Annotated in this window: 57 protein-coding genes (2 of these 57 running past the window's edge); 13 read left to right on the forward strand and 44 right to left on the reverse strand. The window is 54.8% G+C overall.

Translation table 11 applies throughout. The features are described 5' to 3' along the window. Both NYE48_RS18130 and NYE48_RS18135 read left to right on the forward strand, forming a co-directional pair. Nucleotides 1–367, forward strand: the 3' portion of a protein-coding gene (locus tag NYE48_RS18130) for a Crp/Fnr family transcriptional regulator (RefSeq protein WP_036707741.1). 350 nt of this gene lie to the left of the window's left edge; only the last 367 of its 717 coding nucleotides appear in the window; its start codon lies beyond the left edge, outside the window; the stop codon is at nt 365–367. A 459-nt stretch (nt 368–826) separates the two neighbouring features. Beyond that, nucleotides 827–1,744, forward strand: coding sequence for a hypothetical protein (locus tag NYE48_RS18135; protein WP_340999629.1), 918 nt, complete (start codon nt 827–829; stop codon nt 1,742–1,744). 138 nt (nt 1,745–1,882) lie between these two features. Here the strand turns inward: NYE48_RS18135 and infC are convergent, their stop codons facing one another. The 9 genes from infC to NYE48_RS18180 all read right to left on the reverse strand — a co-directional run bounded on the left by infC (nt 1,883) and on the right by NYE48_RS18180 (nt 9,573). After that, nucleotides 1,883–2,356 (reverse strand): translation initiation factor IF-3, encoded by a 474-nt coding sequence (gene infC, locus NYE48_RS18140; protein ID WP_036707739.1) that lies wholly within the window; start codon nt 2,354–2,356, stop codon nt 1,883–1,885. 71 nt (nt 2,357–2,427) lie between these two features. Continuing rightward, entirely contained in the window at nt 2,428–3,129 is a 702-nt protein-coding gene (locus tag NYE48_RS18145) for a hypothetical protein (protein WP_340999630.1), read from the reverse strand. A 147-nt stretch (nt 3,130–3,276) separates the two neighbouring features. Continuing rightward, on the reverse strand, nt 3,277–3,993 hold the full coding sequence (locus NYE48_RS18150; protein WP_340999631.1) for a hypothetical protein: 717 nt from the start codon (nt 3,991–3,993) through the stop codon (nt 3,277–3,279). A 206-nt stretch (nt 3,994–4,199) separates the two neighbouring features. Continuing rightward, nucleotides 4,200–4,523 carry a winged helix-turn-helix transcriptional regulator gene (locus tag NYE48_RS18155; protein ID WP_339324219.1) on the reverse strand — a complete coding sequence of 108 codons (324 nt, stop codon included), beginning with the start codon at nt 4,521–4,523 and terminating at the stop codon, nt 4,200–4,202. A 233-nt stretch (nt 4,524–4,756) separates the two neighbouring features. Next, a complete protein-coding gene (locus NYE48_RS18160; protein ID WP_212946982.1) occupies nt 4,757–5,491 on the reverse strand; it encodes a ThuA domain-containing protein in 735 nt (244 codons plus the stop codon). A 13-nt stretch (nt 5,492–5,504) separates the two neighbouring features. Continuing rightward, the gene (locus tag NYE48_RS18165) at nt 5,505–6,473 is read right to left on the reverse strand and encodes a sugar phosphate isomerase/epimerase family protein (RefSeq protein WP_036707730.1); all 969 of its coding nucleotides are present in this window, start codon (nt 6,471–6,473) and stop codon (nt 5,505–5,507) included. Nucleotides 6,474–6,632: 159 nt separating this feature from the next. Beyond that, the gene (locus NYE48_RS18170; RefSeq protein ID WP_036707727.1) at nt 6,633–7,724 is read right to left on the reverse strand and encodes a Gfo/Idh/MocA family protein; all 1,092 of its coding nucleotides are present in this window, start codon (nt 7,722–7,724) and stop codon (nt 6,633–6,635) included. Continuing rightward, complete coding sequence (locus tag NYE48_RS18175; RefSeq protein ID WP_212946987.1) at nt 7,717–8,484, reverse strand: sugar phosphate isomerase/epimerase family protein; 768 nt, start codon at nt 8,482–8,484, stop codon at nt 7,717–7,719. The genes NYE48_RS18170 and NYE48_RS18175 overlap by 8 nt, the downstream gene beginning before the upstream one ends. A 27-nt stretch (nt 8,485–8,511) precedes the next feature. Continuing rightward, nucleotides 8,512–9,573, reverse strand: coding sequence for a Gfo/Idh/MocA family protein (locus tag NYE48_RS18180; RefSeq protein WP_340999632.1), 1,062 nt, complete (start codon nt 9,571–9,573; stop codon nt 8,512–8,514). Between the two features lie 199 nt (nt 9,574–9,772). On the opposite strand from NYE48_RS18180, the gene NYE48_RS18185 reads away from it, so the two are divergent. Then, a complete protein-coding gene (locus NYE48_RS18185; protein ID WP_036707724.1) occupies nt 9,773–10,591 on the forward strand; it encodes an AraC family transcriptional regulator in 819 nt (272 codons plus the stop codon). A gap of 123 nt (nt 10,592–10,714) precedes the next feature. Here NYE48_RS18185 and NYE48_RS18190 read toward each other — a convergent pair whose 3' ends face one another. The 5 genes from NYE48_RS18190 to NYE48_RS18210 all read right to left on the reverse strand — a co-directional run bounded on the left by NYE48_RS18190 (nt 10,715) and on the right by NYE48_RS18210 (nt 14,177). Next, the gene (locus NYE48_RS18190; protein ID WP_340999633.1) at nt 10,715–11,377 is read right to left on the reverse strand and encodes a nitroreductase family protein; all 663 of its coding nucleotides are present in this window, start codon (nt 11,375–11,377) and stop codon (nt 10,715–10,717) included. A gap of 134 nt (nt 11,378–11,511) precedes the next feature. Next, nucleotides 11,512–11,916 carry an RrF2 family transcriptional regulator gene (locus NYE48_RS18195; protein WP_340999634.1) on the reverse strand — a complete coding sequence of 135 codons (405 nt, stop codon included), beginning with the start codon at nt 11,914–11,916 and terminating at the stop codon, nt 11,512–11,514. A 331-nt stretch (nt 11,917–12,247) separates the two neighbouring features. Next, nucleotides 12,248–12,847, reverse strand: a complete 600-nt coding sequence (locus NYE48_RS18200) for a short chain dehydrogenase (RefSeq protein ID WP_036707722.1) — start codon at nt 12,845–12,847, stop codon at nt 12,248–12,250. A gap of 88 nt (nt 12,848–12,935) precedes the next feature. After that, complete coding sequence (locus NYE48_RS18205) at nt 12,936–13,247, reverse strand: hypothetical protein (protein ID WP_212946996.1); 312 nt, start codon at nt 13,245–13,247, stop codon at nt 12,936–12,938. Nucleotides 13,248–13,484: 237 nt separating this feature from the next. Beyond that, nucleotides 13,485–14,177 (reverse strand): TerC family protein, encoded by a 693-nt coding sequence (locus NYE48_RS18210; RefSeq protein ID WP_212946998.1) that lies wholly within the window; start codon nt 14,175–14,177, stop codon nt 13,485–13,487. A gap of 370 nt (nt 14,178–14,547) precedes the next feature. Here NYE48_RS18210 and NYE48_RS18215 point away from each other — a divergent pair, with 370 nt between their 5' ends. Both NYE48_RS18215 and msrA read left to right on the forward strand, forming a co-directional pair. Further along, a complete protein-coding gene (locus NYE48_RS18215; protein ID WP_340999635.1) occupies nt 14,548–15,162 on the forward strand; it encodes a TVP38/TMEM64 family protein in 615 nt (204 codons plus the stop codon). A 107-nt stretch (nt 15,163–15,269) separates the two neighbouring features. Further along, nucleotides 15,270–16,238: a peptide-methionine (S)-S-oxide reductase MsrA gene (gene msrA, locus NYE48_RS18220; RefSeq protein ID WP_212947004.1), complete on the forward strand. Its 969-nt coding sequence runs from the start codon at nt 15,270–15,272 to the stop codon at nt 16,236–16,238. A 119-nt stretch (nt 16,239–16,357) separates the two neighbouring features. On the opposite strand, the gene NYE48_RS18225 is transcribed toward msrA, so the two are convergent. Beyond that, nucleotides 16,358–16,813, reverse strand: coding sequence for a MarR family winged helix-turn-helix transcriptional regulator (locus tag NYE48_RS18225; RefSeq protein ID WP_036707719.1), 456 nt, complete (start codon nt 16,811–16,813; stop codon nt 16,358–16,360). 112 nt (nt 16,814–16,925) lie between these two features. On the opposite strand from NYE48_RS18225, the gene NYE48_RS18230 reads away from it, so the two are divergent. Then, nucleotides 16,926–18,191 (forward strand): FAD-dependent oxidoreductase, encoded by a 1,266-nt coding sequence (locus NYE48_RS18230; RefSeq protein ID WP_340999636.1) that lies wholly within the window; start codon nt 16,926–16,928, stop codon nt 18,189–18,191. Nucleotides 18,192–18,361: 170 nt separating this feature from the next. Here NYE48_RS18230 and NYE48_RS18235 read toward each other — a convergent pair whose 3' ends face one another. Beyond that, nucleotides 18,362–19,057, reverse strand: a complete 696-nt coding sequence (locus NYE48_RS18235) for a YitT family protein (protein WP_052146834.1) — start codon at nt 19,055–19,057, stop codon at nt 18,362–18,364. A gap of 479 nt (nt 19,058–19,536) precedes the next feature. On the opposite strand from NYE48_RS18235, the gene hmpA reads away from it, so the two are divergent. Beyond that, the gene (hmpA, locus tag NYE48_RS18240; RefSeq protein ID WP_212947008.1) at nt 19,537–20,736 is read left to right on the forward strand and encodes an NO-inducible flavohemoprotein; all 1,200 of its coding nucleotides are present in this window, start codon (nt 19,537–19,539) and stop codon (nt 20,734–20,736) included. 50 nt (nt 20,737–20,786) lie between these two features. Here the strand turns inward: hmpA and NYE48_RS18245 are convergent, their stop codons facing one another. From NYE48_RS18245 to NYE48_RS18255, 3 genes are all read right to left on the reverse strand, one after another. Then, a complete protein-coding gene (locus NYE48_RS18245) occupies nt 20,787–21,155 on the reverse strand; it encodes a hypothetical protein (protein WP_052146833.1) in 369 nt (122 codons plus the stop codon). 94 nt (nt 21,156–21,249) lie between these two features. Then, on the reverse strand, nt 21,250–21,630 hold the full coding sequence (locus tag NYE48_RS18250) for a VOC family protein (protein WP_340999637.1): 381 nt from the start codon (nt 21,628–21,630) through the stop codon (nt 21,250–21,252). Between the two features lie 3 nt (nt 21,631–21,633). Next, nucleotides 21,634–22,131, reverse strand: coding sequence for a Crp/Fnr family transcriptional regulator (locus tag NYE48_RS18255; protein ID WP_340999639.1), 498 nt, complete (start codon nt 22,129–22,131; stop codon nt 21,634–21,636). 185 nt (nt 22,132–22,316) lie between these two features. On the opposite strand from NYE48_RS18255, the gene NYE48_RS18260 reads away from it, so the two are divergent. Next, complete coding sequence (locus NYE48_RS18260) at nt 22,317–22,700, forward strand: hypothetical protein (RefSeq protein ID WP_212947015.1); 384 nt, start codon at nt 22,317–22,319, stop codon at nt 22,698–22,700. 243 nt (nt 22,701–22,943) lie between these two features. On the opposite strand, the gene NYE48_RS18265 is transcribed toward NYE48_RS18260, so the two are convergent. Continuing rightward, nucleotides 22,944–24,413: an MFS transporter gene (locus NYE48_RS18265; RefSeq protein WP_340999640.1), complete on the reverse strand. Its 1,470-nt coding sequence runs from the start codon at nt 24,411–24,413 to the stop codon at nt 22,944–22,946. Nucleotides 24,414–24,560: 147 nt separating this feature from the next. Between NYE48_RS18265 and NYE48_RS18270 the strand changes: the two genes are divergently transcribed. Then, nucleotides 24,561–24,983, forward strand: coding sequence for a MarR family winged helix-turn-helix transcriptional regulator (locus NYE48_RS18270; RefSeq protein WP_036707713.1), 423 nt, complete (start codon nt 24,561–24,563; stop codon nt 24,981–24,983). A 68-nt stretch (nt 24,984–25,051) separates the two neighbouring features. Here the strand turns inward: NYE48_RS18270 and NYE48_RS18275 are convergent, their stop codons facing one another. The 6 genes from NYE48_RS18275 to NYE48_RS18300 form a co-directional block, all read right to left on the reverse strand. Beyond that, entirely contained in the window at nt 25,052–25,969 is a 918-nt protein-coding gene (locus NYE48_RS18275) for a hypothetical protein (protein WP_340999641.1), read from the reverse strand. A 17-nt stretch (nt 25,970–25,986) separates the two neighbouring features. Then, a complete protein-coding gene (locus tag NYE48_RS18280; RefSeq protein WP_036707709.1) occupies nt 25,987–27,348 on the reverse strand; it encodes a nucleotide sugar dehydrogenase in 1,362 nt (453 codons plus the stop codon). A 93-nt stretch (nt 27,349–27,441) separates the two neighbouring features. Next, complete coding sequence (locus tag NYE48_RS18285; RefSeq protein WP_340999642.1) at nt 27,442–28,245, reverse strand: response regulator; 804 nt, start codon at nt 28,243–28,245, stop codon at nt 27,442–27,444. A 61-nt stretch (nt 28,246–28,306) separates the two neighbouring features. Further along, nucleotides 28,307–29,683 carry a glycosyltransferase family 2 protein gene (locus tag NYE48_RS18290; RefSeq protein ID WP_341000689.1) on the reverse strand — a complete coding sequence of 459 codons (1,377 nt, stop codon included), beginning with the start codon at nt 29,681–29,683 and terminating at the stop codon, nt 28,307–28,309. A gap of 43 nt (nt 29,684–29,726) precedes the next feature. Then, nucleotides 29,727–30,923: a HEAT repeat domain-containing protein gene (locus tag NYE48_RS18295; RefSeq protein ID WP_340999643.1), complete on the reverse strand. Its 1,197-nt coding sequence runs from the start codon at nt 30,921–30,923 to the stop codon at nt 29,727–29,729. Nucleotides 30,924–31,039: 116 nt separating this feature from the next. After that, on the reverse strand, nt 31,040–33,262 hold the full coding sequence (locus NYE48_RS18300) for a hypothetical protein (protein WP_212947020.1): 2,223 nt from the start codon (nt 33,260–33,262) through the stop codon (nt 31,040–31,042). A gap of 679 nt (nt 33,263–33,941) precedes the next feature. Between NYE48_RS18300 and NYE48_RS18305 the strand changes: the two genes are divergently transcribed. The 3 genes from NYE48_RS18305 to NYE48_RS18315 all read left to right on the forward strand — a co-directional run bounded on the left by NYE48_RS18305 (nt 33,942) and on the right by NYE48_RS18315 (nt 36,298). Further along, on the forward strand, nt 33,942–35,186 hold the full coding sequence (locus NYE48_RS18305; RefSeq protein ID WP_036707707.1) for a DNA polymerase IV: 1,245 nt from the start codon (nt 33,942–33,944) through the stop codon (nt 35,184–35,186). Next, nucleotides 35,183–35,533, forward strand: coding sequence for a YolD-like family protein (locus NYE48_RS18310; protein WP_212947023.1), 351 nt, complete (start codon nt 35,183–35,185; stop codon nt 35,531–35,533). The genes NYE48_RS18305 and NYE48_RS18310 overlap by 4 nt, the downstream gene beginning before the upstream one ends. A gap of 90 nt (nt 35,534–35,623) precedes the next feature. Beyond that, nucleotides 35,624–36,298: an SOS response-associated peptidase gene (locus tag NYE48_RS18315; RefSeq protein ID WP_340999644.1), complete on the forward strand. Its 675-nt coding sequence runs from the start codon at nt 35,624–35,626 to the stop codon at nt 36,296–36,298. 116 nt (nt 36,299–36,414) lie between these two features. Here NYE48_RS18315 and NYE48_RS18320 read toward each other — a convergent pair whose 3' ends face one another. From NYE48_RS18320 to NYE48_RS18340, 5 genes are all read right to left on the reverse strand, one after another. Continuing rightward, nucleotides 36,415–36,816, reverse strand: a complete 402-nt coding sequence (locus NYE48_RS18320; RefSeq protein WP_212947027.1) for a cupredoxin domain-containing protein — start codon at nt 36,814–36,816, stop codon at nt 36,415–36,417. Between the two features lie 229 nt (nt 36,817–37,045). Then, the gene (locus NYE48_RS18325) at nt 37,046–37,333 is read right to left on the reverse strand and encodes a stage VI sporulation protein F (RefSeq protein ID WP_036707702.1); all 288 of its coding nucleotides are present in this window, start codon (nt 37,331–37,333) and stop codon (nt 37,046–37,048) included. Between the two features lie 66 nt (nt 37,334–37,399). Then, nucleotides 37,400–39,451: an ATP-dependent DNA helicase RecG gene (gene recG / locus NYE48_RS18330; protein WP_340999645.1), complete on the reverse strand. Its 2,052-nt coding sequence runs from the start codon at nt 39,449–39,451 to the stop codon at nt 37,400–37,402. A gap of 15 nt (nt 39,452–39,466) precedes the next feature. Next, nucleotides 39,467–40,324, reverse strand: a complete 858-nt coding sequence (locus NYE48_RS18335) for a DegV family protein (RefSeq protein WP_036707699.1) — start codon at nt 40,322–40,324, stop codon at nt 39,467–39,469. A gap of 53 nt (nt 40,325–40,377) precedes the next feature. Further along, nucleotides 40,378–42,177, reverse strand: a complete 1,800-nt coding sequence (locus NYE48_RS18340) for a DAK2 domain-containing protein (protein WP_340999646.1) — start codon at nt 42,175–42,177, stop codon at nt 40,378–40,380. Nucleotides 42,178–42,460: 283 nt separating this feature from the next. Between NYE48_RS18340 and rpmB the strand changes: the two genes are divergently transcribed. Then, nucleotides 42,461–42,649, forward strand: coding sequence for a 50S ribosomal protein L28 (gene rpmB, locus NYE48_RS18345; RefSeq protein ID WP_081992147.1), 189 nt, complete (start codon nt 42,461–42,463; stop codon nt 42,647–42,649). A gap of 339 nt (nt 42,650–42,988) precedes the next feature. Here rpmB and spoVM read toward each other — a convergent pair whose 3' ends face one another. The 13 genes from spoVM to gmk all read right to left on the reverse strand — a co-directional run. Continuing rightward, complete coding sequence (gene spoVM, locus NYE48_RS18350; protein ID WP_036707696.1) at nt 42,989–43,069, reverse strand: stage V sporulation protein SpoVM; 81 nt, start codon at nt 43,067–43,069, stop codon at nt 42,989–42,991. A gap of 171 nt (nt 43,070–43,240) precedes the next feature. Beyond that, complete coding sequence (gene rpe, locus NYE48_RS18355) at nt 43,241–43,903, reverse strand: ribulose-phosphate 3-epimerase (RefSeq protein ID WP_340999647.1); 663 nt, start codon at nt 43,901–43,903, stop codon at nt 43,241–43,243. 5 nt (nt 43,904–43,908) lie between these two features. Beyond that, the gene (gene rsgA, locus NYE48_RS18360) at nt 43,909–44,823 is read right to left on the reverse strand and encodes a ribosome small subunit-dependent GTPase A (protein ID WP_340999648.1); all 915 of its coding nucleotides are present in this window, start codon (nt 44,821–44,823) and stop codon (nt 43,909–43,911) included. A 48-nt stretch (nt 44,824–44,871) separates the two neighbouring features. Then, nucleotides 44,872–47,043 (reverse strand): Stk1 family PASTA domain-containing Ser/Thr kinase, encoded by a 2,172-nt coding sequence (pknB, locus tag NYE48_RS18365; RefSeq protein ID WP_340999649.1) that lies wholly within the window; start codon nt 47,041–47,043, stop codon nt 44,872–44,874. Further along, on the reverse strand, nt 47,040–47,819 hold the full coding sequence (locus NYE48_RS18370) for a Stp1/IreP family PP2C-type Ser/Thr phosphatase (protein WP_340999650.1): 780 nt from the start codon (nt 47,817–47,819) through the stop codon (nt 47,040–47,042). The genes pknB and NYE48_RS18370 overlap by 4 nt, the downstream gene beginning before the upstream one ends. Nucleotides 47,820–47,826: 7 nt before the next feature. Beyond that, entirely contained in the window at nt 47,827–48,867 is a 1,041-nt protein-coding gene (gene rlmN / locus NYE48_RS18375) for a 23S rRNA (adenine(2503)-C(2))-methyltransferase RlmN (RefSeq protein WP_036707690.1), read from the reverse strand. Nucleotides 48,868–49,023: 156 nt separating this feature from the next. Further along, nucleotides 49,024–50,397, reverse strand: a complete 1,374-nt coding sequence (gene rsmB, locus NYE48_RS18380) for a 16S rRNA (cytosine(967)-C(5))-methyltransferase RsmB (RefSeq protein WP_340999651.1) — start codon at nt 50,395–50,397, stop codon at nt 49,024–49,026. Beyond that, the gene (gene fmt / locus NYE48_RS18385) at nt 50,394–51,326 is read right to left on the reverse strand and encodes a methionyl-tRNA formyltransferase (protein ID WP_340999652.1); all 933 of its coding nucleotides are present in this window, start codon (nt 51,324–51,326) and stop codon (nt 50,394–50,396) included. Before fmt ends, rsmB begins: the two co-directional genes overlap by 4 nt. 6 nt (nt 51,327–51,332) lie before the next feature. After that, the gene (gene def, locus NYE48_RS18390) at nt 51,333–51,815 is read right to left on the reverse strand and encodes a peptide deformylase (protein ID WP_339324180.1); all 483 of its coding nucleotides are present in this window, start codon (nt 51,813–51,815) and stop codon (nt 51,333–51,335) included. An 85-nt stretch (nt 51,816–51,900) separates the two neighbouring features. After that, nucleotides 51,901–54,444, reverse strand: a complete 2,544-nt coding sequence (priA, locus tag NYE48_RS18395) for a primosomal protein N' (RefSeq protein WP_340999653.1) — start codon at nt 54,442–54,444, stop codon at nt 51,901–51,903. Further along, on the reverse strand, nt 54,441–55,664 hold the full coding sequence (gene coaBC / locus NYE48_RS18400; RefSeq protein WP_340999654.1) for a bifunctional phosphopantothenoylcysteine decarboxylase/phosphopantothenate--cysteine ligase CoaBC: 1,224 nt from the start codon (nt 55,662–55,664) through the stop codon (nt 54,441–54,443). Before coaBC ends, priA begins: the two co-directional genes overlap by 4 nt. Before the next feature lie 274 nt (nt 55,665–55,938). Next, complete coding sequence (gene rpoZ, locus NYE48_RS18405) at nt 55,939–56,166, reverse strand: DNA-directed RNA polymerase subunit omega (protein WP_036707689.1); 228 nt, start codon at nt 56,164–56,166, stop codon at nt 55,939–55,941. A 53-nt stretch (nt 56,167–56,219) separates the two neighbouring features. After that, nucleotides 56,220–56,689, reverse strand: partial view of a guanylate kinase gene (gene gmk / locus NYE48_RS18410; protein ID WP_036707686.1) — the 3' portion only. The gene runs 103 nt beyond the window's last position; only the last 470 of its 573 coding nucleotides appear in the window; its start codon lies off the right edge, out of view; the stop codon is at nt 56,220–56,222.

The following is a 56,689-nucleotide window of genomic DNA, read 5'->3' on the forward strand; positions in this document are numbered from 1 at the left end:
CCAGCACTGCGACTTTGCGCTCGATTTCATGAAATGGATGGGCATCCATCACCGGCTGACCCAGACGAAATTCCGCGATCTGATGATGTACGGCAAGCCGGGCGCGCTCTGCTCGACGCTGATCCGGCTCAGCAACACGTACGGCGAAGAGCGTGGCGACGGCATTTTGATCAACAAAAAAATCACCCATACGGATCTTTCCAACATGATCGGTTCGACGCGCGAAAGCGTCAACCGCCTGCTCGGCGATCTCCGCAAAAAAAACGCAATCGAGTATGAAAACGGCCTGATCGTCATCAAAGATCTTGAAATGCTGCAGGATATTTGCCATTGCGAGCTGTGCCCGAAAGAAATTTGCCGCATTTGACCGGCAGGCGGCCGCCGATATCCGCGATACGTCATCTCCAAGCTTCCGGGACCGCGTCGGGTCTCCGGAGGCTTTTCCATATGCAAAACGACCCATATGTCTCCTAACTGAATCATGTCTGAGCCTGTTTAGCTTCCTTTCCTCAAAACGGCTAAATATGTCATCACAAGGGCTCCTCATCCCCGTTTTTAATCCTAAAGACCTATAAATCTTTCAGATAAAAGAACCGATGAACATCATGTTGCGCATTTCTTAAGTCTTATTTTACTTGCGCATATCTTCCTACAACATCAACCGATCATCGTTCGGCGCCTGAAGGACCGGAGAACCGAATCTGCCCCGGAAGGACTATCCCGCAGGTTCCGGCGCTGAACTTACAGGCCCGAATCCTCTTATCCCTTCAAAAACGAAAGGAAACATCGAGGATTGGGCCTACAGGTCGGATAAGGAGTGAATAACATGATGGCAGAAACATGGATTCGGCGGATTTTGATGGTCATTACCTTCATAGGTTCGATGGCATCGGGTACGGCGCAAAGCACGGCTTTGTCGTCTCCTCCCGGAATCGCTCCGGAGGCTGCGGCGCAGCCGATGCACCAAAAAGCCACCTGGCTGTGGACTACCGACTGGATCCGGCGGGACCCGCGGGAGGTGTTGTCGTTTTTCGGCGAACATGGCGTGAACCTCGTTTATTTGCAAGTGAACCCCGACATCCCCGCCTCTGATTATCAGAGATTCATCAAGCAAGCGGCCGGCCTCGGCATCGAAGTGGATGCGCTGGGCGGCGCCCCGGAATGGGGACTTGCGTGGAAGCGGCAAGAGATCGCGGATTTTGTGGCCTGGGTGCAAACTTACCAACAAGCGGCGGAAGCTGGCGAACGATTTCGCGGCATTCACGTCGACATCGAACCTCATCTGCTTCCGGAGTGGAAAACAAACCGCCCCGACGTCATCAAGCAGTGGGAAAGCAACGTGCAATACCTTCGAACCGAAGCGGACCGCATGAAGCTGCCGCTTTCAGCCGATATCCCGTTCTGGCTCGGCAACGGCACGGCTTCGGACGGCAAGACGCCGCTCGACCGCTTTATGATCGGGCAGTTCGACTCGGTCACGGTCATGTCTTACCGCGACACGGCCCAAGCCATCGCCGGCATCGCCGAAGACACGTTCAAGGAGGCAGCCGCCCTCGGCAAAACGGCCTTGGCCGCCGTCGAAACCAACCCCAGCCGCGAAGGCGATTTCCTGACGTTCCATGAGGAAGGAGCCGACGCGATGAACGAGCAGATCGCCAAACTTCACGACATGATTAAAAACCATCCTTCCTACGCCGGCATCGCCGTTCACGATTTCGACGGCTGGCGGGAGATGAAACAATAATAAAAGGGATGTGCGCCGGTTTTCGTTCCCGCTTGCGTACATCCCTTTTTATGAAGGCATTTCTTTTGACGACCCTTTGTCCGGTCCGACGTTTCGGCCATGAACAACTGGGCGCGAACCCTTTGCGGGTAACCCGTTTTAGCGCGGATTGAGCTGCACGGAAGCCTGTTTTCCGCTCAGCTGGATTCCCGACGTTTTGGTTCCCGCCTCCTTCAGATCCGTGATCAGCTGCTCCAGAAGCTCCTTCGCGGCCGCCCCTTCCTTGCCTTTGATCCGGATGACGAACAGAACGGCATTGCCGGACTTCAACGTTTTTTCCGCCTGCCGCAGCTTCGTTTCGTAGTCATGCTCTTCGATCTGGGGCGTCAGCCGGATCTCTTTGACCTTCATCCCGCGTTCCGCCGCTTTCGCCTGCTGTTTTTCCCTTTTGGCGTCTCCCGCCCCGATCAGCTTGCACGGGGGAGGACTGCTCATCAAAGAGGTGCAGACCAAGTCGACTTTAAGCTTTTTGGCCATGGCCAGCGCTTCGGAGGTAGGCATAATGCCGAGGGGTTCTCCGTTTAGCCCCGTCAGCTCCACCTCCGTCGCCTTGATTTTTTCGTTCATCAGCATGTTCGCAACACCCCCGTCCCACGTTTATGTATTTGTTGCAGCACCGACCGGACGCGCCGATGAAGCCGCCGCTAGGCCCGGTCCAGCTTGATTTCCACTTCGTCCCGCGGCGACAGCTTCATGTCGAAACCGTCCTCGGCAAGTTCCTTGCCGTTGACTTTGATCACCCATTTTTCCACCGATTTGGATACGTAGCCCTTCACGGAATGAACCATCCGTTTGTTGACCGTCAGTTCGACGAAATCGGTCCCCATCAGCATGTCGCGCACATTTTCGTTTTCGGCGTACGGCAGGATGTACGTATGTGAAATCGACGGCTGTATGGTTCCGCCGTTGATTTTCAGCACGGAATATTTGACTTCCTTCGCTTTGGGATCCGTCGGTTCGATGGAAATGCCAAGCTCGTCGTTTTCCTTGAGCACCGTATCCAGCTTGTCCTTTCCAAGCTTTTTGTCGTTGAGCTCGATCCCCCACGCGAAGGCCGAAGACAGCGAAACCTGGCTGATCGAAAGGATGCTTCCGTCCTCCGCGAAGGTCACGATCCCGCTTTTTTTCAAGCATTCCCGGATCGAGATTCCCTGCTCCAAATATTTTTCGATGTCGCGGATCGTGTCCGGAGAGAAAAAATCGTCTTTTTCGGAAATCAATATCGGCGAAAAGCCTTCTCCGGATGCCACGCCCGCCAAATCTTTGGATTTGCTGCCATCGCATCCCGCCAGGATCACCGACAGGACGGCGATGAAAACGATTGCCTTTTTGAAGCTGTTCCCCATTCCGGGCACCACCTTTGTTTATTCATTGCATGGTGCAATTAACGTTGGCTTCTATGAACCAAAATAGAGTCCTCATCCTGAGAACTCTATTTTAACATAGTCAAGCGATCGTTTTCGACAGGGGCTAGACAGGTTTAGACCAAAAATTCAATGGATCAGCGCCTGCATGAACGTTCTCGTCCCATCCGTATTTTTCAAATAAGGCCCTAAACCGAGGAAATGGCCGCGGTCGACATAAACGCCCGTCATCCACGTCCCCTCCAGAACTTCGCCGTCCAGATGAAGCAGCAATGGAGGCGCGGAAATCAGCTCCTGATAGACGGGAAACCGCGTATTGTGTTTTTTGAAAGGTTTGCCGGATTGTTCGAAAGGAATCGGGGTGACGTACGTGGGCACGAAATAAGCAGAGATGACCTCCATCTCTTCGTCGTCGTAAAAGGGGGCATCGCCTAAAACGGGATGGAACAACGATATTTCTTCGAATTGCGACCAAATGAGGAGCTGCAGCATCATGCTCTGAAGTCTGCCGTTATGAAAAACGTATTCGCGTTTGCCCTGCCGCTCCTTCCCTCCCGGAGCATCCAGGCTTTCTACATAATGGCGCTCGCAGCCGATGCACTTCCAGCCGGACGGGCTCTGAATCCACTTTTGAAACACCGTGCCGCCATGTTCTCCGCCTTCGGAGTACGGTTCCTGAGCAGGCCTCGGGCAGGCCCAATACTTCCGCACGGAATCCGGTACATGCTGCGCCAGCATCGAGATCGTTTTATCGTAAATCTTACGCACTTTAATAGAAGCGCTTTCAAGTTCGTTGACATCCTCTTTGCCATACCTTATCGCTTGGGAAAGTACTATTTTTCTCATCATTCTCCGCCTCCTTAAGCGCCGAAAAGGCAGTTTATTTACCAATTATACTACAGAAGCCGAGGGAAGGTGCAAGTCTTAACCTAAAAATAACATAAAAATCCAGGTTTCGCGAAATATCGACACGACGCCAAACGCCTGTCCAACGCCAAAAACCTCCTCTAAAATTTAGAGAAGGTTTATCGTCACGGTTGAGATTAGGCAGCTCAATCCAGTTCGACCCATTGTTCGGCCCAATGTTGAACCTGGTCCATTACCGGCTGCAGCGCTTTTCCTTTTTCGGTCAGTTCGTATTCGATCCGAACCGGCGTTTCGGGATAAACATGGCGTTCCAAGATGCCCTCATTTTCCAAGTCTTTCATACGTTCGGACAGCATTTTGTCGCTCATGGATGGAATGATATGCGATATATCCTTGAACCGTTTCGGTCCGTTCATCAGCGAATAGATAATGAGCCCGTTCCAACGCTTTCCCAATACGGAAAAAGCCGTTTCAAACCGCGGACACATACTGAAATCCTGATCCTTCATGTTCTCACCTCTTTACAGGATCCATGCAAACAGTTAATGTCTCATGAAAGCTTACATTAAGTTAGTATGTATCAATTTTACCACATTCGCCTGCAAAAGAAAACTCGCAGATCCGAATCCAGGCTTGAAAATCCTTCCCAAATCGCAGGATCGGCCGCCGCCCGCCAACGAAAAAACGGCAGCATCAGCTGCCGCCGTTTTCTTTAGCCTTATCAGAAGTCGCCTTCCGTATGCTACACCACGGACCCTTTCGCGAACTCTCTTACCGGCTGCGGGGAATGGCCGAACCGCAACGCTTCGCCGGGAGCCGGAGCCGCCCATTTGACGCCGTTGGCGATCACTTTCAAAACCCCGGGATGGAAATAGGTCGGATGCGTTTCGTGTCCGGGACGGAAATAGAAAATTTTGCCGCGCCCGCGACGGAAGGTGCATCCGCTCCGGAATACTTCGCCGCCTTCGAAATTGCTGATGAACACGATTTCGTCCGGCGTAGGGATGTCGAAATATTCGCCGTACATTTCTTCATGGTCGAGGATGATCTTTTCGCCGATGCCTTCGGCGATCGGATGGGACGGATTCACGTTCCAGATGATTTCCTGCTCCTCCGCTTCGCGCCATTTCAAATCGCAGGAGGTGCCCATCAAAGCCTTGAAGATTTTGGAGAAATGCCCGGAATGCAGCACGACCAATCCCATGCCGTCCAAAACGCGCTGTTTGACGCGCGCCACGATGTCGTCGCTGACCTTGTCATGAGCCATATGTCCCCACCAAATCAGCACGTCCGTCCGGTTCAGCACTTCTTCGGTCAATCCGTGCTCCGGTTCCTCCAGCGTGGCGGTCTCAATGGCAAAACCGTCCTGCTGGATGCCTTGGGCAAGCGCCGTGTGGATGCCGTTTGGGTAAACGGCTTTGACGGCATCGTGAATTTTTTCGTGGACGAACTCGTTCCAAATGGTTACGTTGATCATGTTGTTTTCCTCCTTATACCCACCACATGTCGCCAAGCGACTCTTCGATCAATACCTGCTGCAAATTGGCCACCGCTTTGGAGAAACCTTCTTCGATGGACATCAGGCCGTCTTCATGCTCGATGCTGACCGCGTAATCGTATCCGACGAGACGCAGCGCGCTGATGATGTCCGCCCAGGTTTTGACGTCGTGGCCGTAACCTACGCTGCGGAATTGCCAAGCGCGGTCCAGCATGTTCGTGTACGGCTGCATATCCGTTAAACCGAAACGGTTGACGTTGACCGGATCGATGACGGTGTCTTTGGCGTGGAAATGGTGGATCGCGCCGGCGCGGCCCAAAATGTGGATCGCCTGAACCGGATCGATGCCCTGCCACCACATGTGGCTCGGATCAAGGTTGGCGCCGATCGCCTCGCCTGCGGCTTCGCGCAGACGAAGCAGCGTTGCCGGCGTATGCACCGAAAATCCGCCGTGCAGTTCCAAACCGATTTTTACGTTATGGTCGGCGGCAAATTTCGCTTGTTCCGTCCAATACGGAATGACCTTGTTTTCCCACTGCCAAGCCAAAATTTCCTGAAAATCGTTTGGCCAAGGAGCGACCGGCCAGTTCGGGTATTTCGCGTTTTCATGGTCCCCCGGGCAGCCGGAGAACGTATTGACGACCTGCACGCCCAATTTCTCCGCCAGTTTCACCGAATTGACGAAATCCTCATGATCCGCTTGGGCAAGATGCTTTTGCGGATGAAGCGGGTTGCCGTGGCAGCTGAGCGCGCTGATCGTCAGGCCGCGGGATTCGACCGCATGTTTGAACTCTTTCAGCTTCGCTTCGTTTTCGAGCAGCTCGGCCGGATTGCAATGCGCTTTGCCGGGATTTCCGCCCGTTCCGATCTCTACCATCTTCAGACCTTTGGACGCCACGTAATCGAGCGCATCCTCCAGCTTGCGACCGCCGAACAATACCATAAATACGCCTAGTTTCAAAGTAAACTCCTCCTTATGCGTTGGGTTTCAAATTAAGGTTGCCTCAATAACTTCCGGTTTTGAAAAGCTTTTCAACTTGCGTAAAACGAAGCCCGAACCCCAGGCAGGTCGTCTGCATGGGGAACGGTGAGTCGAGATGTATGAATGAACCTCTGAAGATTACTCGAAATATACGGCTTTACCCGTTTTGGCGGACTCGTAGATCGCTTCCAGAATTTGCGTTACGACAAAAGCCTGCTCAGGTTTAACGATCGGCTCCTTGTCTTCCAGGATCGCCTCGATCCACAGTCTTTGCTCCAGATCCGACTCGCTTTCGGCCGTGCCGGAGTAGAACGCCACGCCTCCTGCCTGCAAATCGATGTTGGTGTCGTACAAACGTCCCAGCTTTTCTCCGTTGATGCGGAGACCGTCCTTCATGTCCGCGCCGCCTTCGGTGCCTGCAAGGATCGTTTTGGCTTCGCCCGTTTCCACGACGTTAAGCGCCCAGCTGGATTCCAAAATGATCGTTGCGCCGTTTTCCATCGTGATGAAGCCGAAAGCGGAGTCTTCCACCTTGAATTGCTCCGGATCCCATGGTCCCCAGGCGTTGGCCGCGTCCTTGCGCTGTCCGAGCTTATGGAACGAGGAACCGAGCACGCTTTTCGGTTTGTAGTTGTCCATCATCCACAGCGTCAGGTCAAGCGCATGCGTACCGATATCGATAAGCGGGCCTCCGCCTTGCTTTTCCTCGTCCAAAAAGACGCCCCAAGTCGGAACCGCGCGGCGGCGGATCGCCAACGCTTTGCCCAGGTAGATGTCGCCGAGTTCGCCGGCTTCGCAAAGCTGCTTCAAATACAGGCTGTCGGCACGGTAGCGGTTTTGGTAGCCGATCGTCAGCTTTTTGCCCGTGCGGCGCGCCGCGTCCAGCATTTCCTGGGCTTGCGCCACGGTTTTGGCCATCGGCTTTTCGCACATAACATGTTTGCCGGATTCCAGGGCCGCTACGGTGATGACCGAGTGGGAATCGTTTGGCGTACATACATGAACGACGTCGATGCTTTCGTCTTTGAGCAGCTCACGGAAGTCGGTATACACTTTCGCGTCTTCGGTGCCGAATTCCTTGGCCGCTTTTTCCGCGCGTTCCTTCACGATGTCGCAGAAGGCCACCATTTGCGCTTGCGGCTGCTTCGCGAGGCTCGGCATATGCTTTCCGTTTGCGATCCCTCCGCAGCCGATGATTGCGATTTTTAAGGTTTGGGTTGTGTTAGACATGAACAGGTCCTCCATTTTTTGCGTAGTTTTTAATCCATTCCATGCTTTTCGCAATGGCTTCGAGCGGCGGATTTTGGCAGAAATCCTGCTCTACCACGATCCATTCCGCGCCCGCTTTGTCCGCGGCTTCGGCCACGGCCTTCAAGTCCACTTCGCCTTGGCCCAGCTCCACCGTCAGCGGGGAACCGTCCTCTTGTCTGCGGACATCCTTCCAATGCACCACCGGAAGGCGTCCCGCATAAGATTCGATGTAGCGGACGGGGTCGTAGCCGGCAAAGTGCACCCAGCAGCTGTCCAGCTCGATCTGGAGCAATGATTCGGGAACGTTTTCGTACATCGCGTCGAATACCGTTTGGTCCCCGATCTTCTCGGTGAATTCAAAGTCGTGGTTATGGTACAGCAGCGTAACCTGCTGCTCGGCGCACCGCTGTCCGATGCGTTCCAGGTTCGCAAAAACTTCATCCCAATGGCGGTCTTCCGCTCCGAGATACGGGACGATCAGGCGGGTATTGCCGATTTCTTTGTTGTAGGCGATTTCCTCGTCGAGGGCATTCAGCATGCGGTCGTAACCCGTATGCGTGCCGAGCGCGACCAGGCCGTACTGGTCGAGAAGCGCTTTCACCTCGGACGCGGGGCGCCCGAAAAAGGTATGGAATTCCACGCCTTGATATCCGAGCTCTGCTACTTTCTTCAGCGTCCCCTCAAAATCCTGCTCCATTTGCTCACGAACCGTATAAAGTTGCAAGCCCAGCTTCAACATGTTTGCCTCACTCCTGTTTTTTATTTTTCAAGGCAGGGTGCTTTCCAGCTTTACATGCTCGCCCTTCAAGGAAGAGGTATGGAATGCATGCATGGCTTCAAGCACATGGTAAGCGAGCGCTCCGCTCGCCCGATGGCCGCGGCCTCCCCGGATCGACGCAACCATGTCGTTCACGCCAAGCCCCCGCTCGTTTCTTCCGCATTCGAATGCCGGAGCCAGCGTTTCGGTCTCGGTCGATCCGCTGCGGCGGAGCTTGACGTCCCCGTCGAAGAAATTCGGATCGGGAAGGATCAGCGTCCCTTCCGTGCCGTATATTTCGAGCCAAGGCAGGCTTGCGCCGCCTTTGACGTCAAAGCTTGTAATCACGGTGGCGATGGCGCCCTGCCTGAAATCGATCGTTCCGGCCAGATGCGTCGGCGTAAGCACCGGGATTTGCTGGCCGGCCTTCGGTCCCGAACCGATCGTTCGCGTCGCGCTCGGAGCGCCGGCCGAAGAACTGATCCGGTCCATCGGACCCAGCAGCTCCGCCAGCGCCGTCAAATAATACGGCCCCATGTCGAACATCGGCCCGCCGCCGGGGGCGTAAAAAAATTCGGGATCCGGATGCCAGCCCTCCGGCCCGCCGCTCATCATAAAGGCTGCGGCCGCCACCGGCTTGCCGATCATGCCGCCTTCGATGGCCGCCTTGGCCGTTTGAATCCCCGAACCGAGGAACGTGTCCGGCGCGCTGCCGACGCGGAGACCTTTGCTTTCGGCAGTCTGAAGTATGCGCTTACCATCCTCCAGCGAGACGGCCAGCGGTTTTTCGGCATACACGTGTTTGCCCGCTTCCAGCGCGGCGATATCGATTTCGGCATGGCTCCCCGGAACGGTCAGGTTAATGACCAGCTCGATCTCCGGGTCGGCCAGCAGTTCGGCTGCCGTGTATGCGTTTGCAATCCCGTATTCCTCCGCCCGGGCCGCGGCGCGTTCAAGCACCACGTCAGCGCAGGCCACCACTTCGACAACGGGGCTCTTTTTCAGGTTCTCCAGGTAAATGGCGCTGATGTTGCCGCAGCCGACGATGCCTGCTTTCATTTTGGTGTCCATGCTTCACACTCCTTCATGAGGTAGAAGGTTGAATCAACAATCTAGTACCCATGGTATTCCGATTTCGTTTATATTAAAATGAATAATATGATTGAAACATGAACAATCTGGTCATTATTTTTTTTGCCCGGGATTTTTCCCGAACCAAAATCGGCGGTTCCCTGCGGACATGCCACTTTAAGCTATAGGAGTTATTTTTATGTCTACGGATCAATCGGTTCATATCTATACGGCAGGATTTTCATTCCACCACAAACCCTTTTACATGAGCGAAATGAACGGGGTCAAAAATTATTTGATGCGCCTGCAGACGGACGGAAGATGCCGGGCCCGCGTCGGCGGGGAGATGGTGCCCGTCGAGGCCGGGGATCTGCTCCTTTTTTCGCCGGACGAGCCGTATGAGCTGAAAATCGACGAGGAGCTGAACGCCCAAAACGAGCTTGCGGTCGAAAGCGGGGATTACCATATCTTTTTCGGCGGCAGCTGGATCGAGGAATGGTGGAACCGGCAAAAACGCCCGACGAAAATCCGGGTCCCCCTGAACGAAACGATCATCGGCCTTTTCAGGCAAATCGTGCTGGAGCAGCGCAAAATCTCCAATCCTTTTCCCGAAATCTCGGGGTATTACATGCGCATTTTATGTCTGGAGACGGACCGCCTTCTGCGGGAGCATCCGTCCACGACCCCGAAAACGTACCTGGCTCACCGGATCAAGCACTACATCGAGGAAAACGCCTCTTCATCGTTTAAGCTGGAGGATGTCGCGGCCCACGTCGGGATCAGCGTATCGCGCGCGGTGCACCTGTTCAAGGAGGCGTTCGGCAAAAGCATTATGCAATATACGCTTGACGTCAGGCTTGACATGGCCCGCGAGAAAATCATTTTCAGCCCGATGTCCCTCGAAAATATCGCCGAAACTTCGGGCTTTGCGAATTATACGTATTTCCACCGCGTATTCCGTTCCCGGTTCGGGAAATCGCCGAAGGAATACCGGATGGAAAGCCGCGAGCAGATTTGAAGGCGGATTCGACCGTTCAGAAGAAAAAGGAAATTTTGCTCAAGCAGGAAAGCTCCCCGGCAGTAGGCAGGGGAGCTTTATTTACAAAGGCATTGGATTCCAATGGCTGATAGTTGTATTTTGTTATTCCTTAGGCATTTCGTTGAAGAAAGCGACGTCCTCAATCGGCAATCTTACCGTCGGGTGTCCCGGCTTCGCCGCCTTGCCGATGGCGATCAGCATAATGGGAGCGTATCTCTCCGGAATATCGAACGCTTCTACGAATTTAGCCTGGTCATAGCCGCCCATCGGGACCGTATCATACCCTTTAGCGCGAGCGACCAGCATAAGCTGCATGGATACCAATCCGGCGTCAATGGATATTTTTTGGCGAACCGTCTCCCGGGGCATGCTCTTAAACAGCCCTTGATAGCGCTCCACGAACGATGTAGCCGTCTCTGCAGGCATGTAACCCGCATCGACCGCCATGCCGTAAATTTTATCGGCCAACTTATAGCCCTCCAAATCCCCAAGCACCACAATGACGGCCGAAGCCTCGATCACTTGCTGCTGATCGTTGGCGATCGGAAGCAGTTTTTGCTTCAACTCCTGCGAGTCGATGACGAGAAACCGCCACGGCTGCAGGTTGGCGGCCGAAGGAGCCAGCGTGGCTTGCTGCAGGATTTCGTTCATTTCCTCCCGCGAAATTTTGGCTTGGGGATCATAGCTGCGGACGGACCGCCGATCCTGAATAACGTTGAAAAACTGCTGCTGCTCTACCGTTTGGGTCGATGGTGAAACGGACATGCTTCTCTCCTCCTCATTGTTACTGTGCTCAGTACAGGCACAGTATATCTTAAAATAAAATGCAGTCGAACTTTCCAACTGCAACTTTAATGACAACAGTATATAACGTTTCGGCTCACATTGCAATCCTTTAATTATTCTTGCATCAAATCGGCTAACGTATGCTGTTTAAGCAGTTCGACGGTCTGCTTCTGCACTTCTTCCATAATGGCTTCGAGCTTTTGCCGGCCCGGTGCGCATTCCTCTCGGACCTCTTGCTCGGTGCAATCCGATTGGACAGCCAAAAAAATATCCGCCAGCGTAATTTGATCCGGACGGCGCTTCAGATAGTATCCCCCGTTCCGTCCTTCCCTCGCTTCGACGATACCGGCATGCGTGAGCTGCGCCAATACCCTGCGGAGGAACGTCGCATGCGACTGGACATCGCAGGCAATGGCCGCGCTGGAAAGCATTCCTTCGCATTTGGCCAGCAAGATCAGGGCATGCACGGCAGTGCCGAAACGCGGCGGACCGATCGGGGCGCTCCGGTTACATATCATATGAATCCCTCCTGTTTACAGTGTAGCACAAGTTCATTTCTTTATCCCGGCGATGCTTCGATCTCCGAAGGTTTCCACGCTTCGTTTGCATGGGATCCGCCGCCGCTTTTTGCATGAACCCGGAGGGTTCTTTCTCGCGGCTGCAGTACGTCCGAAGCGCAGGGACATGAAGGCTGTTTCGGCATAAAATAGTAAAAAAAGCAATCTCCTCGGCCCTCGCCAAGCAGGGAGATTGCTTCTTCTTTGAAATGACTCTTTGGGTGCTCTATCCGCCCAGTCGATGAGTTTTATTATACCCGCTCAGTGGATTCGTTTCAAAACATGACCCTGATTAATACACCCTATAGGTTTGTCCGGTTTGCGCGCCTTCGACGCTTTTGCGGTATGCTTTGGCGGCCCGTGCCGCCGGAACCGGTTCAAAACCCGGGAAAAACGGCCCGTAGCTGTCCATCGATTCTTCAAGCACGTTCGGGCTTACGTTGTTGATCCGGATCCCCCGCGGCAGCTCGATGGCGGCGGCCTGAACGAATGCCCGGACCGCTCCTCCCGCCATTGCCGAAGAAACCCCGCCGACGATCGGGTCATCCATAATGATGCCGGTGGTCAGCGTAAAGCTGCCGCGGTCGTTCACGTAATCCTGCCCGAGCAGCACCAAGTTGATCTGCCCTTTCAGCTTGCTCAGAATGGCGATTTCGTTGCGTTCCGGCGTCAGTTCCTCCAAACGTCCGAAATATGCGTCGCCCGCGGCGCAGATGACGGCATCGACGCGTCCGGTTTGTTCGTACATCGCCCGGATGCTTTGGGGCGAAGTGATGTCGACCGTCACGTCGCCCGCGCTCCGGCCGGCGGAAATGATCTCATGCTTCGGAGAAAGCTCATCGCAGATGGCCTTCCCCAGCGTGCCGTTTGCTCCCACAACAATGATTTTCATTTTTGCATCCCCCGCTTTTATCGATTATTCACAGTCCGCTTTTACCAATTTTAACATAGGCCCGTCTAGGCGGCGACGCCGCTTCGATTCATTTTCGCGGCGGTCGGTTCGAGATCGCCTCGGATACGACGAAAGCCAAATCCTCGTTGCCGAACAGCGATAACACGCCAAGGACGGTTTCGTCCGGGATGGGGCCGGCCTCCTCCTTCGGCACCGTCAGCTCCAGGACCCGCTTCAGCCGTTCATTGCTCTGCTGCTGCGGATAAGCTTTTCCGTACAGCTCTTCCGGATCGAGGCCTTCATTGACGCACCACTGCGCGAACACAAGGATCATCATATCCTCGTCCTGACGGTAGCTTTCCACGATGCCTTCTTCAACCTGTTTGCGGTATTCGTTCATTTTTTGCATTTCCCCTTCGTTTTTATCCAAGCCGCCAGGCCGTAAGCCTTTCGTTATCCTCCATGACGGCAAAAGCGGCGGGATTACCGGTCCTGCGCCTTTTGGACGCCCCTTGCGGTAACCCGCCGCTAAGCGGTAGTTTTACGCATGCGCAACGTCCTTCTTGCGATTTTAGCAAAACAAGGATCGTTACACATTATACCTTTTCGTTGAAAGAAACTGAACAGGAAAGACGATTCAGCTCATGCCGACCGCCCGGCCTTTGGCAGCCTCCGCTTTTTTCTTTTTCGACCAGAGTCCCAGCAGCACGACCGCGGCAACCACCACCAGCTCGAAACCGTACTTCAGCACCGCATTCGCGAAAAGATCGTGGACCAGCGGTTCTTCCACCAGCATTTTCGAAGCGGTCCAGGCGAGAATGGCCGACCCGATCGTGATGATCACCGGGAAACGTTCCGTCAGCTTCACGATCAGCGTGCTTCCCCACACCATGATCGGCACCGAAATGGCCAGACCGATAATGACGAGCAGGAAATCCCCGTGCGCGGCGCCGGCAACGGCCAGCACGTTGTCCAGCCCCATCATGGCGTCCGCGATGATGATCGTGCGAATCGCCGCCCACATCTGGTTGCCCGCCGAAATATCATGCTTTTTCTCGTCGATCAGGAGCTTATAAGCGATCCAGACGAGCGCCAGCCCGCCGACGAGCCGCAGGCCCGGGATCAAAAGCAATTGAACGACCAGCAGCGTGGCGATGACCCGGATGATGATCGCTCCGACCGTCCCCCACACGATCACTTTCTTTTGATCTTCTTTTCTAACGTTGCGCGCGGCAAGACCGATGACGATGGCATTGTCTCCGGCCAGCACCAGGTCAATGATGACGATGGACAGCAGCGCCGTCCAAAAAGCCATGGTTAACAATTCCATTTTCCTTCCACCTTTCTTTTTGTAGGGAAATGCCTTTCCCCGAATAAAATGATTGCTATGACTAGTCCGCCGCATGAAAAAAGCGCCCTTACCTTCATTAGGCAAACGGCGCTTTTTTTTCCACCAAAAAAGACCTTTACCTAATGAAAATCAGGCAAAGGTCTCGCAAAACAACGTTATGTTGCCAATAAAGCCGGGGATCCTTATCCCGTAATGACGACTTTATTGCATGAGCTACTCCCCTTTGGGAACTATTCATTTGTTGAGATCATTATAGCAGACGGTTTGGAACATGGCTATAGTTTGTTTTATATTTTCTTTCCACATTTGATATGATGGATGAAACGAATCCCTAAAAGCGAGGAAAACAATGAAAAAATGGCTGCTTGCCGCCCTGTACGCGGCGGTTCTTGTGATCGCCTTGATCTACCGGAGCGACATCGTAAATTACATGCAGAAGCACGGCTCCTTTCCTGTGCTCGTCTGCCTTTCGGCCTTGGTCGCCCTGTTTCCGGTCATCCCTTACAAACTGGTCATCGCCGCCCTCGGGTTTTCCTTCGGCACGTTCTGGGCGGCCGCCGTGAGCTGGCTCGGGACGATGATCGCAGGGAGCGTCATTTACGCCCTTTCGAGGACGGTGCTGCGCGAGCAGGCCAGGACATACCTGAACAAATTCGGCATGCTGCAGTCGTTTACCGCCTGGGTTGAAGCCCATCCTTTCATGAGCGTGGCCGCCGGACGGCTGATTCCGGTCCTTCCGCAAATGGCCGTAAACGTGTTCGCAGGCGTCGCCTCGATCCCTTTTTGGACGTATACGGCCGCTTCCGGCCTCGGCAAACTTCCCGGCATTTTGGTTTATGCGTTTCTGGGCGGCAATGGGACCAAACACCCGCTCGTCTCCGTCCTCGTGTTCGCTGGTTACGTGCTGCTGCTTGGACTGATGCTGCTCCTTTACCGCAAACGCAAAAAGCTCCCGTCCGCTTAAAGGGGGGTCCTTGGTTTTCGTGCGCCATATCGATTATAATCATTGTATAAGGTTATTGTTTCAATACGATTGGATTTACGAAAAATAGATGAAAGCGGAGTGATATCATGAGCGAAATACAAGCGGCACATCAGGAAAAAGCGACCTTCGCAGGCGGATGCTTTTGGTGCATGGTAGCCCCGTTTGAAGATCTGCCCGGCATCGTCGAGGTTGTATCGGGTTATACGGGCGGACATAAAGAGAACCCTACCTATGAAGAGGTCTGCTCGGATACGACGGGACATGTCGAGGCGGTGCAGATTACGTACAACCCGGACATTTTCCCTTACGAAAAACTGCTGGAGCTGTATTGGCAGCAAATCGACCCTACCGATGCGGGCGGCCAATTCCATGACCGCGGGCAATCTTACCAAACGGCGATTTTTTATCATACGGAGGAGCAGCGCCAGTTGGCCGAGGCGTCCAAAGCGGCTTTGGCGGCAAGCGGACGCTTCGACAAGCCGATCGTGACGCCGATCCTGCCGGCCAAACCGTTTTATGCGGCCGAGGAATATCATCAGAATTACCACAAAAAGAACCCGGGACATTACAAACGTTACCGCAAAGGCTCCGGGCGGGAAGACTTTTTGGAAAAGGTATGGGCCCCGAAAACAGACAAAACCGATTTGAAGCAGCGCCTGACGCCGCTGCAATACGAAGTGACGCAAAACAACGCGACCGAACCCCCGTTCCAAAACGAGTTTTGGGATCACCACGGCGAAGGCATTTATGTCGACATCGTATCCGGCGAGCCGCTGTTCAGCTCGCGGGACAAATACGATTCCGGCTGCGGCTGGCCGAGCTTCACGCGCCCGATCCGCGATTACAGCATCAAGGAAAAGCTCGACCTGAGCCATATGATGGTTCGCACCGAGGTCCGCAGCAAAAGCTCCGATTCGCATCTCGGTCACGTATTCGACGACGGTCCGGGCCCCGAAGGCCTTCGCTACTGCATCAACTCCGCGGCGCTGCGCTTTGTTCCGAAGGAAGAACTCGAGGAGCAGGGTTACGGGGAATATAAGGTATTGTTTGAATAAATCACGCATGGATAGGAGGACGGCACATGCCTCTCCCTATCCATTTTTTTTATGAAAGCTCCTTCCTTTGATTATCCCCCGACCATTCTTCCCGACTTCCGGCATAAGGCATCTGCACATCATATATTCATTTTTTTCGTGAAATCCTTCAACAAGAAATTGCATTGTCTGATAAAATCGAGAATGTTTTCAAGTTCCGCATCATCGTATCTCGATAACATTTGATCCAAATCTTTTCCGAAGGACTCAAAGAGCGGAACAATATCTTTTGCCGCCTTCTCCTGGTCGATGCAAATAACGACACGTCTTTTGTCTTGGGGATCTTGCACTCGGGAGACGTATCCCGCCTGCTCCAGCCTGTTCAATACCCCTGTGACGGCACCCGTCGTCAATCCGGTCAAAGCGGAAAGCTGCCCCGCCGTGAGGGGCTGGTTTTTCAATATGACGTCCAAGCATTTGTGGTCGGTGGAATTTAGCCCCAGCTTCGCGGCAATGGCCTCATGAAACAGGATCGTTGCCGTACTGTTATCGCGCAGTTCTTCCGAAAGGATATGTATGATTTGATTTCTTGACATTCGTATCATCCTCCGTTTAATATTATCTTATCTCATGAGATAAAATAAATAATTCAATACTATCTTATCATTCATTTGCTGAAAAGCAAAATTAAAAAGGGGATGTACGAACATGTCCAAAATTTCTGTAGCCATCGCCGGCGCTGGCATAAGCGGCTTGTGCTTGGCCCATTCATTGCTTCGAGCCGGATTCGACGTGCAGATTTATGAACGGGATCCGGCGCCGCATGCCCGCCGCCAAGGATACCGGATCACTCTTGACGAACACGGAATCGCGGGACTTCAGCGCTGCCTGCCTCCTCATTTATTCCAGCTGTTTCTGGCCACCACTTCGCCTACCGACGAGATTGGATACATGCGGATAACCAATCAGAACCTTGGCGAGGTATTCCGTTTCGCTTTTCAAGGTGATCCGAGCGGCACGGATTTGCGAACACCGCGGCAAGCCGATCGCCAAACGCTTCGCACCATTATGCTCGAAGGGCTTCGGGATCGGGTGCACTACGGCAAAGCGGCGGTCCGTGCCGAGACGACATCCGATGGGGCAACGCTTCACTTTTCGGACGGAAGCCGTGTCCATGCTTCGCTCGTGGTCGGTGCCGATGGCGTAAATTCAGCTTTGCGCCAATCCTTTTTGCCGGACTGCGAACCGGAGGATACCGATCGTTGGGCGATTTACGGCCGCACGCTGCTTTTCCAAAACGGCCGCTCGATCGTTCCCCACCCGCTGAAAACCAGCGGAGTATTTGCCATCGGCCCCTCGAGTCGCGGCTTCTTCTTTACCACGATGAACTTCCGCGAGTCTCCGCAGACTGCTTTTCCACGCTTTGGAATGGATCAAATACCGCCAATTACCGACGATTATGTGATGTGGGCACTTCTCTTGCCAAAAGAGCAATTTCCGGAACCTCAAGGAAAACCTCGCTCGGAGATGCTGCAACAACTTGCATTGAAGGCTGCCCAAGACTTTCACCCCGTGCTGCGCCGTTTCGTGGAGCAATCCGACCTCGATTACACCATGGCGGTAACCATTAAAGCGGCAAAAAAGCCGGCTGCGTGGCCGGTCTCCCGAATCGCCTTTATGGGAGACGCGGTACATGTCATGCCCCCCACTGGATCGCACGGAGGCAACACCGCTTTGCGCGATGCGGCCCTACTCGCCGAAAAGCTGAAAACTGCCGCAATCGAAGGCACGCCGCTTGAGAAGGCCGTCGCTTCTTACCAAGAGGAGATGAGCAAGTATGCCTTTCGTGAAGTGGAAGCATCCAAGACGATGTTGAAACGATTCACCATAAAGAATCCCCTAATGAATTGGGTCATGTTGCGTGCCATACCACGGATTCGTTCATGGTCAAACAAATCACTAACTGCGGAATGACTCCATCACCCGGCCCCGAGCTGGCCAACCCACGATTCCTGCGGGCACAACTCTTTCCAGCCGAATGTCGATCGGCATCAGGGAAAGAGTTTTTGCCCGTTGATCACCGTTTCGTTTAAAAAACACAAAAAACCGCCCGATCCTTGTTTCAAGAATCGGACGGTTATCCGTCAGTGAGCACTCCGCACCGCATGAACGGGCTTGGTTGCCTTTTTGGGCGTTGCAGCAGCCGGTTCGGGAACGACGGGATCGACCGTTTTTCCCTTGCGGAACGAAACCGTCAGCGTGATCGTCTGCCCGGCGATGCCTACCGCCAAAATCGTAAACAGCGTTTCCTTCAGCGGCATGTAAAACAGGGACAGCAGCAATACGGCGGCATCCAATAGAATAAATACGGTACCTACCTTAAGCCCGCTCCAGCGGCTAATGAGCAGCGACAAAATATCATCTCCGCCGGTAGCTCCCCCAAATCGGAGAACCAGTCCTGTGGCAAACCCCGTGACCAGTCCGGACAACAGCGCCGCCAGCAGCAGATTATCGCGCAGGTCGATGACCAGCGTCGAATAACGTTCGAAAAGTTCGTAAAAAATAGAAAACGATAACGTCGCAAGCAGCGTGTTCATGACGAACTTGCGGCCTTTCAAAAACATGGCGATCAAAATGACCGGGATGTCCAGCAGCAGCGTGCTCAGCGCCGGATTGACCCCAAGCACGTATTTGCCGAGCAAGGACAAGCCGACAAATCCGCCTTCCGATAGATGATTTTGAAAATTGATGTGAAAATACGCAAAAGCCAGCAAAAAAGTTCCGAAAAGCATCATTGCAATGGATGAAAACTTAGAAATCAAATGGTCTTTCTTTCTCATACAGGTTCCCTCTTATCGTCGTAGGTTAGTCAGGAGTCTGGCAAACCTCTGCGATAAGTACGGGACCTGCGGGACTTGGTCCTTCGCATGTGAAGTTCCTTCTTTCGCAGAGTTTGTCATTCGTCCTTGGTTGTCCAGGTGACTTTTCTCTACGAAAGGGAGCTACGTGTAAGAGAGATCATAACGTTTCCAAATCGTCCTTTGGGGATGGTTCCTTCGGGGACACATGGTATCCTGATCCTTTCTTTTTTTGTTTGGTTACATTTTTATTATAACACATTTCGGACCGTTGCTAAACAGCCGGGTAAGTAAATCGTTCGAAATTTCCATATAACTTCCACTTTTTCCTCCTTTTTCTCTTGTTCCGATGTTCACACATTGTCAATGTTTGATGTGACCAGAATCACAATTCGCCTGTTTCGCCTTTCCTATACTTAAGAAGAAAGCACGACACATAATCAAGAAAAGAGGAATTCGTTATGCTGACGAAACAAACCATCGACATCATCAAATCGACCGTTCCGGTCTTGGAAGTGCACGGAAAAGCCATTACGACCGCCTTTTACCAACTGCTGTTCGAAAACCATCCCGAACTGCTCAACATATTCAACCACGCGAACCAGCGGGAAGGAAAACAGCAAACGGCGCTGGCCAACGCCGTGTATGCGGCCGCGGCGCATATCGACCGTTTGGAAGACATCCTGCCTGCCGTAAAACAGATCGCGCAAAAACACCGGGCGCTCAACGTAAAACCCGAGCATTACCCGATCGTCGGCGAAAACTTGCTTGCAGCCATCAAAAAGGTGCTGGGCGATGCGGCCACGCCTGAGATCATGAATGCTTGGGCCGAAGCGTACGGCGTCATCGCCGATGCCTTTATCGGCGTCGAAGCCGAAATGTACCGCGAGGCCGAAAACGCTCCTGGCGGCTGGGCCGGATTCCGTCCGTTCGTCGTCGAACGCAGAGTGAAGGAAAGCGACGTCATCACCTCCTTCTATTTGAAGCCGCAGGACGGCGGGGCGATTTCCGGCTATCTTCCCGGACAATACATTACCGTGCGCGTGAAGCCTGAACATCAGCCTTACGCGCAAATCCGCCATTACAGCCTGTCCGCCGCTCCGGGCGGAGACGCGTACCGGATTTCGGTGAAACGGGAAGGCGGAGCGCCGGGAAAACCCGAAGGCGTTGTTTCCACTTACCTGCATGATCAAGTGAAGGAAGGCGACGTGCTCGAAATCAGCGCGCCTGCAGGCACGTTTACGCTGGATATGACCCAGACGATCCCGCTTGTGCTGATCAGCGGCGGCGTCGGCCTGACCCCGATGGTCAGCATGCTGGAGACGGTTCTGAAAGAGCAGCCTGAACGAAAGGTAACGTTCATTCATGCGGCCATCAACGAAAGCTTCCACGCCATGAGGGAGCATATCGAGCAGCTGGATGCTTCGCACGACAACCTGAAATCCTACATTTGCTACGAAAAACCGCTTGGCCAGGGCTTCTGCCACAAAACCGGATACATCGACCTGCCTTGGCTTCAGGAAATTGTATCGCAAAATTCGGACTTCTATTTCTGCGGACCGGTTCCGTTCATGAGCGCGGTGAACAAGGCGCTGAAAGAGTGGGGCGTACCGGAAGAACGGATCCACTACGAATTTTTCGGCCCGGCCGGCACGCTGTAAAACGAAAAGGGATATTTGCTCCTCCAGGAGGGCAAATATCCCTTTCTTTTTTAGCCTTCTCCCCACTTCAAAAATACGGCTAATTTGCAGCAGGCGGTCGGCTGGGGCGAACCCAGCGTAATACCGATCCCGCTCGGGGAAAAATCGGTCTGCACGGGGTTCGACGCGCCGATCGACTTCATCAGCCGGTCGACCTCCTGCTTATTTCCCGTTTGGGCGGCCCTCATGACCTGAACCGCAAAGGAATGTTCGGACAGCTTGTTCAAAACCTTGTAACCGTCCTCCATCAGCCCGTAGGTGTGTTGCAGGGACCGGTTCAAAATTTCCGTTTTGACCTGCGGATATTCGCGGGCCCAGACGCGGGCCGGGCGGGGATACGGATAAGGCGCATACCATGCCCGATACGGGGGGTAACCCATGGGAGCGATCTCCTTTCTGCACATCCGGTTACCCCAGTATATGTGCCCGGTTCGGATTTTGTGAGGTCCCTCAAACGCCAGGCGTCTTCATCCTTTAGCACGCAAACTCCACCTTGATCCGGTCCGGATCTTCGAAAAAAACCGCGTAGTGCTCCGGCCCCCCTGCGTAGGGATAACGGTCCTCGTACAGCAGCTTGACGCCCTTTTGTTTCAGCAAAGAAGCCATCTCGTCGACCTCGGCGCGGGATTCCGCATGAAAAGCCAGATGGTTGATTCCTGTCGCTTTTCTGTGGTACGGGGCGTCCAAAAACCGCTCCTCCGTTTGCACGAATACGAGATACGTTTTCCCGTGCTTGAAGCTGAACCCCTGATCCCAATCCTGATAAAGCTCGTAACCGAGCCGCGTCAAAAACCATTCCCAAAATTCCCGGCTCCGCCCCAACTCCGATACATTGATTTCCACGTGATGCAGCATCCGCTAATGCCCCCTTAACAAACGGTTGATCGTCTCCCGCCGAACCCCGATCAGCTGCCCGATTTCCTCCTGCGTCAGCAGGTCGGTGAAATGCACGCCGTGCGAATAATCGTTCAGCCATTCGGTCAATAGCGCCAGCCGATCCGCCGGCGTCCCTACCGTCAGGTGGTCCAGCCTTTTTTGCATGAACCGCACCTTTTCCTGAAGCAGCAGCGCGATTTCCAGCGCTTTTTCCGGATGCTCCCGCAATTCGCGGTACCAATCCTCCGCCACGATCCGCTCTACCTCGCTGTCCATAAGGGCAATGGCCGATCCGTGTGTTTCTTTCGGGGTAATGAGGGAATGATGCGGCACCGTTTCCCCGGGATACAAGATGTTAAAAAGCACCATGTTCCCGTTTTTGTGCAGGCGCGTCACTTTAAAAAGCCCGCTTTTGATATGGTACAAATATTCGCCGCTGTCCCCCTGATGGAATAATACTTCCCCTTTATGCAAAATCATAAGATGTCATCCTCCCCGGTTTCGTAATGGATAGCTTCTGGCCCGGACTGCCAATGGGTATTATTATACCAAAAAAAATCCGGCCTCATTTCAAAGATTTGGTTGTTGCCGGAATGCATCCTTTTCGCGTAACATGAATATAAATAGAACATGCGTTCCTATTCGTGATCCAAGGAAGTGCTCTCATGAAAGCATCCGCTCTCCCCCCCGTGCCGGACGAAGAAGATTCGGTACTTGTCAAAAGCTATATGCTGCACGTCGTTTTGCTGGATGTGCTGGAACGGGACATCCGGACGCTGAAGACGCTCGCCCTCAAGCTGCCGGAGGTGTATATCCGCGGTTTGTCGGGCGTTCAGCAAAAAGCGGTGCGACGGCTGGCGGAGATCCGCAAGGCGATGCGGGCCCGCGGCATTCGGGTATACGAGGAAACCCGGAACGAAAAAGGAATGGAAGCCCTCTATTTGTGCCGGGGATACCAGCGGCGCTTTTTTATGCTGTGGTCTTACGTCAAAGCGGAAACGGCTTGCGAGCTATGCGTTTATTTGGGGATCGGCCCCGAGCCGGGATAACGGCAGGATCATCCTCCGGCAATACGGCTTCGGAGCCGAACTGGCCAACCGGCTTCTCGACCGCCGAGGGGAAAAGATTTGTTCAGGCGAAAGAAAAAAAGCTCCTGCAACCGCAGGGGCTTTTAAGTTAAACCGGGGGGACTGCGCCCCATTTAGCATAAGCTGCACGCAAGTTCCGCTGGACGCCCGTTCCACCCGCGGCAGCGTCCCGAAATCCGCATGGCCGGAAGCGCCGCTTCGGATTTAATGCTTGGCAGCCGGTTGTTCCGCCTGTTTGGCCGCTTTCGCCTGGAACATTCGCCAGCCGGTCAATACGGCGGCAACGAGACAAATACTAGCTGAAGTGATAAACACGGCGTGCATTCCGTGGAGGAAAATGTCCGGACGCCCGGGAACAAGCCCGGTCACGCGATGCCCGGCCTTGGCGCTCATGACATGGAACAATATCGTCGTCGCCACCGTAATGCCGACGACCATGCCCACGTTCCGGACAAGCGAGTTGACGCTCCCTGCAGAGCCGAGCTGGGTGCGCGGCACCTGGGACATGATCAGGGAATTGTTTGGCGATTGGAACAAACCGCTGCCGATGCCAAGCATGGCGATCCAAACGCCGACAATGACAAGCGAGCTGCCTTCGTGAAGCCAGGCGAGCCCGAACTGGGCCACGACCATCACGACCAGTCCGGCAAAGGTCAACAGCTCGGAGCCGATTTTATCGGATAAGGCGCCGCTGAGAGGCGCCACGATCACCATGCATATCGGGAACAACATCATCATGAAACCCGCCGAAGAAGGCGACAGATTCAGCATGTTCTGGGTATAAAACGGCGCGATGATATTAAAACAGAAATTCGCCGTAAATACGAGGAATCCGCATAAAAGGCTGACCGAGAACAGCGGATTTTTGAACAACGACAGATCCACCAGCCCGTTCGGGCGATTCAGCTCGGCCCGTATAAACCACGCCAATGCGATCACCGCGGCTGCAAGCAAAACGATGATCCACAAATTGCCGTACCCCGCCTGTTGCCCGAGCAAAAGGCCGGCAAACAGCGTTATAATAAACACGGCGAACAACGAGCTGCCGGGTGCGTCGATTTTCGCTTTGACCCGGATCAGATCGGCGGGAAGCACCTTCCATCCCATCCCAATCGCGATGAGCCCGACCGGCACGTTCACCCAAAAAATATATTCCCAGCCTAAAGAGGAAATGATGATTCCCCCGAGGCTTGGTCCCGCAATGCTTCCGAGGGACACGAAGGTACCGATGAGTCCGAGCGCCCTGCCCCGCTCCTTCGCCGGAAAAATATCGGTCAGTATGCCTTGGCTGTTCGCCATCGTCATGGAAGCTCCCAAAGCCTGAACGACCCGTGAAATGATCAGTAACGGCAGCGTATGGCTGAGTCCGCATAACAACGACCCGACGATAAATATGATCGTTCCGATTTTAAATATGCGAATTATGCCGGCGATATCCCCCAGTTTTCCGAAAAAGAGGATGAAGCAGCAAATTGCCATCAGGTAACCCGTCGTTACCCATTCGATCTGGGCGATCGGCAGACCCATCTCCTTCGAGAGGACGGGCAGCGCAATGTTCACGATGCTCCCGTCCAGCGTGGACATAAAAGTAAACAAATTAAGAACAATAAGGATGATCCAGCGTCTCTTCTGGATGTTCGCATCCTCTTGGTACGTACGTTCCAATGAACCCATATGCGCCCTCCTGGTCGTCATCTGCGTCAATTAATTGCGCACGCAACTAATTGACAGTACCAGTGTACCCCATATTAGTTGCGTACGCAACAGGTTTTTGATACACTAACTTTCAGGAATGGATCTCATCAGGAAGAGGTGCCGCTTATGAAAGAACCGATCGGCAAGCTAATTTCATACCTTTACCGGCAAAACCAGAAAAGGCTTGCCAAGGAACTGGCTCCGTACGGCATCGGCAGCGGCGGGCAACACAGCTTCCTCAAGTCGATTCTGCATCATCCCGGCATCACCCAGGACCAGCTGACCCATCAGCTGAAATTCGATAAAGCCACGACGGCCCGCTCCATTAAGCAATTGGAACAGTCCGGATATATTACGCGCCAGCCCGATCCTAAAGACCGGCGCTCGCATTTCCTGTTCCCGACAGCCAAAGCGAAGGAGCTGCTGCCCGTGCTCCAATCCATTTTGGATGAACACAACCGGAAGATCGCCTATCATCTGACCCCGGAAGAAGAAGATCAGCTCGTCCATCTCCTGCAAAAAATAAGCCGGGAGCATCCCGACGAATAAACGCAACATGCAAAAAAGCGTATCCTATGAACGTGCCACAGAATACGCTTTTTCCTGTTGTCCTGATGTCAATTGCCCATGCTGCTGCCCGGCTCCCGCTTCGGGTTCGCCGCGGCGATTTTTTCGATCCAAGCTTCGTAGTGATGAATGGCCAGTCCCGCAAACGAGGTATGGACTTCGCTGAGACGGTAGGCGTTTTTCATTTCTTCCTCCATGACCGTCACCGGCTTCCGGAAAAAACTTACGTGATCCCCTTCCTTCGTCTCTCCCAGCTCCATGCCGATCCAGACGGATTTCCCGAGCCTGTCGGCCTCGTTCAGCATCCCGCGGGAAAGATCCACCATTTGGGTGCCGCTGTCGCGGTAGGACATCACGGCCAAGGCGTCAAAACGCTCCAGCATCCACCGGCTTAACCCCCTGCCGTCTTCCGTCTCGATTTTCCCGAGCCAAAACGGCACCGCCGCGCTCATGTAAAGCCCGCCTTCGCGTGCTTTGTCCGTCCATTCCTGCATGTTTCGGCTCCACTCTTCCACGACGCCGGCCTGATCCCGCTCCCAGCGCTTCAGTTGATACGGCTCCACGTCGAATTGAATGCCCGCGAACCGTTCTTCCGCCGGAGCATGGCGGTTGTAGTCGAGAACCCAGTCAATGAATTTTTCCGCTTCCCCGCCCTGCTTTTCGTAGGCCCACTCCGGCCTGCCGTCCAAGGCATGCACCGAAATATCGGCCTCGCGGGCAGCGGCGATAAAACGGCCGTACCGCTCATCCTCCACGTTTTTTTGGATCTGCAAAAAGATCACGCCGACTCCCTGCTCCCGGCAGAAGTCCAGGATCGGCTCCGGACGTTCGATCAATGACGCGTCCCACAACCAGGTTGCTTTTTGTTCTTCCATCGCAGACGATGTAAACAGGAAGGGCAGGAGCAGCAAGAAGCAGACGACCAGGACGATCCGAGGTTTCGCTTTTGCATGGAACTGTTCTCCCATCCTTCCCTCCTTTGTCATTACACGATCAAAGCCATATCCGGCTCTTGGACATGCTGGACGGAATGTCCGATTTTGTAGATATGAGGTTCGCTGAAGTTTTTGAACGCGTTGCGGGTATCGAGAATCGGCACGCCCAGGGACGCGATATCGCCGTAATTCAAGCCGCTGTGGTTCGTGATCAGCACGATGCAGTCATAACTTCTGAACTTTTCGAGATCGTACGCGACGCTATGGACCGTCTCTCCATGCTTGTCGCGGAAGCTGGTCGCAAACGGATCGTAATATTCGACGTTGGCCCCGCTTTCCTTGTACAGCTCGTACACCTCGAGTCCCGGCGATTCGCGCAGGTCGCTGATGTCCGGCTTGTAGGCCATGCCGAGCACCAGGATGTTCGATTTTTTGATCGACTTGGCGTATTCGTTCAGGATGGTCGACGTTTTGCTGATGACGTAATACGGCATGTTGTCGTTCGTGGATTGCGCCAGCTCGATGAATTTGCTGTAGAACCGGAAACCTTTCGCTTTCCAGGACAGGTACATCGGGTCCAGCGGGATGCAGTGGCCGCCGATGCCCGGACCCGGATAAAACGGCATGAATCCGAACGGCTTGGTTGCGGCCGCGTCGATGACTTCCCAGATGTCGATGCCCATCCGGTCGCACATCATCGCCATTTCGTTGATAAACGCGATGTTGACGCTGCGGAAGGTATTTTCGAGCAGTTTGGACATCTCCGCCACTTTCGGCGTCGAGACCGGCACGACCTGCTGCACGTATTTGGAATACAGGGCGGTGCCGAGCGTCAGGCAGGCCTCGGTCGTTCCGCCGATGACTTTCGGCGTATTAAACGTGTTAAAGCGCGTATTGGACGGATCGACGCGTTCCGGCGAGAAGCAGAGGAAAAAGTCCTCGCCCACGCGATAGCCGAGCGCTTCGATTTCGTATTGGATCAGCTCTTCGGTCGTTCCCGGGTAGGTCGTGCTTTCCAGCGTAATCAGCAATCCTTTTTTCATATGCAGCTTGATCTGGTCGACCACGCTCGTAATGTAGGACGTATCCGGATCCTGATTTTCGCTGAGCGGCGTCGGAACGCAAATGCTGAGCGCATCGATCACCGTGATCATGCTGTAATCGGTCGTCGGCTTGAAGCGGCCGCTGGCGACGCATGCCTTCAAATCTTCCGAAGAGATGTCGGTAATGTAGGATTCCCCGTGGTAGATCTTTTCGATTTTGGACGGGTCGACGTCGATGCCGATGACCGTAAACCCTTGCTTGACCATTTCGACGGCGAGCGGAAGCCCGACGTAACCCAAACCAACGACGCCAAGCACGGCCTTTTTGTTTTCGATCGCGTTCAACAGTTGCTCATATTCCTGATTCACTAGCATTCAACCTCCATATGATGTAATTTTCGTCATGCTAAAAATCTTTTTAGAACGATGCAAAAACGGCTTGTCCTTGTCATCGTCCTCCATTTATTGTAAACACCGGTGTATGCGGGCATCGAGCTCGACCGGGGAAAATGGCTTGGTAATATAATCGTCGACTCCATGCTGGAAACATTGGCTGATCGTCCGTTCCACCCGCTGCTCTGTCAGCACGACGATTTTCGGCGTGTTTTCCAAAGGCAGCTTCTGGATTTGGTTAATGAAGGGCAGGCCGTCGATGCCGTACAGGTTCAGCTCCGTCAGCACGAGATCCGGCTCCCATTTTTCGATCAGCTCCAGCGCCGACGTGCCGTCGAGCGCCTCCAGCGTTTCGTACCCCTGCATGTTGAGGCGAATCGTCAGAAACTCGCGGATGGTATCGTCGTTATCGACGATGAGAATGCGCCCGGGTTCCGAAGCGGCTTCCTCTTTCGTGAAAATATGAATGTCGGCCGATGCGCCGAGCCTTGCGGACTCGGCCATCTGCTTGAGCACGCCCGGCGTCGGGTCTACCTGTCCCGGAAACACGGTAAGCGTGATCCTCGGATCCGCCTCCGGCACCGTTTCCTCCAAATGCCGCTTAAGCAGCAGCGCCTGATAATGGGTCTGGTCCAGGGTCGCTCCCGGCAGCAAAACCGCCAGCGTGGACGTCGAGGCGTCTTTCAGCACTTCGATTTCGCTTCCCGTCTCCTGCCGCAAAGATTCGCGCACCAAGCTTTCCAGCTGCGGGGGACCGGGACAATAGAGGAACATCACGCCGCACAGCTCCGGTGAGGTTTTTTTGAGACGTTCTTCGAGGTTGTGATACATGCCCTCTAGCTGTTTTCGTTCTAATGTTATGGACTCTGGCATTATCGATTACCACCTTTCTTAATCATTTGAGAAAAACGGAAGCGTTTGGGTATTGCCCGAATCACGCGGTTGAGGCCGTTTCGCTTTCTTCCTTCCAGCTTTGCCTTGTCATCGTGCCCCAGGAATTGTTTTTCCGGAGGTACTGGATATGCCCCTGAACGCGCCACAGCACGCCAAGCTGATGGTAGCCGACAAATTTGAGGGCCGAAAACAGGAGCATTTTCCACAGGTCGGAAAGCTTCTTGTAACGGCGGAAGGCTATTTCCTCCAAAATGACAGCCCCTACGCTCAGCAAATACCCGCTCAGAAAATTCAAAAGCATGAAAGTCAGCAGTATGCGCCAATGCGTCATGTCCAAAAACGTATATCCCGCAAGAGCCAACAGGCCCGTGATTCTGAAATAAGGGTTTAGGGTTTCGAACAATACGTTATAAGGAACCGTGATGAGACCCATGACTTTGTACTTCGGGTTCAAAAACATCCCGCGGTTTTCGATCATGTTTTTGAGATTTCCCCGTCCCCAGCGCATGCGCTGGTTGGAGATGATTTTGTACGTGTCCGGCGCCTGCGTCCAGCAGACCGCCTCGGGGCAAAACGCCACTTTGTAAGGAATTTTGTGGCTTAGCATGTACCGGTGAAGCTTGATGATGATGTTCATGTCTTCGCCCGGATAACCGCCCCGGTAGCCGCCGACGGCGATGACATAGTCCTTGCGGAACAGGCCGAACGCGCCGGATACGATGATCAATCCGTTCATCCGGCTCCAGCCGATTCGTCCGCCGAGGAATGCCTTCAAATATTCGATGGATTGGAACATCGGCCATATTTTTCGCGGCAGCGACACTCGTTTTACCGCTCCGTTTTCGATCAGGCAGCCGTTGGCGATGCGGACGTCGCCGCCGATGGCCACCGTCTCCTCCGGATTTTCCATGTACATGCGCGCCATCCGGATCAGGGCGTCCTTTTCGAGCAGCGAATCGGCGTCGATCGAAGAAATAAGCGGATAATGCGAAAAGTTGATGCCGGCGTTGAGCGAGTCGGCTTTGCCCCCGTTCTCCTTATCTATAATAAAAAGATGCGGATAATCGGGATTATGGTAAATGCCTCTCACGTTTTGCGTTTCGATCGTCCCCCGGATCTCCGGATTATGCATCTTTTCGAGCTTGAATTCCTTGATCAGGACCGACAGCGTGTCGTCGCTCGATCCGTCGTTGATGACGATGACCTCGTACGTCGGATAATTCAGCGTCATGAGGCAATACACGTTTTCGATGATCGTCAGCTCTTCGTTATAGGCCGGAACGAGCAGCGATACCGACGGCACCAGTTCGGAGCCGGAAAGCGTTTGGTAACTCGAATATTTGGCCCTTCTGGCGATCGTTCCGATGCTCCGGAAGGATAAACCCATGATCGCGAAGTACAAAATATTGACGAACATGACATAATAAATCGCTACCGTGCCGTAGACCAGCAACGTATCTCTAAGCAGTGTAATCCCCTCCTACCGCGGCTACGCCCGTCATTCGTTTGACCGGCTGCTTCACGCCGAAGTAACGGTCGTGGATGAGCCGCTTCTTGTTGTACGCCACCATCTGCTCGATCGCGCCGTGTTTCTGCTCGGCTTCCATCACCAGCCCGATCCGGTGCAGCGCAGCCTCGCGCTGGATTCCGGTTCCGGTGACGGCCGCCTGGCAAAGCGCTTCGAATCCGGCTTCGCCCAGAGCCGCAAGGCTTTCCGCGCTGTTGTGCCGCACCTTCCAGCTGGCATCCTGGAGCGCTTTGACCAGCAGCGGGATGCTGCCCGCCGCATGCAGCTGCCCCAGCGCCTTGGCCGCTTCCGCCCGGACTTCCCAATCGCGGTCCGTCATCAGCTGCACGATCGTTTCATCCTTCAGCGCAGGATTCGTGCTGAGATACAGCTTGACGGCTTCGGCGCGCACATCCTTTTCCTTGGCGCCGACCAGCCTGCCGAGCACCGGCATGACTTCGGGAACCGCCTGCCCCCACATCGCGACCAGTCCAACCTTCACAAGCGCCGGGTCGGGATCGTCGAGCAGCTTCAGCAGGATGCTGCCGGCATCGAGTCCCGTTTCTAGCAGGATGTCGGCGGCCAAGTGGTGAATCGGCTTGCCGTGGGAAAGCAGGCTGCGCAGCATGTCCAGCAGGTCCTCCGGCCGGTTGGCGGCTTTGGCGATCGAACGCGCGATGATGATCGAAATCGAGTTGTATTTGCCCTTTTTCAACATTTTCAGCAGTCCCGGCACCGCTTCTTCGGCACGCATGCCTCCGAGGCGGTATGCCGCCGCAAGCCTGCGGCCGTACCGGAAGCTGCCCAGCGCCTTCAGATCCGCTTCGACGAACCCGGCTTCCCTGCAAAGCCGGATGAGCCGGGTCCGGTAATCGCCTTTGAACTGCTCGATCCATTCGATGAACTTGTCCTGGATCACGCTCCTCTCCAGCGGCTTCAACTTGCCGGGAGGCAGCTTCAATTCCGCATCGTCCCCAAGATGGGCCTGGACGTAGACGAAATAATCGTGATGTTTTTGCTCGTAATATTCCCTTCGCTGCTGTTCCCTGTTATGAGAGATTTTCATCTGAACCAGCAGCATGATTCCGAGGCCGATCAGCCCGAGGCATACGTAGATGAACACATATGCGACGAATAAATGCGAGAACATGTTTACGGGTCCTCCTCCTCCATTGATTTCATCCTATCCCATTTGCCGCCGCATGGTTGGCAAGACAGCTTCTCCACTCGGCTTTTCTCTAAGTAAACGCTCCTTCCGCGCTTCGCTCATTTTTTGCCGCCAAGCTCGGCGTATACTTTTTTCATCGCGTCGTAGCTTTGCTTCAGCTGCTCGCTGTAATGCACCGTATCCCAAGGCTTCCAGGTATATGGGGCAATGTCCCGGACGTTCAGCGTCTTCGCCGCGCCGCCCGGCCAGCTGACCTTGCTCCCGCCCTGCTCGACGAGCCACGGAATGAGCCGGATGCCCTCCGTCGTAACGGTGCTGAAGGCACGTCTGTCTTTAAGCGGACGGTAATCGATCACCTGCAGGGAGCTCGGGTCGGCGAACCCGAGAAGCATCCAAGGGATACGCATCTCTATTTCGTTGCCGCGGTACTGCCACGAAGTCAACGAATCGAACTCGGCCTTGCCGCGGTCGGTCGTCCCCCTTCTCAGCATTCCGATGGTCTGGTCGATAAACGGATGCGCAAACCGCGTATCCGGCGGGTTCATCTGGAGGCTGATCGCAAGCTTCCATGGATGGAACGGCTTGTCCTGTCCGGGTTTCGTCTCCGGCAGCATCCAGTAGCCTTCCTTGCCGTACAACCTGGCATGAAAATCATAGTCGGCCGCGATCTCCACCTGCGACTCGCCGTCTTTTCCGATTTCGATCAGCGTTTCCGGCGCGCCTCCCTCCAGCTTTTTGCCGGGAAGCTGCGCTGCGGAAGGTTCGTTTCCGCCCGCGATCGTATCCGAGCCGATATAAAGTTTGGTCGTTGCCGGATCGAAGTTTTTGTCCAGCCGGATGCCAAGATAAAGATAGCCTTCGTCATGCGTGATCCGCATGTCCCGGATTCCTTCCATCTTGCCCTGCCAATGCTTCACTTCGCCTTGCGGGAGCCCGTCCCAGTCGCTTAAGCTGCCGTCGATCACGATCTGTTTCTCCTTGCCCGGAACCATGCCCAGCAAGCCGAACATTTTTTCGTTCGTCAGCACGTTGATCCAATATGCCCGCCGGTCGGCCGGAATTTCGAAAGGCATCGTATTCCACGTTTTTTTAAACCACTCGTCCTGCCACATAAACAAAATGGCTCCGGCATAACCTTCGTCGTAAATATCCCGGGTGAGCGAAGCGTCGATTTCTCCCTGCTCCCGCTCGTTATGTCCTCCCTGGTCCCGGCCGCCGGCCCCGAAATGGGACACTCCTAACGACGACGGCACCCCGTATTCGGTAATCATGACCGGCATGTCCTTGAATTGGGCCTTCAGTTTACGCAGATAAGCTTTGTACGTGTTGAAGTTCCCCTGCTGGTCTTTGATCGTCTGCAGCGAGGCATCGGTCCGGAAAAAATCCGGGTAATACGGATAAGCGTGATATGCGGCAAAATAGCCTCCTTTCCATCCGGTAGGCTGAATGTGTCTCGCGTCCACGCTCACCATGTCCTCCTCGAAAAGAGGTTCCCCCGGATGGCTGAGCACATCGGTCGTGACCCAGTTGGTGAACGTCACCGGATGCTCCCATCCATACTGCTTTTCCTGCTCGGCGGTATAGTCAAGCAGTTCCGCCAGCCAGCTTTCAAAAGGCGAGGCGTCTTTCGTTCCGGCAAAGTAGCTGCCTTGGTACACCGGGACGCCGCCGTGCTTTTCGTTGGTGTTTTTGACCATTCCCGGGTCCCATTCGGTTCCGACATGCCAGGCCATCAAATATTTGCCGGCGTTCGCGGTATACTCCCCGCTGGAAGCTCCGTACTTGGGCGAAACGGCCACGTCGCCGTATACGGCTGCCACCGCCTTTTTGATCTCGTCCTTGAACTGTTTTCCGATATCGTCCGCGTAGGCGTCCTGCCGTTCGATCAGCTGTTCTTCCGGGGACCAGATCCCCTGGATGAAATACAAAGGATCGCTGCCTTTGTCTTTGTTGTATTTCACAAGCGCCGAATAAAACACGGGCTGGTGCACCGTATAGATGCGGATGACGTTGGCTCCCATCTCGTCGATCTGCTTGAACCAGCGAAGGTAATCTTCCTCCGTGGCCGGAAGCTCTCCCGGAAAATGGCCCGGGACGGTCGCGCCCAGGTTGACGCCCTTCACGAACATTTCCTTCCAGCCGCCATCCTTTTCGTATCGCATAAAACGGTCGCCGTCGGTTTTAAACGTGAATCGGGTTCCATCCTGATCCTTGTATGCCATTGCCGGCGTTTTGGTGGCCGCAAATCCGGCAACCAAAACGCCGGCAATGAGAACGGCGGCTGCCGTGATCCAGATGAATAGCGTTCTGCGTGTGATCATCGCCTGAAAGTTCCCACCTCGATTTCTTTGACCTTTTTCTTGGCCCGGCATTCTCAATTTTTGTCATAATTCAATTCTTAACGAAGTTTTCCGATCTGTAAACTAGGCTGCTGGAAGGAATTTTCATAACCTGGCGACCTATCCCGCCTTGCGGCCGGGCAAAAAATTCCGCGGCTGCCGATCGGTTGCGGCGGTGCGCCATTCGATCGCGAAACGGCTGCAGGATTCCCGGCTCCAAGCGGCGAGTGGTTATGTATACGTTGAAAAATTGCTAAAGTTGTGGTCGTTTTAACATCTTTATCCATAAAGATTACAAAATTGATACCTTAGTCCGATAAAGCGTCGGCCGCAAACCCGCGCCACGACAACATTTTTGGAAAACAGCGTATTTTTGAAAATAAGAAACGAGTCCCGGGCGGGACCGCGGGTCCCAATTCGTCTTTGAAATGGATAATAACGGAAATAACTGGTATGACTATCCGGTTATTTTTGGGGATGCCGAAACGGCGTTTTCGCTTCTTTTTGACTAGGAAAACATGAGGGGTTGAAGTTGAAATGTAATGAAAGCGAAGAAGATTTTTGCAAATAATTCCGGTTGAAAAGCGCATAATTCTCCGTTATTGTTATAAAATAAGAACATGTGTTCCTGTGTAGTCCCAAAGGATAAGGAGCGAGTCCCATGAACGAGTCCAAAAAACGCGTCATTATGCTGGCCGACTGCCAGTCCTTTTACGCAAGTGTCGAAAAAGCGGCCCATCCCGAATACAAAAACAAGCCTTTGGTCGTATCCGGGGACCCGGCCCGCAGGTCCGGCATTATCCTTGCCGCCTGCCCGCTTGCCAAGAAATACGGCGTCACGACCGCCGAGCGGCTCGGGGACGCGCTTCGAAAATGCCCGGATCTCGTCGTCGTTCGCCCGCGCATGGCGGAATATATCCGCGTTTCCCTGCACATTACGGAGATTTATCAATCTTTTACCGATCTGGTGGAGCCGTACAGCATCGATGAACAGCATTTGGACGTGACCGGCAGCCTCCGGCTGTTCGGCAGCCCCGAGCAGATTGCCCAGCGGATCCAAAACCAGGTGATGCAGGAAACCGGGGTGTACGTACGGGTCGGCATCAGCGATTGCAAGGTGCTCAGCAAAATGGCCTGCGATCTGTTCGCCAAAAAGAACCCGGGAGGCATCTTCACGCTGAAGCGCGAGGAACTGCCCGAAACGCTGTGGCCCAAACCGGTGCACGAAATGTTCATGGTCGGTTCGCGGATGACCCGCCATTTGTACAAAATGGGCATCCATACGATCGGGGATCTGGCCCAAACGCCTTTGCCCCGGCTTACGAAACGTTGGGGCGTCAACGGCGAAGTGCTGTGGCGCATCGCGCGCGGCATGGATTCTTCCCCGGTCACGCCCCACAGCCAGCTGCAGCAGCAAAAGGGCGTCGGCCATCAAATGACGCTTCCGCGCGATTACGCGGACTGGAAAGAGCTTCGGGTGGTGCTGCTCGAGTTATGCGAAGCGGTCGGCCGGCGCTGCCGGGAAAAGGGGCTGATGGGTTTTGTCGTCAGCGTGGGCTGTCAAGGGGCGGACTTTGACCGTCCCACCGGTTTTTCAAGGCAGATGAAGCTTTCGGACCCGACGAACATTACCGACGAAATTTACGATGCCGCCTGCCTGCTGTTCCAGCGCCATTGGAACGGCCTTCCCGTCCGCAAAATCGGGATCTCTTTAACCGATCTTCGCCCGGACTCCCTGATCCAGCTGACGCTGTTCGGAGACCGGGACCGGAAGCGGAATTTGGAACGCGCGACGGACGGGATCAAAAGCAGGTTCGGCGAAACCGCGATCCTCCGCGCCTCCTCGCTTCAAGCGGCCGGCCAGGCGCAGGATCGCTCGCTTCGGATTGGAGGACATTACAAATGAGCAAAAAACTTCAAGGCAACGGGTTATTCGAGTCGTCCCGGATGATGCTGCCGGAACACCGGGAAGCGTATATCCGGCACCAGCAGCGGCTCGTGCGCCGGACGCCCCCGCTGATCGACCCGCAGGCCGCCGAGGAAATGGCCGCGGTGTTGACGGGGGCGTTATACGGCGGCTCACGCGTGACGATTACGCTTTTTGGCGATCCGCAAGATATCCGGCTTACGGGCCGGGTGCTTCGGATCGATCCCGTCCGGCGGCAAATCCGGATAAAAGAACACGAAGACGATTACCCCCAATGGATTCCTTTGGACCAAATCATCGGTGCGGTGGCGGAATCGGACGTGTAGCGGTAAACTAAAGGAAAGGTATGCCGGCCCCCCCTTCCTCTGCTTTCGGCAGCACCGAAGGGGGCCGGCGTTAATGAGGAGAGATGCCCTATGTGCGGACGATTTACGCTGGTCGTATCGCTGGAGGAGCTGCTGCTCAGATATGAGCTCGATCCCGGATATGCCGTGGCTTACCACCGGCCGCAGTATAATATTGCGCCGACGCAAATGGTTTTATCCATTATCCATGACGGGACCCGCCTTCGGCTCGGCGAGCTGAAATGGGGTTTGGTCCCGTCCTGGGCCAAAGATCCCGGGATAGGAAGCCGGATGATCAATGCCCGCGGCGAAACGCTGTTGGACAAGCCCGCTTATCGCATCCCTTTTGAGCGAAAGAGATGCCTGATTCCGGCCGACGGCTTTTACGAGTGGCAGAAAACGGCCGGCGGCAAACAGCCTTACCGGATCAAGCTCAAAAGCAGCGACTTGTTCAGCATGGCCGGACTATACGATATTTGGGTGCAGGAGGATGGAACGAAAATCGCGACCTGTACCATCATCACGACGAAACCCAACGAGCTGATGGAGCCGATTCACGACCGGATGCCCGTCATTTTACGGCAGGAAGACGAGCTGCGCTGGGTGCAAAGGGGGGCGGCCGATCCGAGGGAGCTTCAGCAGCTGCTCGTGCCGTATCCGGCGGACGAAATGGAAGCCTATCCCGTCAGCACGGCCGTTAATTCGGTCAAAAACGATTCGCCGCTCTGCATCGAAAAAAGCTCGTGACGCGGAGATCGCGAAGTTGCCCCATTTACAGGGCCGCCAAATCAAAAGACCGTCCCTCAGCCTTGGAGAAAGGCTGCCGCAGACGGTCTTTTGGTTTTGGTTGCTATGACGCCGATTTATTCGACGATGATTTTGCCGACCATGTTGTCATGGCCCGCGCCGCACATCACGGAGCAGTGGAATTCGTGTTCCCCCGGTTTATCGGCCGTAAATTCGGCGGAGCCGTCCTTTTGCAGGTTGACTTTAAAGTCGGGAATTTCCAGGCCGTGCGCGCCTTCTTTATTGACGAGCGTAATTTTCACTTTGTCTCCCTTTTTGACCCGGATTTCCGCAGGCTCAAATTGGAAGTTGGTTGCCGTCACTTTAATGTCCTGAGCTCCCCCTGCTGCGCCTCCCGTTGTTCCTCCCGCGGTACCTGCGTTGTTGTTGCCCGCGGTGTTGTTATTCGTTTTGCTGCCGCAGGCGCTGAGCGCAAAAACGAGCAACAGGGTAAGTCCCAATGTCATCCATTTCTTCATGCCTTTGACCTCCTGGGTATAAATGATGATGAATCGAACACGGATTGCTAATGCATCATGTCAGTCAGGCTTCTTCGCATGCGCGAATGTCGAAATCCTGAACAACGGCTGCCTTCCACGTCATTATTTTTGACCGCGGCAGGACCAACTATGCAAACAAAAAGACCTATGAGGAAAATACCAGCACTCGGTATCCCCTTATAGGCCTTTTTTGGCGTTGCGACTCCCATCAACGGAACATGCCCCAAAGCTTGATCAAATGGAAGGTGTTATTCGGATCAATCCGCTGCGCCAGCACAAACCGTATGATTTGCTGCTCTTCAGCAGAAGATAAAGGTTCCTTAAGTATTCCCGACGCCGATTTCACAAGACGCTGAACCTTTGCCGGATCCTGCAGGTCAAACTTGCTGACGCCTTCCAGAATGCCTTTGATCCGCTCTTTGGTCGCCGGATTTTTCATTTTTTGCTTGACTCTTGCCACTAATGCAGGACTGATTCCATACTGCTGATAACCCAAAACATTGGCACCTCCCGTCAAATTCCAATTCAACTAAGTATATGACGGGGGGCCAGTCCCATGTGCCTAATCTACCAAATCTCCCTGAAATATCTGTTCCTGCTGCAGATAGTCCCGGAGTCCGGCATACGCCGGGGACGTCCAAAACTCGCTGTCCGCCACGAGCCGGGACGCATCGTCCCGCGCTTTTTCGAGCACCGCGAAGTCGCTGACCATGTCGGCAAGCCGGAATTCCGGCAAACCGCTTTGCTTCGTTCCGAAAAAATCGCCCGGGCCTCTCAGGTCCAAATCCCGGCGCGACACCTCAAAACCGTCGTCCGTTTCCGTCATGACGTTCATCCGTTCCTGCCCGACTTCGGACTTCGGATCGGCAATCAGGATGCAGTAAGAGGCATGCTGACCGCGGCCGACTCTGCCGCGCAGCTGGTGAAGCTGGGACAGGCCGAAACGGTCGGCGTCCATAATGACCATCAGCGTGGCATTGGGCACGTCCACCCCTACTTCCACGACCGTCGTGGAGACCAGCAGCTGAACTTCGTTTGCGTTAAAGGACCGCATCACTTCTTCTTTTTCGGCCGGCGTCATCCGGCCGTGAAGCAAACCGACTCGGGTATTCGGGAATGCCTGCTGCATTTGGATATGCAGGTCGATCGCGTTTTGCACATCCAATTTTTCGGACTCCTCGATCAAAGGGCAAATGAGATAGGCCTGCCGGCCTTGGTCTATTTCCTTGGAAATAAACTTAAGCACGCGGTCCATCATGTCATGTTTCACCCAGTAGGTGGTGATCGGAATCCGGCCTTTAGGACGCTCCGATAACGTCGAAACGTCCATGTCGCCGAAAGCGGTAATCGCCAGCGTCCGCGGAATCGGCGTGGCGGTCATCGTCAGCACGTCGGGGTTGTAGCCTTTTCGCCGCAAAATGCTGCGCTGATTGACCCCGAACCGGTGCTGTTCATCCGTGACGACCAGGCCAAGCTGACGAAAAAACACATCCTCCTGGATCAGCGCATGCGTGCCCACCACGATATCGGTCATGCCCATTTGCAGCGAAGCCAGCAGATCTTTGCGCTTGCGTCCGGTCACGCTGCCGGTCAGGAGCCCTACCGTAATGCCAAACGGTTCAAACAGCTTTTGCAGGGAACGCATATGCTGCTCGGCCAAGATTTCGGTCGGCACCATCAGCGCACCTTGAAACCCGGAACGGACCGCCCCGTATAAAGCGATCGCGGCAATGACGGTTTTGCCCGAACCGACGTCGCCCTGCAGCAGCCGATTCATGCAGTACGGGGAACGCATATCCTGCAAAATCTCCAGCTCCACCTTCTTCTGCGCGTCCGTCAGTTCAAACGGCAGGCTCCGCACGAACTCGCGCATCGTTTTATTGTCCACGGTATGCACGATGCCGTCCATCCTGCGCCGGTTCAGCGCCCGGTAAGCATGCATTTTCAGTTGGAACAAAAACAACTCCTCGTAAACCATGCGTTCCCGGCCCTGCTGCCCTTCCCGCGAATCCTGCGGTTGATGGATCGTGGCGATCGCCCTTTTTCGCAGCATAAAATCGTATTTTTGCATGATGGCAGGAGGAAGGATTTCCGGAATCATGTCCCCGTATTGGGTTAACGCTTGTCCGATCGTTTTGCGCATCCACGCTTGCGTGATCTTCCCGCCGACCGAATAGACCGGCTGCAGCGTTCCGCTGCGCCAGGCCCCTTGATCCGGAAATTCCGATTCCGACACGGTAAGCTGCATGCGCTTCTGGTCCCATTTGCCCACAAGCACGATTTCCCGTCCGCTCGTCAGCTGGTCGCGCAAAAAATGCCGGTTGAACCAAACGGCGGTAAACATCCACTGCTCGGCCATCACTTTGCACGTTAGCCTCGATTTCCGCCCGTAGCGCTGCAGCACCGGAACGCCCATAATTTTGGCTTGAATGGTGATTTTGTCGCCGTCCTTCACTTCGCTGAGCGAGCGCAGGCGGTAATCCTCGTAACGAAAAGGATAATATTCAAGCAAATCTTTTACCGTAAAGATGCCAAAGGCGTGAAGCTCTCCTTCTTTGAGAGCACTCACGCCGCGCACCTGACGGATTGAAATTTGATCCAAACTAAGACTCATTTCCCATCCCTCATTTTAATTCGGCCAGATAAACACGGCCAGCGTTCCGGGACCGACATGGGTGCCGACAACCGGACCAATATTGGTCAGCACGACCTCACCGAGGTTGTAATGCCGCGACAGTTCCTCAAGCACCGGATCGGCCGAAGCCGGGTCCGCCGTATGGCCTACGGCCACGTTAATGTTTCGGATCCCGCCCAAATCTGCCTGAAAACGTTCGATCATGCGGGATATCGCTTTTTTGCGGCCCCTGACCTTTTCCACCGCATAAATGATTCCTTCTTCATCGATGGAGAGAATCGGTTTGATGTTCAGCAGGTTGCCGATGACGGCAGCCGCTTTGCCGATCCGCCCGCCCTTTTGCAAATATTCGAGCGTATCGACGAGAAAATACAGCTTGCGCTGCCGGCGAACCTGTTCCACCGCATCCAGAATCTCCGCCGCGGTTTTCCCTTCGGCGGCAAGCCGGGCCGCATGAACGACAAGAAGCCCGAAGCCGTAAGAAGCCGATTTGGAATCCACGACATGAATGGAAGGCGGATCATCGAGCATCGACTTGGCCAGCAGCGCCGACTGGTACGTCCCGCTGAGCCCTGACGAAATGTGAAAAGAAATGATCGGGCTGTCCGGAAACATGTTCATCAAATTTTGGTAAGCTTCGATATAATCGGCGGGAGAAGCCTGCGATGTCGTAGGCAGCTGCTCCGATTGCACAAGCCTTTTATAAAACACTTCGGCCGAAATGTCGACGCCGTCCTCAAAAGTTTCCTCGCCGAACATAAGGCGAAGCGGAACGACGTGAATGTCGTATTTATTGACCAGTTCCTCCGGTATGTCAGCGGTGCTGTCCGTCACAATGACCGGATGAGCCATGCGTGTGGCCTCCTTTAGAGGTTTATTCTAAACCTAACCTGTGTAAAAAGTAATTAGGGCTCGACGGAGAAAAGATAATAATACACCGGCTGTCCGCCTTGATGAACCTCGACCTCCGCGTCCGGATAATTCTCGCCGATCCAGTCCGCAAGCTCCGCGGTCAGGCTGGAATCCGTTTGTTCTCCCGCGAGTACCGTCACGATTTCGTCGCCGTTGATCAGCATTTTGGACAAAAGCTCCTGGCATGCGGCCAAAATGCTGTCGGCAGCCGTTACGATCTTCGAGTTCTCGATGCCGATGTATTGCCCGGCCTTGATGTTGATGTCGTCGATTGCGGTATCGCGCACCGCATGGGTGACCTGCCCGGATTTGACCCGCGCGATCGCATCCATCATGCTGCCGGTGTTCGTATCCGAAGTTTCTTCTTCGGAAAACGCAAACGCGGCCGAAATTCCCTGCGGAATGCTCTTGCTCGGAATGACCGTGACGCTGCGCTCGTTCTCAAGCAGCTCCCGTGCCTGTTCCGCGGCAAGCACGATATTGGAATTGTTCGGCAAAATATAAACATGCTGCGCCGAAATCGAGCGGATCGCTTTGACGAAATCCTCCGTGCTCGGGTTCATCGTTTGTCCGCCGGACAACACGACATCGACGCCGAGGCTCTTGAAAATATCGGCGATGCCTTGGCCCGAAGCGACGGCGATGAAGCCGTAAGGCGCCAGTTCATCGGCCGGAGGCGTCGCAGGTGCCTGCTCGCGCGAATGTTCGACAGGATCGGCCGGCAAGCCGGCGAACAACTCGGGCATAGGCGCAATATCGAGGCCCGTCGTCAACAGATCCCGGTGCTGCTCGCGCATATTCAAAATATGGATTTGCGTAATTTCACCGTAACGAAGCGCCAAATTCAGCACGTCGCCCGGCGCTTTGGAATGGACATGAACCTTGATCAGTTCGTCGTCCGCAATAATAATGATGGAATCCCCATTTATTGACAACGCTTTCCGGAATTCATCCTCGTCGAATGATGCCGCTTGGCCGCCAAGCTGACGGTTGATGAAAAACTCCATATCGTACAAATATTCGATGTCTTCGGTTTCGATTTTGGATTGGGCCAGTTCCGGCCGTTCCGCGAACGCGTGCGCCGCGGAGTTCAAAACCGCCGATGCCGCCTCCGGCTTCGCAGCCGCCGGTGCTTGTCTTGCGATCGCGGCGCCCGCAAACTCGGCATTCCCCTGGATTCCCTTCAGGTAACGGAGGAAGCCTTCATAAATATATACAAGGCCTTGTCCCCCCGAATCCACGACGCCGACCTGCTTCAGTACAGGCAGCATCTCCGGCGTCTGGGATAACGTCTCCTGCGCCTTGAGAAGCACCTGCTCCATCAGCTCGGTAACGTCATTCGTCCGCCGCGCGCAAAATACGGCATGTTTGGCAGCCTCCTTGGCAACGGTCAAAATCGTGCCTTCCACAGGCTTCACGACGGCTTTATACGCAGCGTCCACGCCCGTTTGCAGGGCCGCTGCAAACTGCATTGCATTCAGTTCATCGTAAGGCGCGGCATAGCGGCCAAACCCCCGGAAAAGCTGGGATGTGATAACGCCGGAGTTTCCGCGCGCACCCATCAGCAGTCCTTTGGACAAAACCCCCGCACTGTGTCCGATCGAGTCGGAATGATTTCTTTTTAACTCAGTCACACCTGCGCTCATCGTCAGATTCATGTTCGTTCCCGTGTCGCCGTCCGGCACCGGAAATACATTAAGAGAATTGACATGCTCTGCATGCTGCTGCAGCTGCTCCGCTCCGGCCAATACCATTGCGGTAAAATCTGTCCCATTCAAAGAACGCTTACTCAATGATAAATCCCCTTCCTAGCTTGATCCCTAGCTAATGGCGTCCTTATACATACGTCGTATCCGCGTTTTCGTTTCGCCAATTTCGTTCATGATTTTACAAAATTCCCGATGATGCATATATAATGAAGCGTCCCATATTAAACCATTATGGGCTATTCATCATTGTACTATAAGAGACGCCAGAAATAAATGTTTTGACTGGCGGTTGACGAAGCATTTTTTGCTGTGATATGATATACAAGTATTGTTTTATGCAGGTGTTTGGAACAAGGAGGTGTAATCTATGTCTCGCAAATGTTATGTGACTGGCAAGAAGCCAGGAAGCGGTAACCATGTATCTCACGCTAACAACCGTAACCGTCGTTCTTGGGGCGTGAACGTGCAAAAGGTTCGTATTCTTGTTGACGGCAAACCTAAGCGCGTTTATGTGAGCACTCGTGCGCTCAAATCCGGTAAAGTTACCCGCGTGTAATTCGTCGTCGTACTTACGTCATGAAAGTCGCGCCCTGCGCGGGGGTTTTTCTTGCGAATACAGAATCGTCACATGCTGCCCAGCTTGAGGCCCTGCATTCTGTATTCTTAAGAAAACGTCTTTTTACCGAAGACGAACCGCTTATAGGAGGCGGAATCTATGACTTTAGACAAGCCTCCGGACGATTTACACTTTCTTAGACCTTAAGAATAGCATATAAGCAAAAAGCACCTTGTTTAACAGCAGGTGCTTTTTTAATGCCTTTGGCCCTATTCGGTGTGAATCATGCCGCCTTGCGTCAGAGGTTTTTTTGCATCAGCGGCATACCATAAGGAGTCTTCAGCTTTTATGAAATGTGTTTAAAAGAGCTTTTACGAATCCTCCCAAAAACTTTGGCAGCTTAAACGTATAAAATTTCATATTCCACCCTCCCCATATTCTCATGTTTATCGCGTATGGTATGCCTTTAGCGCGTTCACTGCAGAAACGAACAAAAAAAAGGTTACATGAGAACCCTGCTCATGTAACCAATGTATGCACCAAAAGCATGACCTATGACACAGGCAGACATGTGAAACCGCCCAGATCCGTTTACCCCTTTTGCGCGCTGGTACGGATGGCCCGAATGGCGGCCTCGCGGTCCTTTTTGCCGTAAACGGCGCTGCCCGCGACCAACACGTCCGCGCCGGCCTCCGCAACCAGAGGCGCCGTTTCGCTCGTAATGCCGCCGTCGACCTCGATATGGACGTCAAAACGCGAAGCTTCGTTCAGCCATTGGCGAATCTGGCGGATTTTATGGACCGTGCGCGGAATGAAGGCTTGTCCTCCGAAACCCGGGTTAACCGTCATGACAAGCACCAGGTCCACGTCCTCCAGCACTTCCTGGATGGCCGAAGCCGGGGTGGCCGGGTTGATGGCAACCCCGGCTTTGATTCCGTGTTCTTTGATCATATGGATGACCCGATGCAAATGGGTGCAAGCCTCGGCATGAACGGTAATTACGTCTGCGCCGGCTTTGACGAAATCAGCGATGTATGCCTCCGGACGCTCGATCATTAAATGAACGTCGAGAGGCAGGCTCGTATGCGGCTTGATGGCGCTGACGATGGCCGGCCCGAGCGTGATGTTCGGAACGAAATGCCCGTCCATGACATCCACGTGGATCCAGTCCGCTCCTCCCGCTTCCGCAGCCGCTACCTCCGGCCCCAACCGGGCAAAATCTGCTGACAATATCGATGGCGCTATTTTAATCATTTCCGTTAATACCTCCGCTTTTTATCTTTCATTTCCGTTAAAAACTGCACATAATGCTCATAGCGGCTCGCTGCAATGTGGCCGTTTTCAACAGCCTCCCGGACTTTGCAGCCCGGCTCGTGAGTATGGCTGCAGCCGCGAAATTTGCATCCCTCGGCCAAAGAGGCAAACTCCCTAAAACAGGTCGAGAGCTCCTCGACGCCAAGCTCCAAAAAGTCCAGCTGGCTAAAGCCCGGCGTATCCGCCACAAAGCCGCCGCCTGGAAGCTCGATCAGCTCCACATGGCGGGTCGTATGTTTCCCCCGTCCAAGCTTCATGCTGATGGCGCTCGTTTCCAGCTCGAGTCCGGGAACGAGCCGGTTCAGCAAAGACGATTTGCCTACTCCCGACTGCCCCGAAAACACGCTGATTTGCCCCTTCAATCGTTCCGTCAGCAGTTCCGTTCCCAGCCCTAAGCGTGAGCTCGATACGATGACTTGATATCCGATATTTTCGTACAGCGATTGGACCAAAGCGACCGGATCCTCCCCTTTCGCTTCGGCCAGAAGATCCTGTTTGGTCAAGCAGATGACCGTATCAAGACCGGCGTGCTCGATATGAACCAGAAACTTGTCCAGCAGCTGGAGATTCAAATCCGGCTCGCGCACCGAAAATACCAGAACAGCCAAATCCACGTTGGCGACCGGGGGACGGATCAGCTCGGAGCGGCGCGGCAAAATTTCATCCACCACGCCTTCTCTGTTTTCCGTATGGGAATACCGGATATGGTCCCCTACCAGCGGGGTCACGCCCTTTTTCTTAAAAATGCCGCGCGCCCTGCATTGGATCGCATCCCCGCCTCCCGAAGCCGCCATTCCGTTTTCGAGTGGTTTGACATAATAATATCCGCTTAACGCCTTCACGATAACTCCTTCAGGCATACATGAAAGGCCTCACTTTCTCCGTAAGGACCGCCGCTGAGGGCGGCCTTAATGGTTTTGTTGATAAATTACGTTTTCGTTTTTCTTTTTATTGCCCTTGCCCGGGTTGCCGTGCTTCCAGCCCGGAGGCGTCATCCCGGTCGTTTCGTCCCCGCCTTTGTTTTCATCCGCGGGATCCTCCGGAATCTCCTGTTCATCCCCGGCATTGTTCGGAAGCACGATATCGATATCAGGAACCGTTCCGTTCTTCACATCCGTGTAATACACGGTGTAGGTGTCGAATAGCTGGCCGTTGCGGACGACCCTGACGGTAGCGTCTTTGGACGGCCCGACCACCACCTCGACCGGGAATACCTGCATCGAGTTGATGTTTTTGGTTCCCCATTCTTTCGTTTCCCCGTTGGTGGAAGCATCCGCGTATTCGATGCGGATCTTGGTATTTTTGCCTTCCTCCTCAGGAAGGACAGGAACGTTATAGGTGTATTTGATCGCGTCGGCCGGATACCCCGAGCTTACGGTAATCTGGATATCTTTCGCATCCGGATCGACTTGGGTGCCCGGATCGTACGGCCACTGCGCGATCACCGTGCCTTTCGGCACCGTGTAGCTTGCTTCCTGCTGGATGTTCGGGTCCAGCTTGAGTCCGGCTTTTTCCAGCATTTGCGCCGCTTTATCCTGCGTTTTGCCGATCAGGTCCGGCATCGGCACCTGCTTCGGTCCTTTGCTGACCGTCAGGGCGACATGATCTTTATCGGGATCGACTTCGGCGTTTGCACCCGGCACCTGGGAAATGACGGTGCCCGCCGGCTTATCGCTGTTTTCCTCATTGGTGTCGATGTTATCCTCTTTAAATCCTTGATCGATCAGTTTCTTTATCGCGTCATCAACCGGTAACGTCTTGAGGTCAGGCATCTTTTTCAAAGGTTTGGCGCTTCCGACCGAAAGCTGAACGAGCGACCCTTTTTTGACCTCGGTCCCTTCACTCCGGCTCTGATTATATACGATGCCTTCGCGAACATCCGGCTTATACGCGCGGATGATGTTTGGATCGACTTCTAGCCCGCGATCGTTGAGCATTTTGCGGGCATCCGCCTCCGTTTGGCCAATGACTTTCGGGACGATCACATTAGGTACGACCAACTTATGATTCACGTATAATACGACGGCCGTCATGGCTAGCAGAAGCAACAGCGTCAAGCTGATCCAAAGGATCGGCTTTTTTGATTTTTTCCGTTTGCCGGCCGGGTCGGAGGGCTCATGACGCTCCTCCCGGTCTTCGGAAGGAAGCTGCCTCGACCTCACCGGGGTCGGACCGATATGCTGCGGTTTGATCGCCGGAATGACGCGGGTGCGATCCTCGTCGTCCACGTCCGAAAAATCGAGTTTTTCCTCGTTCCTGCGCTCCGGGGAGAGGCAGGTATCCAGGTCATGCAGCATTTCCTTGGCGCTTTGGTACCGCTCCTGCGGATTTTTGCGCATCGATTTGAGAATGATGTTTTCGACGCTTTGCGGAATGAGAGGATTCACGTCGCGCGGCTCCTCGAACTCCTCCTGCAAATGCTTAAGCGCCACGCTGATCGGGCTTTCTCCCAGAAACGGAAGCCGGGCCGTCAGCATTTGATAGAGTACGATGCCTAAAGAGTATAAATCCGATTTCTCTCCCGTCGTCACGCCCTTGGCATGCTCCGGAGAGAAATAATGCACGGAACCGACGACCGAACCGGTTTGGGTGATCGTCGTCGACGTGACCGCCCGGGCGATCCCGAAATCCGTCACTTTGACCCTGCCGTTTCGGCCGATCAGGATGTTATGCGGTTTGATGTCCCGGTGAATGATCTGGTTCTGGTGGGCATGATCCAGCGCATCGCAAATTTGGGACGCAATCCGGACGGCCTCTTCCACCTGCAAAGGCGCGCGTTCCTTGATGATTTCGTTGAGATTATGGCCTTCGACGTATTCCATGACAATGTAATGGATTTCGTTTTCCTGCCCCACGTCGTAAATGCTGACCACGTTAGGATGGGACAAGGAAGCGGCCGACTGCGCCTCGCGGCGGAACCGGCGGATAAACTCCTCATCGTGCACAAACTGCTGGCGCAGCACCTTGACGGCAACGTTGCGGCCCAATAGCAAATCATGGGCTTTGTAGACCAGGGCCATCCCGCCGCCGCCGATACGTTCAATAATTTCATAACGGCCGCCCAATTCGTGTCCGATCATGAATCCCACTCCTTTATGCTTTGCCCGGAGACTTCATCTTGTTGAAGTTCAAACAGGGCGACGGTAATGTTGTCATCGCCTCCGGCGAGAAGTGCCAGCTGCAGGAGACGGTCCGCCCGTTCTTCCAGCGAAACGTTCTGCATGCCTGAAATTTGGGCGATATGTTCGCCGCTTACCAGGCTGCTGAGCCCGTCGCTGCACAGAAGGAGCACCTCTCCGGCAGACAGCGTGACAGGATACAGATCGACGGACACCTCGGGATCGGTGCCCAAAGCGCGCATGATGACGTTGCGGCGCGGATGGGTTTTCATTTCCTCAAGGCTGATCTGGCCGCTTTTATACAGTTCATTGACAAGCGTATGGTCTTCCGTAATCTGAATGGCTTCGCCATTTACAATTTTGTAGGCTCTGCTGTCGCCGATATGCCCGATGACGCCGGAACGCTCCTGGAGCAGCAGCACCTCGACGGTCGTGCCCATATTGTGATATTTTTCATTTTTGGCTGCTTCATTGTAAATGACGTCGTTGGCATGCAGGATCGCGTCGCTGACGGCCGCGCTCAAACCTTCTTCAGACATCCCTTTTTCCAGCGTCGACAAATCCTCCGCAATCGTGTCGACGGCAAGGCGGCTGGCCGTGTCTCCGGCCTGATGCCCGCCCATCCCGTCGGCGACGATGCCGATCGTATACCCTTGCGAAAGGTGGCCAATCCAGACCGAGTCCTCGTTTACCGATCGGACGCGGCCTATGTTACTGGCATGAACTGTTTTAATCAAGTTTCACTCACCTCAACTCCATATGCTTCGCACGCAGTTGTCCGCATGCAGCCGCGATATCGTGGCCTTGCTCCCGTCTGATCGTTACATTGACCCCGTTTTCCGCGAGTACTCTTTGAAACTTGAAAATGTCGTTGCGCGAGGTACGGACGTACTTGCGTTCAGGCACGTGGTTGACCGGAATCAGGTTCACGTGGCACAGCATGTCCTTCAGCACGCTCGCCAGCTCGGCCGCATGCTCCGGCTGGTCGTTGACGCCGCCGATCAGGGCGTATTCGAACGTGATGCGGCGGCCGGTTTTCGCGAGGTAATACCGCAGCGCCTCCATGACGTCCTCGAAAGGATACCGGCGGTTGACCGGCATCAGCTTGGAGCGCAGCATGTCGTTCGGGGCATGGATGGAAATGGCCAGATTGATCTGGGTATCCTCATTCGCAAACTTGTAAATGTTCGGCACGATGCCGCTCGTCGACACCGTAATATGGCGCTGGCCGATGTTCAGCCCTTTTTCGTGGATCATGATCCGAAGGAACTTCATCGTGGCCTCGTAGTTTTCGAACGGCTCCCCGGAGCCCATAATGACGATGCTGCTGACGCGTTCGCCTTTTTCGTCCAGTATTTTTTGGGCCTGAACCACCTGGGCGACGATTTCGCCGGCCGTCAGGTTCCGCTTGAGACCGCCCAAGGTCGAAGCGCAAAACGTGCAGCCGATGCGGCAGCCGACCTGGGTCGTCACGCAAATGCTGTTGCCGTAGTTATGCTTCATGATGACCGTCTCGATCGCATGGTCGTCGTGGAGGCCGAACAGGAACTTGACCGTTCCATCTTTGGACTCCAGCTTGGTAATCTCCTTGAGCGTCACGAATTCGAACTGATCCTCCAGCTTCGCGCGAAGCTCCTTGGACAAATTGGTCATTTCCTGAAAGTTATTCACCCTTTTCACGTAAAGCCAATCAAAAATCTGGCCGGCGCGAAACGCGGGTTCGCCGTTTTCCTTGGCCCATTCCTGGAGGTCGTCCAGGTTCAAATCGTATATAAAAGGCTTCATTTCACCACACCTGTCTTTATCATTCATATGCATATTGTTTCTCATTCTTCCTATTTTAACACAAATAAAAGTAGCGGTAAAAGAGAAACCCGCCAAGCTTAGGCCGAGCGGGATCAATAGGCTGTACCATCTCTTTATACCTTGCGATTTTACAGTTTAAAAGAATCTCCGGATTCTCGCGATATAAAAACCGTCGCTGCCGTAATCCTGAGGCATGATCTGCACGCCAGCCCCTTCGGCGTCCGAATGCAGCTTGCCCCAAGTCCCGCCGGAATCCTCCGGCAGCCCGAACCCCGGATGGGTGTCCAAAAAATGGCGGACCACTTGTTCGTTTTCTTCCCGTCCGATCGTGCAGGTGCTGTATACCATGATGCCTCCGACGCGCAGCAGGGAGGAAACCGAATCTAGCAGCTTCCGCTGCAGGGCGGCGATTTCGCCGATGTCGTCCGGGGTTTTGGTCCACTTCAAATCGGGCTTGCGCCGGATGACGCCAAGTCCCGAGCAAGGGGCATCAAGCAAAATCCGGTCGAAGGAATCCGCGGGATAACGCCGGGCGAGCTCGAGCGCATCGCCCGTCACCGCCTGGATGCTTCCTAAACCGAGCCTTTCCGCCTGGGCTTCGATCAGCTTCCGCTTATGCTCATGCAGCTCGTTGGCCACGATTTCGCCCCGGTCCTTCATCAGCTCGGCCATATGGGCCGTTTTTCCGCCCGGAGCGGCGCAGCAATCGAGCACCCGCATCCCCGGTTCGGGAGCGACGGCGCCGGCGACCAGCATCGAACTTTCGTCCTGGATCGAAATTTGGCCGTCCCGGTACCAGTCCGTCAGGGCCATGTTGCCGCCGCCGTAGACCAGGATGCCTTCCGGGGAAAGGGCCGATGGAGCGGCTTTTACGCCCGCTTGTTCCAGCTCGGCCAGCATGCCTTCGCGGCTGATCATGGTCGTGTTCACCCGCACGCTTACCGCGGGCGGTTCGTTGTTCGCGCGGCATATGGCTTCGGCGGCGCCTTCCCCGTATTCGTCGATCCAACGTTCCACCAGCCAAAGCGGATGGGAATGCTCAAGCGCAATGCGCTCCGCCGGCGGCAGGCCGCTTGGCAGGACCAGCTCGTCTTTGCTGCGCAGGACGCTGCGAAGCACCCCGTTCACCATGCCGGATATTCCTTGATGTCCCCGGCGCTTGGCCAGATTGACCGCCTCGTTTACGGCGGCGTGGGGAGGAATGCGGTCCAGGTACATCAGCTGGTACAAGCTCAGCCGGAGCAAATTCCGGACCCACGGCTGCAGCTTCTGGATGCCTTTCGTGACGAACCGTTCCAAAAAATAGTCCAGCGTATTCAGACGGGAAATCGTCCCGTAGACCAGCTCCGTCGCCAGCCCTGCATCCTCGCGCGGCAAAGAAGCCCGCTGCAGGGCCGAATTCAGCTGCAAATTGCTGTAGGCTTTGTTTTCTTCGACCCGCGTCAGCACATCAAGGGCAACCTCCCGCGCCGAAGCGGCGGGCTTGCCCTGACGTTTTCCTGCACTCACGTCAACACCGTCCCCGGCGCCATCGTTTTGCCGCGCGCGAATTCTGCGGCATCCATCTGCTTTTTGCCGCTTGGCTGCACCCGCGTCAGCCACAGGGAGCCATCTCCGGTTTTAACCTCGATTCCCTGCTCGGCAAGCTGCAGCACCGTTCCCGGAGCGGCGTCCTTCGACGCCTTGTCGGCCTTCCGGGAAGCCCACACCTTAAACACCTCGCCGTTCCACAAGGCAAAGCCGCCGGAAAAAGGCACCAGCCCGCGGATTTGGTTGTATATATCGCGCGTGGAGGCGCTCCAATCGATTTTTTCGTCTTCGCGTTTCAAGTTCGGCGCGTACGTCGCGAGACTCTCGTCCTGCTTTTCGGCTTCGACGCGGCCGTTTGCCAGCCGCGGCATTTGTTCTTTGAGCAGCTCCGCGCCCGCAAGGCTGAGCTTCTCGAACAACGTGCCGGACGTGTCCTCCTCGTCGATCGCCACTTTGACCTGGGCAATCATGTCCCCGGTATCGAGGCCTTCGGCCATATACATCAGCGTGATTCCCGTTTCGGTTTCGCCGTTGATGATGCAGCGCTGGATCGGAGCCCCTCCCCGGTATTTGGGAAGAAGCGATCCGTGCACGTTCACGCAGCCGTTCGCCGGAAGATCCAGCACGCTTTTCGGAAGGATTTGGCCGTAGGCGGCCGTAACGATCAAATCCGGCTTGTAGGCCGCAAGCTCCGCGACCGCTTCGGGGCTGCGCATGCGCTGAGGCTGCAGCACGGGAATGCCGTGTTCCAAAGCGACTTCCTTGACCGGCGTAGGCGTCAGCACTTTTTTGCGCCCCTGGGGCCGATCCGGCTGGGTGACCACGGCAACGACGTTGTATCCCTCGCTAAGCAGCATTCGCAGGCTGGGAACGGCAAAAGCCGGCGTCCCCATGAATACGATATTCATGAAGCATTACTCCCTTCCGGAACGTTCAGGCACGTATTCGTACACTTTTTCGGCGATGTCCGTAAACAAAACGCCATCCAGATGGTCGATCTCATGCTGGAAGCAGCGGGATAAAAGCCCCGTGCCCGTAATCGTGATTTCGTTGCCGTTTTCGTCCAGCCCTTTGACCGTCACCTTCTCGGCGCGGCGAACGTCGCCGTTGTAGCCCGGAATGCTCAGGCAGCCCTCCGGTCCGAATTGCTCGCCTTCCTTTTCGACGATGACCGGATTGACCATCTTGATCAAGCCGTGTTCGTCGCCCACGTCCACGACGATCAGGCGTTTCAGAATGCCCACCTGCGGCGCCGCAAGGCCTACGCCTTCCGCGTCGTACATCGTATCAGCCATATCGTTTAATAGTTTTTTTACGTTCGGGGTGATCTCTTTTACTTCTTTTGCCGTTTTATGGAGCACGGCATCGGGTTCTTTTACGATAATGCGGATTGCCATGATGACACCTTCCTTATGCTTATTCATGTACGGATCTTGTGATCCTAATGGTTTTCATTTCGCTTTCAACGTTATGCCGCGCCGATTACATCAGCATTTGCGGGTCTACGTCAATGCTGATCTGCAGCTGCTGGTTATGCGCCGTCTCTTCCAGCTGCTCGGCCGATTCGCGGACGAGGCCGACGGCATCGATATTCCCACGCCATTTTACCATACATTGAAACCTGTATCTATTTTTTATCCTCGGAATGGGGGAAGCCACCGGTCCCAGCACGTCAAACGCGTCGGCGGTCAGCCGGTCCAGGCTGCCGAACCAGCCGCGCTGCCTTGCTTTTCCCTGAAGCACAGATACCATGTTTTCCGCCATGCGCACCAAAAGCGGCAGCTGCTCATGCGTCAGCGTGATCAGGATCAGCCGGCAATACGGCGGATAATGCAGGTTGCGGCGGTGCTTTAGCTCATCCCTGACGAAAGCCAGATAATCATGGCCGCTGGCATGGATGATCGAATAATGGTCCGGCGTGTAGGACTGGATCAGCACCTCCCCTTTCAGCTGGTGCCTTCCCGCCCTGCCCGCGACTTGCGTCAGCAGCTGGAACGTTTTTTCCCCCGCCCGGAAATCGGGAAGATTGAGCGCCGAATCCGCGGTAATGACGCCAACGAGCGTCACGTCCGGAAAATCCAGCCCTTTCGCGACCATTTGGGTGCCGAGCAGGACGTCGGCTTTTTTGTCGCGGAACTGCTTCAGCAGCTTTTCGTGCGATCCTTTTTCCGTCGTCGTGTCGACGTCCATCCGGATGACCCGGATGCCGGGGAACAGTTTGGCCAGTTCCTCTTCGACCCGCTGCGTGCCGGTCCCGAAATAACGGATGTGTTCGCTTCCGCATTCCGGGCAGACGGACGGCGCGGGCTCCGCGTAACCGCAGTAATGGCAGCGGAGATTATTCGATTTTTGATGGTAGGTAAGGGATATGTCGCATTCGGGACAACCCGCCACGTAACCGCAGCTGCGGCACATGACGAAGGTCGAATAGCCGCGCCGGTTGAGGAGCAGCACAATCTGCTCCCCGCGCTGGAGCCGGGTTTCGATCGCCTGATGCAGGGAGCGGCTGAACATGGAGCGGTTGCCCTCCTTCAGCTCTTCCCGCATGTCGACGATTTGCACCGCCGGCAGTTCGTTGCCGAGCGCCCGCCGCTTCATTTCCAGCAGCATGGGCGCAAACTCGTCGTTCGCCCGGGACCGGGCGGCATGATAACTTTCGAGCGACGGCGTCGCCGATCCCAACACGACGGCGGCCCCATATTGCCGGGCCCTTTTGACCGCGACGTCCCGCGCGTGGTATTTGGGACTTTCCTCCTGCTTATAAGACGTCTCATGCTCTTCGTCCATAATGATCAGGCCGATCCGGTCGAACGGCGCAAAAATGGCGGAACGCGCCCCGATCGCTACCTTGACTTTGCCCTCGCGTATTTTCCGCCACTCGTCGTAACGCTCGCCGCCGGAGAGGCGGCTGTGCATGACGGCGACCTGGTCGCCGAAGCGACCCTTGAACCGTTCCACCATTTGGGGCGTCAACGAAATTTCGGGGACAAGGACGATGGCCTGCCGGTCCTGTTCGATGCAGTGCTGGATCGTCTGCAAATAAATTTCGGTTTTGCCGCTGCCGGTGACGCCGTGCAAAAGGAAAACCCCGTGGCGTCGTGCATCCAGCGAGTCGACGATCCGGTCATACGCGTGCTGCTGCTCGTCGTTCAGGCGAAGCGGTTCCGTCGGCTTGAAGCGGCGTCCGCGATACGGATCGCGGAACACCTCCATCTCCTCGATCGCAACGAATCCCTTGTCCGCAAGCCCCTTGACGGTGGCCGCCGAGACCTGAAGCGCCTTAAGCACCTCTTTAAGCGGAAGGGGGAGCAGTTCCTTCATCTCGAGAATAAACTGCAGCACTTCCCGCTGCCGCTGCGCCTTGGCCGGAAATTGCGGGAGCGCCGCCAACGCCTCGTCCGGATCGACGGCGAGGTCGACCGCTTTGAGCATTTTCTTTTGCAGCTTGTCCTTGATGCTCTGATTCTCCTGCAAAATTCCTTTTCGCAGCAGCGATTTGATCGTTTCGGCGCTATCCGGGAAGATGCGGCTGAGCTGCTGGGCCGGCACCTCTCCCTTTTGCGCGACGTAGGCCATGATCGTTTTTGCTTCTTCCGTCGGTTCGGCGACGACACGCACCAGCGAATACTCGTCCTCTTCCTCCGGTTGCCCTTCCGGATCCCCAAGCGAGATGTACCGCTCCGCCTTGCCCTTCAGCGCCGTCGGCACCATGACCTGAAGCGCGGTAATGAAACGGCAGGCGTATTTTTGGCTCATCCATTCCGCAAGCTTGACGAGTTCGGGAGACAACGGAGGCACGACGTCCAGAACCTCCTGGATGTTTTTCAGGCGCATTCCGCCGGGCGAAGGCCGATCCTGCAGATCGACCACGAACCCCTGAACCGTCCTGTGGCCGAACGGAACCCCGACCCGGCTCCCGATCTCAAGCCACGACCGCATCGATTCCGGAATCAAATAGTCGAACGGACGGTCCGTATCCTTCACCGGCACATCGACGATGACTTTTGCCACTTGCGGAAGCATCATCGGTTCCCCGCTTCACTCATCCGCTCGGCCGCAATCGCGAGCAGCCTCCGCGCCACTTCGTTTTTGGTCATGACCGGCATCTTTTCGACCAACCCGTCCGCATCAAAAACCTGTACGATGTTGGTATCCGAACGGAAGCCCGCCCCTTCCGCCGTCACGTCATTGGCGACGATCAGGTCGCAATGTTTCCGGCGCAGCTTATCCTTGGCATACGCTTCGACGTCATGGGTTTCCGCGGCAAACCCGATCAAAAACTGATGGGTTTTGCTTTTGCCGAGCGTTTCCAGAATGTCCACCGTTTTCACGAGCTCCAGCGTCATCGTGTCGCCTTTTTTCTTGATTTTGCTGCTCGCCGCTACCGCCGGACGGTAGTCCGCCACCGCGGCGGCTTTGATGACCAGGTCGCTATCCGGAAAATGCTTCAGCACGGCCTGGTACATCTCTTCCGCGGACTGGACGTGTTCGGCATCGATCCCCGCCGGAGGCGCCACGTCGGTCCGCCCGTAGATCAAACGCACGTCGGCTCCCATCGCGCGCGCGGCCTCGGCGATCGCAAATCCCATTTTTCCCGAGGAATCGTTGGTGATATAACGGACGGGGTCAATGCGTTCGATCGTCCCCCCTGAAGTCACGACGACCTTTTTCCCCTGCAAAAGACCGGGCCCAGCCTGCTCCTTGTCCGCAAAATATTTCTCCACCACGGCCACGATGCTTTCCGGCTCTTCCATCCGCCCTTTGCCGACGTAACCGCAGGCAAGCAGCCCTTCCCCGGGTTCGATCATCATGACGCCCCGCCGCTCCAACGTTTTCATGTTTTCCTGAACGGCAGGATGCCCGTACATATGTACATTCATTGCCGGTGCAAGCATGACCGGCGCAGTCGTTGCGAGAAGCGTCGTCGACAGCATGTCGTCCGCCAGACCGTGGGCCATCTTGCCGATCATGTTGGCCGTTGCCGGTGCGATCAGCACCAGATCGGCCGCATCCGCCAAACGGATGTGCGATACGACCGCCGGATCCCTTTCGTCGAACGTATCGCTGAACACCGCGTTTTTGGACAAGCTTTGCAGCGTCAGCTCCGTGATGAATTGCTTGGCCGAGGATGTCATGATGACATGCACGTCCGCTCCTTTTTGGACCAGCTTGCTGCACAGGCTTGCCGCCTTATAAGCCGCAATCCCGCCGGTAACGCCCAGCACGATCGTTTTTCTGTTTAACATGTTAACCGCCTTCTTTCGCTTCGGAATAGAGAAAAAACATCCCCACAAAGCGGAGACTGTATGCCAATCTTGTTCCTATCCTTTGCGGGGTTCCAATTGCAGTTGTATGAAGACCGCTCATGAGGGTTCTTAAAAAAAATACAACCTTGCGGTTGTATTCGTTCCCGTGTCTATGGACGCGAAGGTCAGGAGAACATGCCGTCTCCCCCTTCGGTTATAGATTGAATTGAAGCAACCGCTGAAGGCCGACTTCGTTCCATGCGTCCCTTGGGCCTTAAGGTTTTTTGATTTCGTCCTTTTCGGCTTCGGGCTCAGGCACGATCTTGATCAGGTCGTTGTAGATTTCCTCAAGCGCCACGCCCACGAACTTATGGGAGCGCGGGTTTTTCAGTTCGGTTTTTTCTCCCTCGCGCAGCTGTCTGGCGCGTCTCGATGCAGCGACCACCAGCGAATACTTGCTGTCGACTTTGTTCATCATTTCATCAATCGAAGGATACAACACGTTACTGCCACCTCTTTTTGTCCAAAGTAAAATATGTTGCAAGCCGTTAGTCCCTACCGCTTCACCTTACAATGTTCGGCTACGATAATGGATTCTATTCGCTTGCATGCGGAATCGATCTCGTCGTTGACGACGGCATAGTCATAATGCTCCATCAGGCCGATTTCGTCAACCGCCACCGACATCCGGTGGTCGATCGTCGCCTGGTTCTCCGTGCCGCGGCCCACGATACGGTCTTTCAACTCGTCCAGGGACGGCGGCAGCAGGAAAATAAAGACGCCTTGGGGGAATTTCTCTTTCACCTGCAGCGCGCCCTGCACCTCGATCTCCAAAATAATGTCCTTGCCGCTCTCGAGCGTTTTTTCCACGAAATCGCGCGGAGTGCCGTAATAGTTCCCTACGTATTCAGCATATTCCAGCAGCTCGTTGTTTTGCATCATATTCATAAACTGCTCGCGGGTTTTGAAAAAATAATTCACTCCGTCTTCCTCGCCGAGCCGCGGGCTCCGGGTCGTGGCCGAAA

The organism is Paenibacillus sp. FSL M7-1455, assembly GCF_038004655.1.
GTDB lineage: Bacteria > Bacillota > Bacilli > Paenibacillales > Paenibacillaceae > Paenibacillus_AQ > Paenibacillus_AQ cookii.

Coding starts and splice junctions, on each gene's coding strand:
- NYE48_RS18135 (WP_340999629.1), top strand. CDS start 827: ATGATGGCAGAAACATGGATTCGGCGGATTTTGATGGTCATTACCTTC.
- infC (WP_036707739.1), bottom strand. CDS start 2,356: ATGCTGATGAACGAAAAAATCAAGGCGACGGAGGTGGAGCTGACGGGG.
- NYE48_RS18145 (WP_340999630.1), bottom strand. CDS start 3,129: ATGGGGAACAGCTTCAAAAAGGCAATCGTTTTCATCGCCGTCCTGTCG.
- NYE48_RS18150 (WP_340999631.1), bottom strand. CDS start 3,993: ATGAGAAAAATAGTACTTTCCCAAGCGATAAGGTATGGCAAAGAGGAT.
- NYE48_RS18155 (WP_339324219.1), bottom strand. CDS start 4,523: ATGAAGGATCAGGATTTCAGTATGTGTCCGCGGTTTGAAACGGCTTTT.
- NYE48_RS18160 (WP_212946982.1), bottom strand. CDS start 5,491: ATGATCAACGTAACCATTTGGAACGAGTTCGTCCACGAAAAAATTCAC.
- NYE48_RS18170 (WP_036707727.1), bottom strand. CDS start 7,724: ATGTCTAACACAACCCAAACCTTAAAAATCGCAATCATCGGCTGCGGA.
- NYE48_RS18175 (WP_212946987.1), bottom strand. CDS start 8,484: ATGTTGAAGCTGGGCTTGCAACTTTATACGGTTCGTGAGCAAATGGAG.
- NYE48_RS18180 (WP_340999632.1), bottom strand. CDS start 9,573: ATGGACACCAAAATGAAAGCAGGCATCGTCGGCTGCGGCAACATCAGC.
- NYE48_RS18185 (WP_036707724.1), top strand. CDS start 9,773: ATGTCTACGGATCAATCGGTTCATATCTATACGGCAGGATTTTCATTC.
- NYE48_RS18190 (WP_340999633.1), bottom strand. CDS start 11,377: ATGTCCGTTTCACCATCGACCCAAACGGTAGAGCAGCAGCAGTTTTTC.
- NYE48_RS18195 (WP_340999634.1), bottom strand. CDS start 11,916: ATGATATGTAACCGGAGCGCCCCGATCGGTCCGCCGCGTTTCGGCACT.
- NYE48_RS18200 (WP_036707722.1), bottom strand. CDS start 12,847: ATGAAAATCATTGTTGTGGGAGCAAACGGCACGCTGGGGAAGGCCATC.
- NYE48_RS18205 (WP_212946996.1), bottom strand. CDS start 13,247: ATGAACGAATACCGCAAACAGGTTGAAGAAGGCATCGTGGAAAGCTAC.
- NYE48_RS18210 (WP_212946998.1), bottom strand. CDS start 14,177: ATGGAATTGTTAACCATGGCTTTTTGGACGGCGCTGCTGTCCATCGTC.
- NYE48_RS18215 (WP_340999635.1), top strand. CDS start 14,548: ATGAAAAAATGGCTGCTTGCCGCCCTGTACGCGGCGGTTCTTGTGATC.
- msrA (WP_212947004.1), top strand. CDS start 15,270: ATGAGCGAAATACAAGCGGCACATCAGGAAAAAGCGACCTTCGCAGGC.
- NYE48_RS18225 (WP_036707719.1), bottom strand. CDS start 16,813: ATGTCAAGAAATCAAATCATACATATCCTTTCGGAAGAACTGCGCGAT.
- NYE48_RS18230 (WP_340999636.1), top strand. CDS start 16,926: ATGTCCAAAATTTCTGTAGCCATCGCCGGCGCTGGCATAAGCGGCTTG.
- NYE48_RS18235 (WP_052146834.1), bottom strand. CDS start 19,057: ATGAGAAAGAAAGACCATTTGATTTCTAAGTTTTCATCCATTGCAATG.
- hmpA (WP_212947008.1), top strand. CDS start 19,537: ATGCTGACGAAACAAACCATCGACATCATCAAATCGACCGTTCCGGTC.
- NYE48_RS18245 (WP_052146833.1), bottom strand. CDS start 21,155: ATGGGTTACCCCCCGTATCGGGCATGGTATGCGCCTTATCCGTATCCC.
- NYE48_RS18250 (WP_340999637.1), bottom strand. CDS start 21,630: ATGCTGCATCACGTGGAAATCAATGTATCGGAGTTGGGGCGGAGCCGG.
- NYE48_RS18255 (WP_340999639.1), bottom strand. CDS start 22,131: ATGATTTTGCATAAAGGGGAAGTATTATTCCATCAGGGGGACAGCGGC.
- NYE48_RS18260 (WP_212947015.1), top strand. CDS start 22,317: ATGAAAGCATCCGCTCTCCCCCCCGTGCCGGACGAAGAAGATTCGGTA.
- NYE48_RS18265 (WP_340999640.1), bottom strand. CDS start 24,413: ATGGGTTCATTGGAACGTACGTACCAAGAGGATGCGAACATCCAGAAG.
- NYE48_RS18270 (WP_036707713.1), top strand. CDS start 24,561: ATGAAAGAACCGATCGGCAAGCTAATTTCATACCTTTACCGGCAAAAC.
- NYE48_RS18275 (WP_340999641.1), bottom strand. CDS start 25,969: ATGGGAGAACAGTTCCATGCAAAAGCGAAACCTCGGATCGTCCTGGTC.
- NYE48_RS18285 (WP_340999642.1), bottom strand. CDS start 28,245: ATGCCAGAGTCCATAACATTAGAACGAAAACAGCTAGAGGGCATGTAT.
- NYE48_RS18290 (WP_341000689.1), bottom strand. CDS start 29,683: ATGTTCGTCAATATTTTGTACTTCGCGATCATGGGTTTATCCTTCCGG.
- NYE48_RS18295 (WP_340999643.1), bottom strand. CDS start 30,923: ATGTTCTCGCATTTATTCGTCGCATATGTGTTCATCTACGTATGCCTC.
- NYE48_RS18300 (WP_212947020.1), bottom strand. CDS start 33,262: ATGATCACACGCAGAACGCTATTCATCTGGATCACGGCAGCCGCCGTT.
- NYE48_RS18305 (WP_036707707.1), top strand. CDS start 33,942: ATGAACGAGTCCAAAAAACGCGTCATTATGCTGGCCGACTGCCAGTCC.
- NYE48_RS18310 (WP_212947023.1), top strand. CDS start 35,183: ATGAGCAAAAAACTTCAAGGCAACGGGTTATTCGAGTCGTCCCGGATG.
- NYE48_RS18315 (WP_340999644.1), top strand. CDS start 35,624: ATGTGCGGACGATTTACGCTGGTCGTATCGCTGGAGGAGCTGCTGCTC.
- NYE48_RS18320 (WP_212947027.1), bottom strand. CDS start 36,816: ATGAAGAAATGGATGACATTGGGACTTACCCTGTTGCTCGTTTTTGCG.
- recG (WP_340999645.1), bottom strand. CDS start 39,451: ATGAGTCTTAGTTTGGATCAAATTTCAATCCGTCAGGTGCGCGGCGTG.
- NYE48_RS18335 (WP_036707699.1), bottom strand. CDS start 40,324: ATGGCTCATCCGGTCATTGTGACGGACAGCACCGCTGACATACCGGAG.
- rpmB (WP_081992147.1), top strand. CDS start 42,461: ATGTCTCGCAAATGTTATGTGACTGGCAAGAAGCCAGGAAGCGGTAAC.
- spoVM (WP_036707696.1), bottom strand. CDS start 43,069: ATGAAATTTTATACGTTTAAGCTGCCAAAGTTTTTGGGAGGATTCGTA.
- rpe (WP_340999647.1), bottom strand. CDS start 43,903: ATGATTAAAATAGCGCCATCGATATTGTCAGCAGATTTTGCCCGGTTG.
- rsgA (WP_340999648.1), bottom strand. CDS start 44,823: ATGCCTGAAGGAGTTATCGTGAAGGCGTTAAGCGGATATTATTATGTC.
- pknB (WP_340999649.1), bottom strand. CDS start 47,043: ATGATCGGACACGAATTGGGCGGCCGTTATGAAATTATTGAACGTATC.
- rlmN (WP_036707690.1), bottom strand. CDS start 48,867: ATGAAGCCTTTTATATACGATTTGAACCTGGACGACCTCCAGGAATGG.
- fmt (WP_340999652.1), bottom strand. CDS start 51,326: ATGAATATCGTATTCATGGGGACGCCGGCTTTTGCCGTTCCCAGCCTG.
- def (WP_339324180.1), bottom strand. CDS start 51,815: ATGGCAATCCGCATTATCGTAAAAGAACCCGATGCCGTGCTCCATAAA.
- priA (WP_340999653.1), bottom strand. CDS start 54,444: ATGATGCTTCCGCAAGTGGCAAAAGTCATCGTCGATGTGCCGGTGAAG.
- coaBC (WP_340999654.1), bottom strand. CDS start 55,664: ATGTTAAACAGAAAAACGATCGTGCTGGGCGTTACCGGCGGGATTGCG.